The sequence below is a fragment of the Mesorhizobium sp. WSM4806 genome (genome assembly GCF_055811635.1).
The window spans coordinates 57,672-111,036 of record NZ_JBVVQZ010000003.1; the positions used below are offsets into that span (position 1 = coordinate 57,672).

A 53,365-nucleotide genomic window follows, 5' to 3' on the forward strand; every position below is an offset into this window, starting at 1 on the left:
ACTCGCGCTGCTCTCCCATCCACAGATCGAGCGCCACCTATGTCGACTCATTGTCCGGATCGCGCCCGAGATCGCGGCCGAGAAGCTGATTAATGCAGCAGTCACGACCGAAAGAGACTCGTTGCGGAACGCGGTGGGGCGGGCATTGCGGCGACTCGATCCAAACACGGTTTCAGGCTTCATCGCAGAGCGAATGACCGGCACCGTCTTCCATCGCAGATCCGCAGCCGAACTGGCGATGTGGTTGCCTATCGCAGCACTCGCGCAAGAGCTCGGTCACCTCGCCGATCATGACCGCGACAGCGAAGTCAGGCATGCCGCTCTAATCGCACTCGAACGTCATCGCCAGGAAGCGAACATCCGGTCACTTCTGGGCGCTTTTTCCTCTACATCGGTCGACCGACAATGGGGCTTGCTCGTTGCAACTGTGGAAGGTGCCGATCCGTACCTTCTTACCGACAGCGAAGACCCGCTCTGGCTAGGTAACATTCTTTCGGACGACGTGCCGGCTGTATTTGAGCATTACGCGAATTCGGCATTGCGTCAGCGCAAGCAGAAGCTAACCTGATCTTTCCCGGCGGAAACCGGAAAGTAGTCGGGGCGACTTCCGGTTCGCGATGATTAAGCTTGCCCAATGGCGCATGCAGGACATTCCAGCTGAGAGGCGACCGTCGCGGAAATGTTCCACTTCGTCTCTTTGCGTGGCTGGCGTCTACAAATAACGGAGGACGGAGCACCTGCAAGCAGCGCATTGAGGCGCGCCCTACAACAGAGGGAGGGCGAAATCGGAAAGCGTTGTCATCGGTCGCTCAAGACGTGACTGGGACAAAGGCAGATCGCTAGGCAGCCGGGCGAGACGACCAGGACGGTCTCGTCCGCGCTTCAAGGCAGGCTGGATCGCGGCGACGCCTTAGAACTCGATGAGTGAGAACGCACCGCGGCCAAGGGCCCGCTTCCCTGAGGAGTTCGAGGTGCACTGTCGTCTCCATTGTGGTCGCCGAGGTATCTAAGATGGTGGGCCGCGGCGCTCCGAGGAGTCACCGGATGGTCCGCGGGGAATCCTTAAGATACAGGCATTAACAAGTGGACGTCTGCTATCGAGGGTAAGCATGCACGCCCGTCAATGAAGTCTACGATATGGGCAGGTGGTTTGCGGCTGGCAAAGCCACCTGGGATAGCCAGCATGAAATGTTCAATGAGTTGTAGGCGGTTCCACTTCAAGTCCCCGAGCTTGCAACAGTCCGCGTACAGCAATGTTTCCGAGCCGCAGCCGCATAGTTCATCGTCTCTGCACTCACTGAGGCGATAGTGGATCTGCAGGGCAAGCGGGCTCCCAATCAGCGCATACTGCTTGCCGGGCCACAATCCGAAGATCTCAAGAAACAATTGCCGCGCTGCCCATACGCTATAGAGGTCGAGCAGCGTCCTGAGATCGCCGCCCTCGGTCCATGCCCCATCGGTAGGCGCGAAGGCACAAACCGTTCCGTCCTGGAAGTTGGTGTGGCGGGGACCGATCCACCTGGCCGGTTTGTTGGTGGCGGTCCAGAATCCCCAAGCGCGGGGGCCAACTCCTAATCGATAAGGCAGCGCCACGAGAAAGGTGGCTTCCCGCGTCAAGCCAGGGAGGATTGAGCTTTTGACGAGAAGCCACAGGCCGTCTTCATCGGGGAATGTCGCCAATGTCGGATACGCCTCACCGGCGAGCCTCAATTGGCTTTCGTAGGCTTGTTGAAGATCGCGGCCGAACCGTGGTGCGGGACTGGACGGCCGTGATCCACCGGGCGCCCCTTGCCGTCGGGCGGTCCTTTGCCGTGGTCGGGCTGCGGGTCTTCTCTCTCTTTCTCGTTCATCTGCACTTTCCTTTTTCGTTTCGTGATCAACGGAGATCACACCATCGGTGTGCACCCGGAGTGACCCTTTCGTGTTCAGGGCCGCGCCGATCTGCCGCAACAAAGATTCGGTCTCCGGCGCCAAAGCGACTTCCCTTGGAATCGGTGATGTGCGAGTCTGTGTCACCAGCACAGGCTGCGCCGATCTGCGCTACTGTGTCAAGGTGTGTTATTCGCACGGGCAAAATGCTTTCCTTCGAAGAAAAACTGATCCAAGCCGTAAAGAAGAAACGCGAGGCCGAAGGGCTGAGCATCCGTGGCCTATCAACCGCCGTGGGGGTGAGCTTTTCCACGCTTGCCCGGATCGAGCGGGGAGAGGGCCAGCCAGACAACAATTCCAAGATTCGACTGCTTCAATGGCTCGGCCCGTATGCTGACGAGGCCGGCCTTGGCTTCGACAACGTGGCGTTCGTCCATTTTCGCGCCGGACGAAACGTTCAGTCCGGCACTGTTCGAATGCTTCTGCAGGCTGCCGACTGCCTTCGCCAATCATTGGGAAGCGCAAGCACCGCGAGTGATGAAGGCGATATCGCGACCCACGAGGCGGTGGCGCTCTCGAAGGAGGAACTCGAGGAGACTGCAGAGCGGTTCCGCGCGGACCTCGGCTTGGACAAAGATGCGCCCCTCGATAGCCTTCGCCTCGAGGTTGAGGGCATCGCTATCGTCCCACTGTCCAAGAATAATTACGTCGACGCGCGAACCGTCAGGTACCTGAGGAGCACTGCTAGCGGCGAATGGTCAGCGATGAGCCTGCCGCTGGATTTGGAAAATGATCGGTGGGCCGTCCTTCTGAACGATAGCCACACTGTGGAGCGCCAGCGTGTCACCGTACTCGAAGAGTATTGGCACATCCTGCTGGGGCATAAGCTCACCAAAATTAGCAAGGTGGCCGAGGCCTTCGGCCGAACCTATGACGCGACCGAAGAGCACGATGCCTACTATCTTGCCTCCGCATCCCTGCTGCCAAGAGCCGCCGTTATTAAAGCCGTGTCCCAGAACCTCTCGTCGGGCCAAATTGCCGGCAAGTTTGGAACATCTTCCGAACTGGTAGAATACCGGATCAAGCGGCTCGGACTGTGGCGTGAGTACACTGGCAAGCAGATCAAACTAACTCCGGGCTGAACGTAGAGGCTATCGGCCGCGTTCCCCTTCGATCAGCCGTCAGGCACGGCTGTGGAGCTGCCGCCGAAAATCGGCGGCTTGAACCTGCCGCCGATTTTCGGATATCTGTTCCAAATTGCGTTCTTGACCTGCATGTCGATACGATCAGGACGAGACGCGGAGCTTTCAGTAACAAACGGAACTAAATATTCATGACTTCGGACGTCGAAACAGCTCCTCGTGCCGGCGGAACCTTCCTGTTCAAAGAGAGCGAAGGGCCCAATGGCGGTCCCGGCAGGACGATCAGCTTCGCTGGCGTCGATATTCAGCCGCGAAGCTACGCGGAACTTGCAGCCGCGTCCTCCAATCTGCCTATCACGATCCAACTCGATATGTACAACGGGGAGATCCTTCACACTGATTTCAACAGTGTCGATCCAGGCACGGCGGTCCACGTCAGTACCACTCTTGAAAGCCGTTTCACCTCGCGAGCGATCGGGCTTGTGAAAGGCGGATGGCTGCCGTCGGCACTGGCAACGATCAAGGCCGACTCAATAATTCTGGTCGACCGTAATGTCGTAACCGAGATCGTGAGCCGGTTTGAAAGTGGCGTGAAGAAGGGCCGCGAACCTGATTTCCTCGACCTCTTCGAAGATAGCCCCATCCGCATCAATCCGGTGCTCTGCGCTCTCGAAGGCAACAGCCGTCGAATCCCCGATCCCGATGAGGCCAAAGCGCAGATCGACGAAGCGATCAAGAAGCTGAGACGGGCTTTGCCCAAGGCCGAAATCGTCGTGGGAGCCAAGAGTCTGGAAGGTGCGCTCGGCCTGATCGAAGACACCCGCGCGAGCTTCAGCCGAAAAACTGCCATGTTACTTGAGCTTGCGCCAACACTCTGCGCGCCGACTAGTCGCAAAAACGTCGCGGCCCGCATCGCGACCGTGATTGACGCAGCAGACCGGTTCGACGTGCCACGAAAATCTTTGCTGGTTCTCGCGATCGCAAGTTCGATTGCGGTGCCGAATGGGTGCAGCCCTACCTTCACTCTGTTGAACTTGCGACCCGGCTACTCAAGTGAGGACGCATACAACGCTCTTTCAGATCTGCGGTCGCTCGAGGTCCTCATCCATCTATTTGCTCTATTTCCCGGCGAGATCGTGCAACTTTGCACGGCGGACCGCGATCTAGCGCTACTGTGGTGCGGAATTCAGGCATCTGACTTCCAGGTGATCGGTCGCGGTGTCGCCTTCGACATGACGCCGGTCGAGGCGCTGCTTCCGCGCGGTGCCTTGGAAATCTGGCACAGTGCTGTAAGCACCGATGCAATTTCTTGAGGTCGTCGTAACGAACTAATCGCCGTCCTCCGAATCGGCATCGGGCGTCAGAATCGGCCACGTGCAGCCAGACGCCGGACCGGGGTGACGCGGCTCAGTTTCAGGCGCGCCGTACTCGTCCCCTATCTTGTCGATGACGTTTAGGCGGCGGGCGGGGGGAGCGTCGGCGGCGCCGCTACCCGTCATCGTCAGCAGCTTTTGGCGTAGCTCAACAGCGGGGATAGGCACAACGTTATACGCGCCTTGCCAGTCCTTGGACGCGACCTGCTCAGTGACGGCTAGTTGGATGGATCGCCAGTTTAGAAACGAGCACCCGGCCTTGATCTCACACTCGACCAGCATGAGCAGATCGTCAGCGTCTGGACTTTCGCCGACCGTAGTCGATGAAGAACGGCGCGGCGCTTTCGAAGGCAAGTCGCGCATTACGAGAGCAGCTATCATCTGACCTTGCTGTTCATGCCGTCGCCGGACAGCCAAGCGCGTGCGGAAAGCGCGCTCGTCGACTCGCATCATTCCGAAGGCGAGACAGACTCATACGTTCGTGGGTGAGACGATGGGAACTATCGCTCGCGCGCCTCGGGGATCGCGGGAGTTCTACTGGGACGGCCTTTTCTGCCCGACGACGGTGGCGGGATGACCTACGCCCCATTTGGTCGTCCGGTTGGAGATTCATCTCGGTGTTTGGTGTGCCGTCGCTGTTGGGTTCAAAGTGGACGGTCGCGATGGTGTATGAACGGCAGGCCTGCCGCGTCGCCCGCTCGAGATCACTAGCCTCTCGAGTTCATCCAAATAATCTGCCCACCACTGCATCATCTTGACACGCTCTTCCCAATGCTCAGCCCGGGCGTAGGCACGACGAACATCGTTGTTTTCGATGTGGGCCAGTTGCCGCTCTATGGCATCCGGATGCCAATTTCCGCATTCGTTTAGCAGAGTTGATGCCGTTGCTCGAAAACCGTGCGCGGTAGCTTCCTCTTTGCTATAGCCCATACGGCGAAGGGCGGCGTTAAGCGTGTTGTCGGAAATCGGACGCGAACCCGATCGAACACTAGGAAACAACAGCGATCCACCACCAGAGATTTCTCTGAGTGAGGTCAGGACGCTGACCGCCTGCCTGGAAAGAGGTACACGGTGCGGCCTTCGCATCTTCATGCGTCCTTCAGGGATGCTCCACACCGACCTTTCGAAATCGAACTCGTCCCATCCGGCCGCGCGCAGCTCGCCGGGGCGGGGAAACAGCAGGGCCATCAGCTTCAGGGCGGCTCGGGTTGTTGGCTGTCCGTCAAACGCATTGATCGCCCTCAGCAAGCCTCCCAAGGCCTTAGGATCGGTAACTGCGGCACGCGGCGTGACCGTCGGACCGACGAGTGCGCCCCTCAGGGCGATCGTCGGATCTACATCGGCGCGTGCGGTTGCGATTGCATATCGAAACACGCTGCCGATGGTGGAGCGCAGTCGCCTGGCCGACTCGTATCGACCGCGAACCTCCACGCTGCGGAGAGCAGCAAGAATTGTGGCCGGATCGATCTCCCTTATGCTTTTGTCCCCAAATGTTGGATAGGCAAAGTCGAGCAACCATTTGACCTTGGTGATGGTCCGGTCGGCACGTCCCTCCTTCTTCAGCTTGTCGACATAATCCTCCGCGATTGAGCGAAAGGTGTCCTCTGCGGAAGCCTTTTGCGACTTACGCTCCTGTGCGGGGTCGATGCCATGTAGGAGAAGACGTTTGGCGGTATCGCGCGCCTCGCGTGCCTCAGCGAGGGAGATGAGGGGATAGCTGCCGAGCGCCAGAAGCTTCTGCTTGCCCCCAAAACGATAGGCGAGGCGCCATAGCCGAGATCCGGTAGGCTGCACCCAAAGCTGGAGCCCGCCACCGTCAGAAAATTTCACGAGCTTGGAAGCGGGTCGGGCATTTCGGCATTTCACGTCGGTCAGCGCCATTTTCGGGACCTCCATTTGGCTGCATCGATACCATCAGGATCTCCAATACCAGCGAAAATACCAGCCCTCCGCCTCGTTGGACCAACCACGCCGAAATTCCACAAAACCCGACCAACCGCGCCTTGCGCACCAAAATCACCAAGGATTTCAGCTAGTTGCCAAGACAGAAGCGTAGAAGCTTCGGCGAAAGAGACTGTCGGGAGAAGAGGGAATGGTGCCCAGAGGCGGATTCGAACCACCGACACGCGGATTTTCAGTCCGCTGCTCTACCAACTGAGCTATCTGGGCCTGTTCCGGCACGCGGGCAGTTCTGCACGCCGGATTTCTTGAAAGCGCCGCAGGCGCCCCTTGAAAGCGCGTGGGTTATAGCACGGGAATCCGGCCTGTCCAGCGCCTAAGCGTTGATTTCAAGCGGCAAACGAGCAATCACTGGACAGGTCGATTCATGGGACGCGGTCGAAGTCACCAAGCCGTGCCGAACAGCTTCATTTGGGAGGGTCGTTGTCCGTTTCGTCCTCGTCGTCGCGGCCCGGAATGACATAGGCGCCCTTGAGCCAGCGGTTGAGGTCGATGTCCTTGCAGCGCACGCAGCAGAACGGGTAGGTCTCGCGCGCCGACGGCTTGCCGCATTCGGGGCAGGGCCGCTTGGGGCGCAGCGGCGTGACCTTGTCGTCCGAACCCGAGTTCATGGCCGAACTGACTGCCAGTTGGCATGCACCTTGAAGCCCTCGCCGGCCAGCAGCGCCACCGTCTCATAGAGCGGCAGGCCGACGACGTTGGTGTAGGAGCCGACAAGCTTGACGACGAAGGCGCCGGCCAGACCCTGGACTGCGTAGCCGCCGGCCTTGCCGCGCCATTCTCCCGAGGCCACATAGGCGTCGATCTCGGCGCGCGGCAGCCGCTTGAAACGCACCCTGGTCTCGACCAGCCGCTGGCGCAGCTTGCCGCTCGGCGTAACCAGGCAGATGCCGGAATAGACCCGGTGCGAACGGCCGGACAGCAGTCCGAGGCAATTGACGACGTCGTCGAACGTTTCGGCCTTGGGCAGGATGCGCCGGCCGACGGCGACCACGGTGTCGGCGGCCAGCACGAAGCTCGGTGCATAATCCTCTTCCGTCTGCAGCGAGGCCAGCGCCTTTTCGGCCTTTTCCTTCGACAGGCGCTTGGCCAGCGAGCGTGGATGCTCGGCGCGCAACGGCGTTTCGTCGACACCGGCCGGCAGCACGCGGTCCGGCTCGATGCCCGCCTGCTGCAGCAGCTCGATTCGGCGCGGCGAACCCGAGGCAAGCACGAGCTTCTGCAAAATGCTCATCGCGATCCCGGCCGAGCTCTGACGATCTTACTTGAAACGGTAGGTGATGCGGCCCTTGGTCAGGTCGTAGGGTGTCATCTCGACAAGGACCTTGTCGCCGGTCAGCACGCGGATGCGGTTCTTGCGCATGCGGCCGGCGGTGTGGGCGATGATTTCGTGTTCGTTTTCAAGCTTCACCCTGAACATCGCATTGGGCAATAATTCCGTGACGACACCCGGAAACTCGAGGACTTCTTCCTTCGGCATTCGATACCTTTGCTTGGATGGATTCCCAGCGCCTAGAGCATGATGCCGAAAAGTGTGAAGCGGTTTTCGGACGACATCATGCTCTACTTCTTGGATTTAGAGGCGGATTCAGATTTCAGGTCGAACAGACCTGAAATCATCCGACTCTAGCCGGAATTTGGGCGGAACCTATATGATAATCGTGCGCTTGTGAACATGCTTAAATCAGCCCGGTTTCTCTGCTTCCGGCGCCAGAAAACGGCGGCCGATCCGCGCCCTCAGCCGTTCGCGCACCTCGCGATAGGCGGCCATGATCTGCTCGCGCGTGCCGCCGACGCCAGTCGGGTCCGGCATCGGCCAATATTCGACGTCGACGGCAAGCGAGCGAGTAAGCTCGAGCGCGGTGTGATGGGCTTCCGGCGACAGCGTGATGATCAGGTCGAAATAGTCGTCCTCGAGATCGTCCAGTGTCCTCGGGTGCCGGTCGCCGAGCGAAAGCCCGTCCTCGGCCAGCACGGCGTCGACGAACGGGTCGCGTTCGCCGCCGCGCACCCCGGCCGACGCGACGAAGGTGGTGGCCGGAAGCACCTGACGCGCCAGCAGTTCGGCCATCGGCGAGCGCACGGCGTTCATGGCGCAGACGAACAGGATCGAGCGGGGCAGGATCGAGCGGGGCAGAGGGACTGACAGTTCAGCCTCGCCAGTGCAGTACGCAGACCAGCGTGAACAGCCGGCGCGCCGTGTCGAAATCGATGTCGATCTTGCCGGCCAGCCGGTCCATCAGTGTCTGCGAGCCCTCATTGTGCAGGCCGCGCCGGCCCATGTCGATCGCCTCGATCTGGCTGGGCGTCGAGGTGCGGATGGCATCGTAATAGCTTTCGCAGATCATGTAATAGTCCTTGACGATGCGCCTGAGTGGCGTCAGCGACAGGATGTGGGTTACGACCGCCGCGCCATCCTCGCGCGTCACCGCGAAGACCAGGCGGGATTCGGCCAGCGACAGTTTTAGCCGGTAGGGCCCGGCGCCGTCGTCATTGACCGGCTGGAAGCTGTTTTCCTCGATCAGGTCGAAGATCGCCACCGCCCGCTCATGCTCGACATCGGGCGTCGAACGGCCGATCGATTCGTCGAGTTCGACATCGATCAGCCTGGCACGGGTTCGATCGTAGTCCGCCATGTCAGCTACATATTCAGCCGGATGGCGACGGAGCGTCCATGCCCGTCGAGGCCTTCCGCTGTGGCCAGCGCGATGGCCGCCGGCGCCAGCGCCCGCAATTGCTCCGGCCCGAGCTTCAGGATCGAGGTGCGCTTGACGAAATCGAGCACCGAAAGCCCGGACGAGAAGCGCGCCGAGCGCGCCGTCGGCAGCACGTGGTTGGAGCCGCCGACATAGTCGCCGATGGCTTCCGGCGTGTGGCGGCCGAGGAAGACGGCGCCGGCATTGCGCATCCGCGCCAGGAAGGCTTCCGGCTCGTCGATGGCAAGCTCGACATGTTCGGCCGCGATGCGGTCGACCAGCGGCAGCGCCGCCTCGATTCGGGGGACGTGGATGACGGCGCCGAAATCGCGCCAACTCGCCGCCGCCGTCCCGGCGCGCGACAGGCTTTGCGACTGGCGTTCGACCGCCTGTTCGACCGCCGCGCCGAAGACAGGATCGTCGGTGATCAGGATCGACTGCGCCGACACGTCATGCTCGGCCTGGGCAAGCAGGTCGGCGGCGATCCAGTCCGGATCGTTATTGCCGTCGGCCACGACAAGCACTTCCGATGGCCCGGCGATCATGTCGATGCCGACCGTGCCGAACACCTGGCGCTTGGCCGCCGCGACATAGGCATTGCCGGGGCCGACGATCTTGGCGACCGGCTTTATCGTTTCGGTGCCGTAGGCAAGCGCTGCGATCGCCTGCGCGCCGCCGACGCGGTAGATCTCGGTTATGCCGGTCAGGTCCGCCGCCACCAGCACCAGCGGATTGATGATGCCGCCGGGCGCCGGCACCGCCATGACGACGCGCTCGACGCCGGCGACCTTGGCCGGCACGGCGCTCATCAGCACCGAGCTTGGATAGCTCGCCGTACCGCCCGGCACATAGAGCCCGACCGCCTCGATCGCGGTCCAGCGCGAGCCGAGCTCGACGCCGGCAGCGTCGGTATAACGGTCGTCGTTCGGCCGCTGCCGCTCGTGATGCGAACGGATGCGGTCACGGGCGAATTTGAGCGCCTCGATCGTCTGCGGGTCGGCCGCATCGTAGGCCTTGGCGATGTCGTCTTGCGACACGGCAATGCCGAGGCCTTTCAGATCGGCCTTTTCGAATCTCTGCGTGTAGTCGATGAGCGCCGCGTCGCCCTCGGCGCGCACCCGCGCGATGATCGCGCGCACCACCGCGTCGACGTCCTCCGAGACCTCGCGCTTGGTCAAAAGGAACGCGGCAAACCGCTGCTCGAAATCGGCATCGGACAGACGAAGCGTGATGGCCATCTTGTGTCCTCAGGCTCCGTGGAAGGGACGCGACGTCGCTTCCCAGGCGCCGCCAATGTCAGCCAGCCGCGCCTCGATGCACTCGACATCGAGCATGATCGCGCCGCCGCCTGAAAAGATCAGCTCGACAATGCCGGCCGGCTTGTCGAGCGCGACGAAGCTGATCGCCAGCAGCGACAGCACCTCGTCCGGCTTGTCGCGGGCAATGCCGCTGGTCTTGGCGCCCAGCACCCGGTCGAAATGCAGCACGCTTTGCCGCCGCTCATTGTGCTGGCGGAAGAAACCGGATTTCGCCTCCCAGACGAAGCGGTTCATCGTCATCATGAAGCGCTTGACCGCCGGCATGTATTCGAGGTCGCCGACCTTGAGCACGGCGTCCTGGACATGGGCCGAGACGATGCTCAGATCCTGATCGTCGAGCGCGACAAGCTTGAGAAGGTTCATGCGGAGTTCGCACCTGCGAAGGATTACATCAGTTTTCTGTTAGGCGGTCTTGGCGATCCGTGCAACCGCGCCACGGATTCCAGCACAATCGCATCAGGTTTGCGCCGCCCCTCACCTGCCTGCCGGCATCCTCTCCCCGCATAGTGGCGGGGAGAGGGACGCCTTCGCAAGGATTTCGCCAATATCCGGCGTTGCAGAAAGGGCGCCGAGGTCGCGGCCAGCCCCTTCTCCCCGTCACTATACGGGGAGAAGATGCCGGCAGGCAGATGAGGGGCAGCGCCGACCTCAGGCCGTTACCTCTACCCCGAAATCCGCTCGATCTCCGCGCCGCAGCCGGACAGCTTTTCTTCCAGCCGCTCAAAACCGCGGTCGAGATGATAGACCCGGTTGACCGTGGTCTCGCCTTCGGCTGCCAGGCCGGCGATGACCAGCGACACCGAAGCGCGAAGGTCGGTCGCCATCACCGGCGCGCCCTTCAGCTTCGGCACGCCGTCGACGATCGCCGTCTGGCCGGACAGTGTTATGTGGGCGCCGAGCCGGGCAAGTTCCTGGACGTGCATGAAGCGGTTTTCGAAGATCGTCTCGGTGATGCGCGACTTGCCCTTGGCCATCGTCATCAGGCCCATGAACTGCGCCTGCAGGTCGGTCGGGAACGCCGGGAACGGCGCTGTCGTCACGTCGACCGGCGCAATGCCGGCGCCGTTGCGCCTGACGCGGATGCCGGAATTGGTCTGCGTGATCTCGGCGCCGGTTTGGGAAATCACGTCGAGCGCGGTCTGCAGCAGGTCCGCCCGCGCGCCTTCGAGCACGACATCGCCGCCGGTCATGGCGACGGCCATCGCATAGGTGCCGGTCTCGATGCGGTCGGGTATCACCCGGACGCGCGCGCCCGACAGCGCCTCGACGCCGTCGATGGTGATGGTCTCGGTGCCAGCGCCATAAATCCTGGCGCCCATGGCGTTGAGGCATTCGGCGAGGTTGACGATCTCAGGCTCGCGGGCGGCGTTTTCGAGCACCGTCTCGCCCTTGGCCAGGGACGCCGCCATCATCAGCACATGGGTGGCGCCGACCGACACTTTCGGGAAGACGTAGCGATTGCCGACAAGACGGCCGTTCCTGGTCTTGGCGATGACATAGCCGGTGTCGACGTCGATATCGGCGCCCAGCGCCTGGAGGCCTTCCAGGAAAATGTCGACCGGCCGCGTGCCGATGGCGCAACCGCCGGGCAGCGACACCTTGGCCTCGCCCATGCGGGCAAGCAGCGGGCCGATCACCCAGAAGGAGGCGCGCATCTTCGACACCAGCTCGTAGGGGGCCGTTGTATCGACGATGTTGCGGGCGGAGAAAGTGACGGTGCGCGAATAGCCCTCCTGCTGCTTTTCGCGGCGTCCGTTGACCGAGTAGTCGACGCCATGATTGCCGAGGATGCGGATCAACTGCTCGACATCGGCCAGATGCGGCACGTTTTCCAGGGTCAGCGTGTCGTCGGTGAGCAGCGAAGCGATCATCAGCGGCAGCGCGGCGTTCTTCGCGCCCGAGATCGGGATGCTTCCGGCAAGCTTGTTGCCGCCGACAATTCTGATGCGATCCATTTAAAGAGCGTCCCCTCGGCCGAAAGGCCGGTTTAATCGGTTGAGTCTGTTGTGGCCCGTCTAAACCATTGGCCGGCTTGGTTCAAGAAACAGGATTCTCGCCCCGGCCAGCCTGTTGATATCAATCCTTTTGCGTTTCCCTTAAGGCGCCGAGCCCTTCCGGCCGCTTGTCAGCCTCGCCAGTGCGTCGCGAGCGCGACTGCGCCTTGCGCTTCTGCAGATTGGCGCGCAATTGCTCGGCGAGCCGGGTCTGGCGGTCAGCCTTCTTCGGTGGGCTGTCCTTTTTCGATGGCCCGCCCTTGTCAGTTGGAGTTGCCTTGTCGTTCATGGTTCCGTCCCGGCTGACGATTAGAGCGATGTGGGTCCGCTTGACGCACAAACGACGATCTAGCACTTTTGAATCCTGGCAACGTGCTTTCCGAAAATCGATTCCGATTTTCGGGCCGATGCGCCAGCGCACTATTCAGGGAAAGCCAACATTGTGGCGCTGCCATGTCCGCAAAAGCCGTTGGAGCGGGCTTTCACAGATGGCTTGCGAATGGCTTGCGCTTGGCCTTGCGCTTGCCGGTTCGATATGGCAGAAGCCCCGCCATCAGCGGCTGCGGTAGCTCAGTGGTAGAGCACTCCCTTGGTAAGGGAGAGGTCGAGAGTTCAATCCTCTCTCGCAGCACCAGTTTATCCCATTGAAATCGTCCAACCACTTGACACGCAAGGCTCTCGTGATCGCTGCAGATTCCTTCAACGGAATTGGTTGGCACAAGATCGACAAGCGCAGCCCCTTGACATCGACGTGTATCCATTCCCATACGATGAAGGTGATGTGCGACGAGATTCAGGCTCCCACGGCCAGAACAGGTCATAGCGCCCGGGAATCAGCCATGCGTGCGAACATCCTGGCTGCACAAATCATGCCGGCTGGGATTTTCGCGAGGCCTAGCAAGCCTCGCGCAGGTTCTGCTTCGAACATCGCGCTGAGAGGGAGCGGTTTCTTTTAGAACGTCAACCAATCCGCCATCCCTTCGCGTCTGAAGCCCTACCGGGTTTGACGTCGATCAGCCTCGTACCGCCGAAGGATTTCTACAACGCGATCGCAAGACTTTAGGCATGTCACCGTTTCGCGGTGTCAGCATCCCGCTCGTCGCGTCTGAGGAACTCGCTGGTGACCGTGCCGAGTTGGTTTTCCAGCCAATCTGCCATCGCCTCTTCTTCGCGGAGGTTTTCTTTACACGCTCTTTGGGTCTCGGAGTCGCCGACCTCGCCGGCTGCGGCAATGAGCATTTTGTAGCTGGCGATTTCCATATGTTCGAATGTGTAGCTAGCCAGTGATCCTTTCATCACCTCGTCGCCTGCAAACATGCCGCTGATGTTCTGTCCGATGGCGATTAGCTTACCGCCGGCGTCCTTCAGCGTCGAAGATCCGTCGCCGATCCGATCGAGGCATTGTTCAAGACGTTTTGCCTGTTGCCTCGTTTCTTCGAGATGCATGTTCATCCGGTCGCGAATCTCGGGATAGTTTTCGAGACGCTCGATTTGGCCGCTCAACATGGTCTCGGCTTGTTCTTCCATGGCGTGAGCGTCGCGAAGCCACTGCACCAGACGTTCCTTGGAGTCTGTCATGTCTGTCTCCGTTGGTCAGCATTGTCTTACTGCCATCGCAACGCTGCCACAGACCGTTAGTTCCGATCGCCTGCAAAGCGCAGTCGATACCCGGCGGTGACCACGACATCCCGTCCCGCAGGTCGCTGCCTCCCCGGCCAAAAGCCCCTTGAAGCGCAACATTAGCGTCAGCTAATAGTGCTCTGTGAGCAGTGGGCGTTGCCTGGTAGGCGCCGGCCGGCAGCTTTTGGTCCGCCGTAGGAACAAGCTCCAGAGGTTAGGGCGGTGAGTATCTCAGATCAGAGCGGCCCGAGGACGAATGTGGCCAGTAGGGCAACAAAAAGCACAGCGGTGATCACGGCGCCCCACATGAGGACCCTTCCTGTGCCGCGTTGCTCTTCCTCGCGAGGTATCTCTTTCGCCATAGCAAGCATCCTTTTTGAGAAGTTCGGTGACTCAGCAACGTGTCTTGCGGAGGCTGGTTCCCGGCAGCCATCTTGAACGGATCAGCTTTCGGAGGGGCCTATTGATGCCCTGGTTCATTTGGATATTTCCCTTGGACCCACGCCATGGGCGCGCTGTCGCTAGAAGTCCATGCGAGGGACGCCGGTTATGGCACCGAATTCTTACTGCTAATTTAGCTGGAAGTGATGGAACCTGTTTGCCCCCGCCAAGTTCGTTAGGCAATGGAGGAGATTGCCACCATGAACAGTGTCATTTATCTCATCGGCCTTGTCGTCGTCGTGCTTGCGATCCTCTCCTTCCTCGGATTCCATTAGGAGATACCATGCAGCGCGAAGACGATCAGGGCCGTAAGCCGGCCGATTTCGAAACAGCCAAAAGCGAACTGTCTGAACGGTTCCAGCAGGAAACGCAGACCGCGACAGAGGCGCTACACGACGCTCGCGACGAACTCGCCAGGAAGGCGGGCGACTACGCTGCTGAAGCGAAGCAGGCGTTATTCGACAAGGCCGAGGGAACACAGCGCGACATCAGTTCCAATCTTAAGGCCTTGAGCGGAGCTTTGCGAGCAGCAAGCGAGCATCTGGCCAATAATGATCAACGGACCGCTTCGAAGTTCACCCTCGATGCCGCCGGCTCGCTTGAACGCCTTTCGTCTTCGTTGAAGGACAAGCCATTCGAAGATGTTCTTGGCGAGATGCGGTCTTTCGGCCGCGAAAACTCAGGGGCGCTGATAGCCGGCTCAGTATTGGCAGGCTTGGCGCTGGGGCGGTTTATCAAGAGCACGCCGCCATCTGCTCGGACCGAGACACCGAGTCGATCGCAAACAGACGGGGGTTCAGAAACGGTTTCGAACTCGGATCAGTCCGCTACGCCATCGGCAGAGGCACCTGACACTACGCCGCCCCCCTTCAATCAGCCCAGAGACGACAGGGATTTGGCAGGCGCAAGCCTGGAGCAGAACCCATGAACAACAATCAGGAAAGTCGCGGCCTCGCAACCCTCGTCAGCGATCTGGCACAGCAGGTCACAAGCCTGCTTCAAACCGAAAGTAGGCTGTTGCGGGCCGAAATGTCGGAGAAAATCAGCAAGGCCGGCACAGGCGCCGCCGAGGTTCTGGCCGGCGCCATATGCCTTCTCGCGGCCTTGATGGTGCTTTTGCAAGCACTCGTAATCGCCCTGGCGAGTGCCGGCTTGGGAGCGGGATGGTCCTCGCTGCTGGTCGGGATCGTCGTCGCGGTACTGGGGATCATTCTCTTGCGCTCCGGCACGAAAAGCATGGCTCCTTCCGAGCTAACGCCTGATCGCACACAAGACCAACTCAAGCGCGACGCACGCGTGATCAAGGATCAAATGAGATGAGCGAAAAATCCGCAGCCGAGCTCGAACGCGATGCCGACATCGCCCGTGCTAAAGTAGCAGACACCGCCGATTCGATCCGCAGCAAGATGACACCGGGTCAATTGATCGACGAATTTACCGGGATGTTCGCCGGTGGCGAGGGATCTGCCATGCTTGGCAATTTCAAGTCGCAAGTCAGGGACAACCCGTTGCCATTGACGTTGATTGGAGCCGGCCTGGCCTGGCTGATGCTGGGCGACGGCACGTCGGCAACCAACTCAGCTGCCGCCGCCTATCGGACAGGCACGGCTCCTGACGCTTTCTCTAACTTGCGCGGCGATGATTTCAGCCAGGGCAACGAAGGGTCCGGAATCGGGGCGATGCTCTCCGATACCGCCGGTTCGGTTACATCAGCAGCAAGCGACGCGGCCGAAGCTGCAGCAAACGCTGCAACGGGCGCCAAGGAAAGGATGACAAAAACCGCCGGACAGCTCGGCTCAAGCGCCAGCGAGATAGCGGCTCGGACGCGCCAATCGGCACAAGACCTCTTCGAGCGCGAACCGCTGGCTATCGCCGCAGTCGGCCTTGCGCTGGGCACTGCCATCGGGGTGATGCTGCCCCACACAGCCACAGAGGACGAGCAACTTGGCGCCTACCGCGACAAAATTCGCGACAGTGCGGAGGAGGTTTTCGAAACGGGCCTGGAGCAAGCAAAGCAAGTTGCCGCCGAGGCCTACGAAACGGTCAAGGAAGAGGCCGACCGGCAAGGCTCGGGTGGAGATGCAGGCACCCTAGCAGGCAAGGTCGGCAAAGTTGTGGAATCGACCGCAAACAGAACTGAGGAAGCCATTCGCGATCGTTTGCCGGGGTCGTCGGACGAGTCTTCTACCACCACATAGCGTCGCCACCAGCCTGAATGACGCGCTTGGTCCATACGATGTCATCCGGCACCGTCGCCGGTCGTAACCACACCGGATCGGAAGGGATTGCGGAGGTGGTCTTGAAGTAGCGGCATTCACAATGGCGGCTTTGAACGCGGCGAAGGTCTCCGGCGGCACGTCCTCAGACTGGTAACATTTACCGCTGGCCGAGAGGGTTCTGCGTTCCGGATCGTATTCCGTTTGCGTATCGAGGTGAACGCCATAACGCTCACACCTTGGTTCGGCGCGGGCCTGCTAGGTTTCTCCCCTTTTGGGTCCTATGACGGTAGTTAGAAAATCGCCAGATCGTCCTGAACGCGGGTCTGCAACGACCTAGACTTGCGTCCCGGTCCACCGCGTGAAGGTGGACCGACCCCGCTACCGCGACGTCGAAAGCCGGCGCTTCAAGCAGAGGCGCGCCTATCGGGGATCGCTTCGCCGTCGGCACCTGACCCGATCGTTCCAAGTCGGCCTGGTCCGGTGCCTGAACGACCGCCTGGAAGAGCTCGAACCCATCCCGAAATACGGCTGGTGTGTCGGGCATCGGCCCGCGTAGCGACCGACGCCTAAAGGCCGGCAGACAGGCCGCCGACAAGGTCAACCTGAACCGCGCGTTGGGCAACCAAGTCCGAAACCAAGTTCGCACGATATTTGGAATCAAGATTAGTCGGGTTGCCTCCCCGGCCGTAAGCCTTGAAGCGGAACGTTAGCGCGCGCTGATGGTTTTCTTTCAGCAGTGGTTGGCAATGCGACGTCAGAGGCATCCAATGTTGACCGTCGAAGGAAAATGGATATGGGACAGCTGGTATTGCCGGGATGATCAGGGACTCTGGCATGCCTTCTTTCTGCAGGCCGATCGCTCGCTAGGGAATCCCGAACTGCGACACTGGAATGTCACCTGGGGCCTTGCCACAAGTCCTGACCTGCGCAAATGGACGTATCGGGGAACGGTTTTCCGGCCGAGCAAAACTCCGTCTTTTCATGATCTGACGATCTGGACCGGCTGCGTTGTGCGGAACGACAGGAATTCATGGACCCTCTTCTATACCGGGACATCACGCGCTGAAGAGGGCAAGATACAACGAATCGGACGCGCGAGTAGCGCCGATCTAGTCCATTGGAGAAGGCAGGGCCTTGCGCTCGAGCGCACCGGTGAGAATGCCGAGTATTACGAGGGTTGCGTTCCGCGGCGCTGGAAGGACTGCTCGCTGCGGGATCCTTGGGTGATACGTGACCCCGAGGGCTCTGGCTGGCTGATGTATTTCACGGCCCGATCGCCGATGCCATCGGATACCAATGCCTCTGGTGCAATTGGCGTTGCCCATTCGCACGATCTTGTAAATTGGCAGCTTCAGCCTCCGGTTTATGTCGGATCTTTCGGGGAAATCGAGGTCCCCCAAGTCTTCCAGCGGGGCGACAAATGGTTCTGCCTCTTCTGCACACATTCACAATGTTGGTCGGAAGAATTCAAACGCAACTATCCGGGAGAGCCGGTAGCGGGCATCCACTATCTTGCTGCCGATCATCCCTTGGGGCCATGGAAACCAGCGGACGGTCCATTCCTATACGGCACACCCGACTGCGAGATATATGCCGGGCGCCTTCTTACACATGGTGACCAGGACTATCTACTTGCCTTCATTTCGGGTCCGGAGGAGCGGTTTTCGGGGACAATCTTCGACCCTATTCCAATCCACTTTGACGCGTGCGGAAGATTGGCCTTGGTCGAGCCACGATCTCCAGATCCGCCGACTGATTATAGAGTCTCTGGTCTTTCTTCACGTCGGGCGATCTGAAAAATTGGCACGAGCGCGACCCGCTTTCCGCAGGCTTGTCTGCGGCGTCGGTCGAATTGGGCTTTGCAGCGTGAACGCGTCTGGCAGAATTCCCTTTTCGACCAAGCTCCAGGTTACGGGAGCTGCTATCGGAAAGTGTGGCCCGGCTCTTGGCGAATACGCACCGACCGCCGTGTTTCCTCGCCCATTTCGGAGATAATCCAGGAAGATCCGCCCTACGCGGGCGGACGGCGCAGCCGCCAACAGGTAGCGATCGGGATACTTGTTGACCAGCTGCTGCGCCAGCCTGCGTGCATACTGCCTGGCCGCATCGTGGGTGATCGCAGCGTTCAGCGGCGCCATCACATGCACGCCTTTGCCGCCAGTCACCTTCGGCCAGCTGTCGAGTCCTGCTGAACGCAGCATATCGCGGAGCGCCAAAGCCGTGCCGGCAACTAGCTCCCATTCGACTCCTTCGCCAGGATCCAGATCTATTACGAGGTGGTCGGCATGCTCGATATCATCAATGGTGGCGTTCCATGGGTGCAATTCGACAACGCCCATTTCCACCAAGCCAAGAAGCCCATCAAGGTCATCAACCCACAGCCTCACACCTTCGCCACCTTCGCGTTTCTGAACTCGCAGCTGATGCACGGCATCCGGAACTTTGGGCAATCTGCCCTTGTGATAGAACGTGACGCCGTGGGAGTGGCGAACCAGCTTGAGCGGGCGTCGGCCAAGGTGGACGAGCGCCTTCCTCGCTACCTTCGTCCAATATCCGATCAGATCCTCTTTCGAGGGCACGACGGCGTCGGGCAGCAATTGCAGAATGTTTTCCGGCGGCACGCCGAAACTTTCATCGGACGGCGGCCGCTTGCGGCCTAAAGGCGGCGCGCGGGCTGGTGGGCTCAGATCATCGCGCAGCCCCTTGAACACCGCCTCACGCAGCAGTCCGTCATCGGTGATCCCGCTATATTGGATTTCGGCCTCGACTGCTGGGTGCACCCAAGTTGCCTTGGGCTTGTCTATCGGTTCCGAGAGTGGAGATTTCGCCACAATCAGTGGGTCCAATCGTTCGCGCACTTCGCGTGCATCGCGCAGGCTGTAGCCGCTTTGCGCCTTGCCGGCATAGTGGACGCGATTCCCTTCGCGGCGGCCGAGATAAAGCGAGGCAATCCTGCGCGGCTTCGCCCCCAGCTTCTCGACGAAGGCAACGATCGGAAAGTTGTCGCTCTTGATGCATTTGAGCTTGAGCCAACTCTCCTGCCGGCCGGAGCGGTAGCGGGAATCTGCACGCTTCGACACGATCCCCTCCAGGCCCATTTCGCAGGCGTGCTCGAACACTGTCGGGCCGTCGCCCTCATAATGATCGACATAGACCAGCGCCGGCGGCGCGCCTCTCAAGAGACGTTGCAAGGCGCGCTTGCGTTCCAGCAGCGGAGCGTCCCGCAGATTCTTGCCGTTGAGGTGAAGCAGATCGAAAGCGTGGAAGATCAGCTTCGTTGACTCAGTTTTTCCAAGCTCGCGGCGTAGTGCCTGAAAGTTAGGAAGGCCGGTAGCGCCTAATACAGTCGCCTCGCCATCGATGATTGCGCGCTTTGCTTTCAGCTCAGCCGCGGCACCGACAATCGGGCCGTATCGGTCGGTCCAGTCGAAGCCCCTTCGGGTGAAGGCCTGCGCCTTGCCCCGCTGGATGATCAGCTGGGTCCGATAGCCATCGTATTTGATTTCGTGAATCCATCCATCGCCCTTGGGCGGCTTCTCGACCAGCGTGGGCATCTGGAATTCAATAAACGACAGCCGGCCAATGCCAGGCTCGGTAAGCATGCAATTGGACTCCAGACGCTTCGATTTGAATCAATATCCCCGTTTCGAATCGGTTCCGAAAAACAAAGTGAGGTCCGGCAGTGCTGGCATTCTCCCGTGTGAACAGAACTTGATCCCGCAGGCCCGCGGCAACGAAATCGGTTTGCCGGCGTTGCAATTGATTCGAAGCTCACAGGAGAACGCCATGGGCGATGACATGAGCGAGCGAGATTTCCGCGACCGCGTATCCGCCGGTGACGACTACGAGATCGAGTATTTTACCCAGCAGAACGGTGTCTCGGCAGACCAAGTCCGCCAACTTATCAAAAGCCACGGCAACAACCGGGCCGCTCTGACAGAACCCGCGAGGCGCTGCGTGAGCGGAAATGAGAAACAGCGAGGCCAGCCAGCTACAGGGTAAAGTTCACGACCGGCCGATCAGCCCGGGGCGGAGCATCTCGAGCGCTGTCCTATCCGCCGGCAAGATTTCGATTAGCGCGATCTTGGGCCAGGCACTTCATCACTACGAGCCAGAGCATGAGCTTCTGTCCTATGAAGATGCGTAGGAATTCTTGCACATGGCAAACCACCCAGTTCGGGGCACCATCACACACATTGGCACGCTGACGTCGCGGCCCGCAGGCGTTTTTGATTTTCCTGGCCTATGCCGGGCTTTGGCTTGTCTATGACGCACGCAGCCTCGATTGGCATTCGATTGCGACGCTAGCGACACGGGCCATGACGCTTTTCATCCAGCGCGCCGAACATCCCGATACTCAGGCCCTTCACGCCAAGACGGACGAACTGCTTTGCGCCGTCGGCAAGGCTGATAGCGAGACGGTCAAGTTCGACAAAGAGGAACCTGAAGAGATTGAAAGAGAACGAGAGCGAAAGCAGCAATGAGATTGACCGATAACGAGACCCGGCATTGCCGCGCGAAACCGTTGCAGCCCCAATGCGTTGGGTTGGGCCGCAAGTTACCGGATGAGCCGACAGACCATTGCCTACGAGAGAGGGCAGGCAATGGTCTGTTGGATCAGACCGACTTCCAGATTTAGTGTCCTGCTATACCTTTCGGCACCGCGGGCTGTGCTCCCAGTCGCTTAGGTCACTCGATGACTTTGATGATCTTGCGTGTGCCTGGATCAACGACAACGGTCCGGTTGTCGACCATCACGTAACTGTATTTGGTGTCAGGAACTTCATGAAGCTCGACCGTCTCGGGCAGCGTTGAGCCGATATTGAGCTCTATCCCAGGGACCTTCACCGATGCGAGCGGCTGCTTCTTCACATATTCCCTGATGACGGTCTCCTGTTCAGGCTCGATGACTACGTCCTGAGCGGCAGCAGCGCCGATACCTGCCAGCAGCAGAAATCCCGCGGCTGCAGTGGAAAGTCGCATTTTCATATTGCCTCCTATGTGAGTCCTGTCGCGCCGAACAGCATCGTCACGCGCGATACTCACCGAACCCGCGGCAGCTGCAAAAGTTCCTTTGGCTGGGAGCTTCGGGCCGATCTCAGACAGGACCCAAGTCTCACTGTTCGCGCAACAGACTGGACATCGCACCATCCGGAACCGCGGCTGCCCCTAGTCGTTGCTCACTGTGAGTTCACTGGAAGAGCCCATGGAAAATAGCGTCGACCAAGCCCGCTGGTTACTCGCTCCGGTCTTCGCCGTCTCCATCGCGTTCCTTGGCAATTGGAATGTCGTTAGCTAGGGAATGCGCAGCAAGAGACCACCGCCATTCCTCGATTTGCGGGTGGTCCTGACCACGTCCGCCTAGGCGAGGCCTGTCAGCGGTTCCAAGGTGGCGAGGGCGGGCATCACCTCACATCAGATCTTCAGCAACCCCGTCGAATTTCTTGAGGCCTTCGCTTGGGGGCTTCTGCTTATGAAGTCCCTGTTCCGTTGCAGCCGCCTCGAAGGCGGCGAACGCAGCTTGGTGACTGCAATGTCCGGCCAGGCATTCCTCGATCATTCGGATTGCTTCAAGCCGGGACGGCTTGTCCATGAATGGCCATGGTTGCTGAAGCGCTTTCGCAGCGTCGGTTATCGACGCGACCACCATCGGCCTGTGATTCAGGTAGATTGTAATCGGGACAAACGCCGTCATTTTCGTCGCTCCCCAGGAGTGAAGGCGGTTAAACGCGAAGACATGGCGGTGGTTGCATCGTCGTGAATTCAGGGCGCCGCTGCCCGACGCGAACGGCTATGCAGGCCTTAACCGCCGCCAAGATCCAGGACGTCGATGCGGTCGAGCAAAGGCGCGAGGCGCCGTTTCGTGGCAGCATGCCCACGTTTCGATAATTGCATGCGTGTAACGCGGCCGACCGCGGAGGGATGGACGTCGAACAGGCGGGTCGGCCTCGGACGCGCTCGCTGGCATTGGTCACTCTTCGCCTGTCTTCGTATTCGCTCAGCTGAGTTCTTGGGCTAGTCCGATGAGGAGCCCTTCAGGCCCACGGATGTAGCAGAGCCGATACGCGTCTTTATACTGGACTACTTCGCCTTCGAGCTGCGCGCCGCGCGTGCGGAGTCTTTCAAGCGTCTCGTCGATGTCGTCCACGGCGAACATGACGCGGAGGTAGCCGAAGGCGTTGACCGGGGCGTTCCGGTGATCTGCGACGACAGGCGGCGTGAGGAAGCGGGAGAGCTCGAGCCGGCTGTGGCCGTCCGGTGTGCGCACATGTGGACGTGCGGTCGTGTCCACATGTCTACAATTCTGCGGCCCCAAGGGGCTAAGGACAGGCATCACGAAACGGGTGAGAACGCCACATGCAGCAACCGAACAACCCGCCGTACATCGTGCCGATGCGGAGGCGAGCATGAGCGCGGCCCTACTGATGCCGCGCGAGCCGGTCCATGGGTGCGTTTGCTTCGGCCAAACTAGCCAGCGCTTGCTCGACTTTTTGAGCCGAGGCGTCAGTGCGCTTGATGTGCCGGATCATTTGCTGCCTCAACCGAGCGAGCCTTTCCGCGCGATATAGATCGCCGTATCTGGCAGTTTCAAGGTGGAGGGTCGCGAGCCTCATGGGCGACGATTCCGATTATCTAGCAGTAGAAATTCGCGAATCCGCCTTTCGTTCCGATGTCCGACCTTACCCTCGCAAAGGCTGGCCGGACGGCCGCGACGAATGAGCCGCATCCCTGCCAAAAGAGAGATCGTCCGCTGATGCTGCTCAGTCGACCGCGGGTCCAACTAGACGGTAGCGGAAGTGATTTCGGATGTGGCCGTTGAAGAAGCGGCCCTTGGCGAAGGCGGCTTGGAACTCGGCGAAGGTCTCCGGCGGCACGTCCTCAAACTGGTAGCATTTACCGCTGGCCACGAGCCACACCGAGAGGACTTTGCGCTCCGGATCGTATTCCGTTTTGTGTATCGAGGTCGACGGCATGACGTGACTACTCCAATCAGGGAGAGAGTCCATCTGAAGTTGCCCGCGCCCACGGAGGGGAAGGACGCGGGCCGATCGGGAGGGGACACCGATCTCGCAGCACAGAAGATGCTGCAGTAGGCGAACGTCCTGCCCATGCCGGTGTTCCATAGGAAACAAAAAAACCCGCCGCACAGGAGAGCGACGGGGCGATCAAGCGGTCACCGAGCGCGGGTGGGTCGGGATTTGCCCGGTTCGCGGATCGTGGAAAAATCCTACGCGCGCCGGCTGCGGCGCGTCTTCCAACCGCCGGTTGGCGCGGTTGCTTGTTTGACAGACGCGCGCCTATGATGACTCCTTAAAGCGCCGATCGAGCCTTTTGCCGAGCGGCTCGTTGTGCGGAAAGGAACGCTGTGGCCGAGCAGGAGCAGTGGCAGCTGCAAGGCAGCGCCGCGGAACTCTACGAGCGCTACCTGGTCCCGGCGATCACAACCCTGTGGGCTGCCGACCTGGTGGATCGTGCTGCGCCTCAATCTGGTGAGCGGGTTCTGGACGTAGCTTGCGGCACCGGCGTGGTAGCACGCTTGGCGGCCGAGCGTATGGGAAGTGGGCAGGTCGTCGGCCTCGACATCAACACGGGCATGCTTGCCGTTGCTCGATCCCTCCCGACGGGCGCTGGACCGCGTATCGACTGGCACGAGGGAAGCGCGCTCGAAATGCCGTTCCCTGACGCCACCTTTGATCTGGTTCTTTGCCAGCTCGGACTGCAGTTTTTCCCGGACCGATCGAGTGCGCTACGTGAGATGTTCCGGGTGCTGGTGCCTGACGGCCGACTGGCCTTAAGCGTTTTCAGCGCTATTGAGCGCACTCCTGCGGCAAAGGCGCTGGTGGACGCCTTGGATCGACACCTCGGTGCAGGCGCTTCGGCAACGAAACGGTCCGAGCATTCACTCGCCGATGCGGACGAGCTTTACCAATTGGTGGCCGGGGCGGGATTTCGTCAGGTGACCATCCACACGACGACACAGAACATCCGATTCCCCTCGTCAAAGGAATATGTGCGACTACAGCTGGCAGCGACTCCGCAGGCAGGGCTGGTCAGCGGAATGGATGCCGGACACCGCGACGCTATCATCGCAGCGATTATGGGTGATGTAAGTTCTTCGCTGGCAATCTATTCAATTGGAGGGGAGCTGATGTTCCCCCAAGAGGCTCACGTCGTGCTCGCACGCAAATAGCGCAGCTGATTCTGCGGCATCCGGTGTTCAATAGCGCCCACGGAAGTGAGCCTAATTAGAGGAGGAGCGTAGCAGCCCCTCCTCCTTGGCAGCAACCTCGAAGGCCTTCCTCACGTCGTCGGGCGTGCGCTCGCCTTCAATGAGGCCATACAGACATCGACCGCCGCCTTCCACTTAGATCCCCGCTTGGTCCACTTCATGAGTTCTATAGCGGCACCCTCGACATTGGTGCAGACGAAGGTGAGCCCAGGTTGGTCGGTTTCGATAAAGACCGGAGGGTGAATCCAATGGATGGCCATGATACCTCCTACTCAGGCGAGAGATACATCTCCGCCTCCTTAGCGGCAGCCACGAAAGCCTTTCGGATCACGTGAGGGTCAATCGGATCGCCCTCCAGTGCTGACAGGCAGAGGGTCCACGCCTTGTGCCAGTGAGGTCCTCTCCGGGTCCACGTCTTGAGCTGCTCAAGGGCTGCCCTCGCATTGTTGCAGCCATGCCTGGCACCGTCCGTTTCAGACTTCACGAACACTGGAGGGACGAACCAAAGGGTTGCCATGATACCTCCTACTCAGGCGAGAGATATACGGTCGCCTCCTTGGCCGCCGCCTCAAAGGCTTCACGGACTCTTGGGGGGACACTGCCCTCGAACGCGTCAACGCATAATTGGACCGCTTTCGTCCACCTCGGCCCCTTTGTGTCCCACGCCATGAGTTCCTCGGCGGCTCCCTCGACGTGGCTGACCCCATGGCGAGTGGCCGGACGCTTCGCCTTCACGTAGACCGGGGGAGAGAACCAGAGGAGTCTCATGAGGAGTAGATTAGGGGATGCTCACATGTTTGGTAGAGGCGGATCACAGCGGCGGCTCGGTCGATATCTCTGGCCGGCCTCATTTCCGGTGAAGCCGTCGCTTACCGCCCCATTTTCGAGGCCGACAGAAGTTCTTCCTCGTCCACCACTCCGGCGCCAGTTCGGACCGCTCGGTTACCCTCCCGAAATGCCTTTCAACAAAGTCTTTGAAATCGTTCTCGCCAAGTTGCAGTTGAGGAGATCCGAACTTAGGCGTTTTGCGGTTTACGCGAACGGTCGTCGGCCTACGGAACAAAGCGCGAAACTGCACGCCTTGGAGCGAAGAAACGTCAGCTTTGGGGCCAAAGACATGATCGCTTACGATGCCAGCTTCGCCTTTTGTGCGGATCGCTTCGGCGGCTTCTTTTTGCTGAGCGCCAGCAGACTCGCGGACAGTTGCCCACGATGGATTTTATCTTATCGTTTGCCACCGCCCACCTCCATCTATCTTGCGGCAGCTAGGCGGCAACGCGAATGTCGACTTCCACCGTGCGTCCTAGCGCGGAGAAGGCCGCTTCCAACTGTTCAAGTCTGGATCTGTGATCAAGCCTGAACAGGCGGTCGACAGACTCCCTCTTCCAATCCAATCGCCTGGCCAATTCAGCTCGCGTTATATCCGAATCCCTGAGCGACCAATAAAGATTCAGCTTCAGCCAAGTCAGTGCCGGTAAATCGATGACCAAACCCGGTTGGCCATCTGGGCGAGGGACGTCCTCACCATCGTCGATCATACTTGCCAGTGCGGTCTCTATGGCATCAACTGCGTGCTGGCGCACACCCTGCTCATCCTCTGCGAACGTCACCACAATTGGCAATTGCGGGCATGTAATGAGCAGCGTTCCGTTGTCGTCCGGTTCCACGTTGATGCGATATCCAGCCATCACTTCAATCCCAACTACTTTTTGACTGCATTGACCAGGCCTGTTCCGAGTTCCTTGCCAGCGTCATGCATTGGCAATTCCGACTTGCGATCACCACGGCGGATGATCAGGTGGCCGGAGCCGCCCTTCTTGCTTTCGAAGGTGCAACCCTGCGCAGCGAGCCATTTCTTAAGTTCCTTGCTGTTCACGCATATAAGGAACTCCACACAAATGTTGAAGTCAACATAAATGTGGAATATCCTAGGCGTGGGCGCCGGTAACCTGCGCAATGGGGCCCTCAGAAGCCCTCCCTTTACCAAGGGCAAGGGAGAGGTCGAGAGTTCAATCCTAGCCGGCGCGCAAAGATGCGCAACGGGGATCGACCGCCGCCACCTTGTCTCAGTTTGAAGTTCGGCCGCGGGTGGCGAAGGTTTTGCCAATCGCGTGTTTGCAGCGTATGCTTTGATATCGGCCGCCAGTGCTGCGGATGCAGCCGACAGTAAGAGGGTACGTGCTCTTGCCCGTCAGGGAGAGAGACGTGTCCCTTCCTCGCAATCATCTGTTGAAAGCCCTCTCCCCAGAGGATTTCGCGCTGCTGCTGCCGTCAATGCATCATGTCCAACTGGACCTCAAAGCCCAGCTGGAGGTGCCGCATCAGCCGATCGGGCATGTGTATTTTCCAGAGGCGGGTATCGCTTCGGTGGTCGCCACCATGACTGGAGGGCGGCAGAGTGAAGTCGGGATCATTGGCTATGATGGCATGACAGGCGTTGCCGTCATTCTCGGCCAGGACAGCTCTCCCAACGAAACCTACATCCAGGTCGCAGGCAGCGGCTGGTGCCTGCCGGTTGAGAACCTTCGGTCTGAGGTGGCAAAGAGCCAGTCGCTTGGCGCGTCGCTGCTTGCCTATGCCCACGCCTTCCTCGTCCAGTCGTCGCGAACGGCACTGGTCAATGGCCATTCCAAGATCGAGGAACGGTTGGCCCGCTGGTTGCTGATGGTCCACGACCGAACCGAGGGCAACAAGATCCAGCTGACGCATGAATTTCTGGCGACCATGCTCGGCTCTCGGCGCCCCGGCGTTACCACCGCCCTGCAAATGCTGGAATATCGGGGGCTGGTTCACGCCAGGCGCGGCGAGATCACGATCGTCGACCGTTCCGGAATGATAAAGCTCACACATGGCGCCTATGGCGACGAGGAGCAGCGTCACTTCGGCTGATGCATGTCGCGCACAAGCATGCCCCTCGGGGACTGACCCAGGGCCTGACCCAAGGGCGTGCAGCGGTTTTCCGATTACCACATGCATGAAAACAACATCCTAAAGCGCGTCGCATGAGGCCGGTCAAACGCGACGTGCTCTGCCTGATTGTCCGAAATCAGACATATGCTTGAAGGCCGCAGCATGTTAGACGAAAGTCGTAGTGTTGGCAGGGAGGAACTGTTGATGAGCCACACTTTTCACACAGTCACGGTTGAAGGCGCGGCGGAGGCCTATGTCCTTTCCAGAGGCAAGGCTCGGTATCTCTCGATCGCGCAGGCGATCCGCGCCATTCGAACACTCATGCCGGCTTGCAAGGCCACCAACCACGAGTTGGAGGAGATGCTGGCGGCAGCATGCGTCGTGCACGGCGTGCCCGTCGCTTTCGACGCCACAACAGCCGATAGCCCAGAACCACGGCTCCATTCTTAGGCCGGAAATGTCCGCGCCGCTGCAGAAGCCAAATTCATTGGATGTCCGGCAAGCGATTGTCGGCTACCTGATCGATCACGTTGACAATCCGAGCGTTTCGATCTTCGAGGTGACCATCGCCGTGAGGGAGATGTTTCCACACTGCGAACTCACGGATTGGCAAATTGGCGATCTCATTGCGCGAAGCGCCATCGACGCGGGATTTGTGGTCGATTTCGATGCGGTCCCCTAGACGCGTCTGGGTAGCAGCATAGTGGCGTTCCGCATTCGCCTCGATCTCGCCGCGGACCAGGCTGGTAGCGCACATCGTTCCGGGGTCGCAGGTTTCCCGAGCGGACTTGCGCGTCGCCGGCCTGTCGAGCGCGGCCGATTCTGGATCAATCCTGAGCGGGAGCCTGCTATAATCCCGTATGGCCGCTCGCATAGTGGTTATCCTGGCGCTGCTTTCCGCCTTCGCCTACGGCTTCGCAAAACTCGTGGAACGTTATGGCGACGCTGGCGACAAGCCGACTGCGTGTGAAAAATGGCCACAGCCTGATTGTCCAGTCCCAAACGCGCCGCCCCAAGAAGAAACCAGGCCTTGAGCGGGCGTTGGCGGGCGCCGCCAAACATCGGCGTCGATAGGCCGTGGCAGCCGGTTCGCGCACAGCCGGTGGAACAAGAATTGCTCAGCATCGTTGAGATAACTAGGCAACCCGTCGCGGCAGCATCAAGCACCGCAGCTGAAGGTTGCTTGGAGGCTATTATGGGAAAGCAACTTACATTGGCTGCGGCAGGCACGCTTCTGCTCGTCGGTGTCAGCGCCGCTGCCGCTCAGGACGTCATTATTCAACCCGAGCATGACACCGTGATCCGCGAATACGTGAAAAAGAAACCGGTGGCATCACTCAGCCTTCCTGGCGTCGAACTCAACATCGGCACAGCTTTGCCCGAAACAGTCGAGCTTTACGAGGTGCCGGACGTTCAGTACCGCTACGTCGTCATCGATGGCCGAACTGTCCTGGTCGATCCAGGTACCCGCAAGATTGTGAAGGTCTACGACTGACGTGACCCCACGCTGAAGCCCGTCGTGCCGAAAGGCGCGGCGGGCTGGCGCCTTCCCGATATGCCGATGGCAGAGATAGAAGGTGCAATATCGCGCTGGAACAGTCATGCAACGGCGTGAATTGCGAAATGCGTAAAATCCCGACAGACACCGGCGAGCAAACTCCCGCGAACAGTTCCGAATATATTGGAAGATGCTGATTTTTATCGATGCTGGTGATTGCCGGCTTCCCTCACCACCTTGACCTCCACCGTCATGCCGAGAAAGCTCGACGCGCTGCCGCAGTAGCTTCCCGAAAGTGGGATGGCTTGCCTGGGATGCCTGGCCACAGCCACCCGGATCAGATCCCGGTTGCCGACAATACCGTTGGTGGGATCGAACTCGACCCAACCCGCGCCGGGCAAATAGACCTGGCACCAGGCATGCGTCGACCCGCCGCCGACGACAGAACCGCTGTCGCGGTTCGGCACATAGACATAACCGGTCACAAACCGGGCGGCAAAACCGAGCGAACGAACCGCTTCCATCATGAACAGCGCAAAGTCTCGGCATGTGCCTCGACGCAGGTGCAAGGTCATCAGAGGCGGTTGCGTCCCTGATTCAGTTCGACGCGAATAAACAAAGCTCTCGTGGATGGCGTAGCAAAGCGTCATCAGCAATTTGCCGGTCTCGGTGCGCCCTTTGGCGCTCACGAACTGTCGTGCCCATTTGCCGATCTCGTCGCCATCATCGAGGTGATGGCGCTCGATGGTTTGGCTGAGGTCGGTTGCCTCGTCGGGATCATAGGAAAATGGATAGCTGAGTGCTGTGTCATCGATACGGAAATCGGGCGCATGCTGCGGCGTGTGATCGAGCCGAATGTCTGTCACGAAACGCAGTTCGTCGCCCGAGCCGTTGAAATCGATTACGGCAACGCAGTTTCCGAAAACGTCGTGGATCCAGCCAATCTCTTTCGGCTCGGGGTCGACTAACAGGGCGTGATCCAGAAGTCGCTGATCGAAACTGTCGCGCGGCCTGAACATCAGCCGGTGCTCGCCGAATGTCACCGGCTGCGTATAGCGATAGACGGTCGTGTGCTTGACTGAAAAGATCGGCATTGGCTTGCGTCGACCACCTGCGATATCAGCGCCATCATATAAACTTTTTTGATGTGCAGCGGACAAAATGGGGCTGCCCCTCAAGACGGCCGTATCAGGCGGACTGATGAACAGATCGGCGCGGCTAGCGCCGAATTGATCATCCATGCTGGCCCGCTGTTCTTGGTTCTGTCGGCAGCATGGCCGCGAAAAAAGCAGCGGACTTGCGCCGCAGGCCTTTTGCAATCTCTAATTGGTAGACTCTCTCAAGACCGGGGAAGTTAATCCTTGCGCCGCGGAGGGGCCAAGGCGAGGAACGTCGCAAACGGGAGGAAGCAATGAATGAAGACTACGAATTGGCCATAGACCACGACAAGCCTTACGAAATAACTGCTTTCGCTAAAAAGCACGGCCTTACGACAAGGGCTGCCGAGCTGATCCTTTTCGCCTATAGCCCGTCCCGAGCGGCGTGCGATACTGCCGCAACGGCTTTCCTCACCGCCGTCGCCGTGCAAGCCAAGAGACAATCGGCGCGCTAGCCGATCGTGACATCGGGGCGTCGCGGCGATCGTATTTTGATGCTGGTGGGACAGCGCCCCTCTGTCCTGCCGGACATCTCCCCCACAAGGGGGGAGATTGGCAATGTCACTGTGGGCGCCCTCTTTGCGACGTCGGAGATTGGCGAAAGCGGTCCCGACATCCGATTTCCCCCCAAGTGGGGGAGATGTCCGGCAGGACAGAGGGGGGCGCCTCCCTCCGCCATCAACGGTTCTGCACCGTCGTGACGCTCTGAGGTAACGGCATGGATCCTAGGGGCTGCGCCGCGTCGCTTCGCTCCTTGCTTCGCCCTAGCTAGGACGACGAAGGCGCGCCGATCGACGGCGCAGCCTGGATATTGAAGACTCAGGTGAGGCTTCTGGACCAGTCGTCTACCTGGCGCTCTGCCTCTTCCTTGGCGATTCCATACCGCTCCTGAATGCGTCCTGCGAGTTGGTCACGATTGCCCTCGATGCGATCAAGGTCATCGTCGGTAAGGTCGCCCCATTGCTCCTTGGCCTGGCCTTTGAACTGCATCCATTTTCCCTTGATTTGATCCCAGTTCATGAATTCCTCCTTTGTTGTCTAGAGGAAATGCAACTGGACACCACATGTTCCCAAACAGCGGATCGCCATGACGATTATTGCCGATGACGATTGTCATTGGCGACGCGGCAAACACGCCGCCGGCCGGAGCCAGCGGGGCGAATTGGAGCAGGACGGGAACGATCCGCGTCTTGAAATCACACTCGCCGGAAAGGTCCCTCAGCCGGATCAGCTGGCGCGCGCCAAGGCTATCGATATGACGTTGTCTGCATCCGCCCCCGGCAGATCGAACAGCATCGGAAGTTGGCGGGTCATGGCCATTTCAACGATCAACTCTTCGATGGAAGCTGTCGGCAGATCGGTCTCGAGACTATTCGAGATCATCGAGGCAAGCTTGTGGACTGGCACTGGTGCCGACTTCGCACGGTCGTCGAGCAACCTGCTGATTTCGATTACAACGTCTGCGTCAATGCTCTTTGGCAATTCGCGCATGGCTTTTCCTCCCTGCCCATATCATGCGCGTGCCTGAGGGCTGAGTCTCGAAAAATCGACGTATGGACTTAACCAGATACGTGCTTCGACCCGATTGCTTTGGCCGGGCGCTCGGGCCTGCGGCGAAAAAGCGAACTGCATTGGTGTCGCATGCGGCAACGAATTCGCCCGTTTTGCGTTGGCCAATCGTACATCGTGAGCAAACGTGACCAAAGGAGAGTAAGCATGACAGCCGACGCGGCGAAGCTCTATCCCCGCCACCGGGATCGGATCTCCGGCAGCGAAGCTTATATGGTAAGGCATTTTGCCCGACAGAACGGCATCACCCCAGCGCAAGTCCATCAGTTGATCAAGAGATATGGAAGCAACCGCGCCAGGCTGGTGGCTGCGGCGAAGGAGCTTCGCGCGTCGCTCCGACCGGATGTCCCCAAGGCCATGCTCGCCTCGGGGCGCCGCGCCGGGCGTCTCAGCGCCAGTGTTGATGCTGGAAATGGCTTAGGGACGCAGTGAGCGGACTGCGGAAAACAATCTAGCCGACGACTTCGTTTCAGACTTTTCGATCCTGGCCGCCGTCGCCGGCTTCTGTTTGCGATTTACTTGCTTCAATGGTCGCCTCCAGGTCGGACCGGCTGCCATATCGAACCGAGTAGGCTCGTGTAAATTCGGCGCCCAACAGAAAGATCTCGGACGAATAGAAGACCCACAGCAGCACGACGAGCAGTGCACCGGCTGCCCCGTATGACGAAGCGATGGCGCTGGTCCCGATATACCAGCCGATCAGTGACTTGCCGATCGTGAAGAGAAACGCCGTCGCTACGGCGCCGACGCCAACGTCGCGCCATTGCAGCGCGCGGTCGGGCAGTATCTTGTAGATTGCCGCAAACAACAGGGCGATCATGGCAAACGACACGATCCCGTTGATTGCGCTCAGGATGAGGGTGCCAAAGGGCAGATATGCGTTGATGATATCGCCAAGCGCCGAAATTGCAGCGCTTACGACGAGGGATACCAGCAGCAGAAAGCCAAGCGCCGCGACGAGACCCAGGCTGGCAGCGCGCGCCCGAACGAGCCGTGAAATCGATGTGCCAACCGGTTTGACTTTCCAGATCTCGTTCAGGGCAACCTGCATTTCGCCGAAGACGCCGGATGCGGCAACCAACAGCGTGACGAGCCCCAAAATGCTGGCAAGAGTTCCCGCCTCTTTTTGTGACGCGTTCTCGATTGTCGCTTGCAAAAGCTCGGCGCTCTGCGGACCCATCAGGCCCGCCAGCTGGGCCGAAAGCGCCAGTTGTGCGGCATCGTTTCCGAAGGCCATGCCTGCGATGGCGACAACGATGAGCAGGATCGGCGCAAGCGAGGTCGTGGCATAAAACGCCATCGCTGCGCCGTGGCTCAAGGCATTGTCATTGATGAAGCCGACAATGCTCTCCTTAAGGAGCGTCCAGCCCTCTTTCGCCACATCCCACATGTTTGCCTCGCCTGCTTCTCAAGCAAATAGAGGCAGTGCCGCGGCGGACCAGACCGTGGCAGGTCGCAAACCTCTATAGGATTGGGAGCTGGAGGTCGCTCGGCAGCGACCGCTCACAGTCCCTTTCAGGATCAGTCGAAGAACCAAATCCTCTGTGCAGAGCAATCAGGTGACGGATCCCGGCTTGTTTGGCGCGACCTGCCCCGCGGCTCTTCTTGTGAGACCATCCTGCGTCGGGAAGGCCGCGAATGCCGCGATGGCCAGATAGACCGGAATCCCCAATTCGAGGATTTCCTCGAACACTGTCGAGGTATCGTTCCGGGCAAGATGGATGCCGAGAAATGTGAGATTTGACGGCGCCCCGTCGATGACCTTCGAAAGGACGGCGCAACCGATAGCGGCGGCAATGGCAACGGCAGTCGCCTCGCCGTGGCGAAGCCCGTGCACAAAGCTACGGAGGCCGTCTTTGAGGAGAAAATAGAAGGCAACGGCGAGGGCGATAACGACCGTCGCGCCGATCAGCTTTTCCAACAGCGGAACGTCAGGCGAAATGTAGAGGGTGGTCTTGGTGATGTTGTGGGTGGTGAAATGCGCATGGAAATCCAGCTCGCGCAGGCACATCGCGATCGAGATGGCAACGAGATACCAGCGCTTGAGCAGCTCCCGATAGGACATTTCCCGCACAAGCGTCGCCACGACGATCAGGTAACCGGCGGCCGAGAAGACTTCGATGGGACCGCCCTCGCTGAGGTAGAACTTCCGTATGTCTTCGGGAAGAAAGGCGAGCGGCAGGGCGATGAGAAAGACGAGCACCAGCAGCGCAAGGCCCATTTGAATGAAATAATGGTCCTTGCCGTAACCGGTCTTTCTTTCGCTCCATGCCATGTCTGTCTCGCCCATGTCTGTCGCACCGACTCTCTATTGATCGTGATTTCACTCAATTTGAAAGATTGGGCCTTTGTCAAGTTGCCGCTCCGCATGCCGCGCCCGATGCCCGGCCGCTTGCCGGCGCTCTGATGGCATGACTGCGCAAGCGTGACGAGCCTGGTCCGGCCTAGCGCGGTGATGGCTGTCCTGTCCAGAAACGTGCCTTTGTAGCGACGACGACCCGTTCGCTCACGCCACCGATCGCCGCCATCGACCCTGCGGCGGTGTTAATCGATCGACACCCCACCGCCTGTTGCGTAGAGGCGCTGTTGGACGCTCTCACGATCCAACCAACGGAACTGTGACAGTTGTCGCATAATTGATCGGATATTGGTCGAAGTACGGGAACTCGATCACGAAAGCATATCTGGCCGTGAGATGCGCCATGCGGAAGCCGCCGCTGGGAGGGTCGATTGCTATCGTCACATCGACATCTTTCAATCCCAAACCCAGCAATTTTTCTGTGGCTATGGCCTCTATTTCGGCCTCGGTCAGCGAGTTCTTCAAATGCAGCGCACGTGAGGACGTTTCCAGCGTATAGCGAACGCTGGACATGGCATTCAGAGCCCAGCCGAATGCGAAGATACCGAACAAAAGCATTATCAGAAAAGGTGCGATCAGCGCGAATTCCAGCCCAGTCCCGCCTGATGCATCACGGCTGAACGCTCTCGCGATCCGCTTAGCGGACACGGATCACCTCTTGATGGCCGATCTCGCGAGAAAGAGAAAACGCGCCAAAAATGAAGGGCGGGGACCAGGTCGCCGTCGCTTTTATTTCCACGAAGACCGAGGGAGCTTTCGTCCCCCCGTTGCACAGGCTCGATGCATCGACCACGGTGCTTCCGCACATGTATTTCCGGCCCAGTGTAACCTGTGCGCCTTCGGGATGGTTTTCCCAACTTGAAAGGGCGACGGCTTGGGTGGCCGCGTCGTCGGTTGCTCCCTCCATCACAAGATTTGCCGCCGTCTTGACGCTTGCGCGCATCGACAGCGAGCTTGATACGAAAGACCAGCCGTCAATGATGCCGAAAAGCACCAGGCAAAGGATCGGCACAATCAGGGCAAACTCCACCGCAGCAACACCCGAATCGTTCCGGAAAATCCGACCTGACCGCCGTTCCATGACGATTACTCGACAAGGTGAACGGATTGCGCGGCTGGGATCTCTCGCATTCCGAGGCTCGTGCAGTCCTGCTTGATGCTTGTAGCGCCGGACCACTCGATCGTATCGGCGACGACCTGTGTGCAACCACCTTGGCCCGAGAAATTGCCGAGATATTTAACCGCCTGCGTTGGAAAATACAGAACACCGGTCAAAAGCGAATCCGCCGTGCCATTAAACGTGTTCGATCCCGCCAGGTTTGCTCTGTCGCCGTAAAACAGCACACCCGAATAGGTGCCTGACGTCGGTGCGCTAAGCTTGACGGTGGCCGTGCCGTTCATGCTGACGCCGGAGCTGCCGGCCAGATAGATGATGACTCCGTCGCCGGAAATATTTGCGTTCGCGCCTGCTTTGAAATCGCCCCCCTCAACGACATATACCCCAGGCGAGAGCGTTACACTGCCGCTCAAGCTGAGCCCCTTGCAGTATCTTCCAGGTTGCAAGGTCGACTGATTGTCGTTTTGACAAGGATTCGTGGCTGGCGGCGCCGGCAAGTCGGCAAAAGGATCTGCAGCGGGCAGCGCCTGGGTAAGCGGGTTCGCGCAAACGGTTTTTACAACGTTGCTCAATGAAACACCGCCTGCCGATATCAGGCAATCGGCCTCCAGATATGCCGACCCTTGAAGCTTGAGGGCGTCCGCGGCGATTGAATCTGACATGACGGAGCAGCCGGTCAGCTTGAGGTTCGAACTGCCGGAAAATAGCGCCGCTCTCGAAGCGGAAGGATTCAGCGCCAGAACGCAGGCTTTTGACGCGTCCGTGATAAGAGCCACTGCCCTTGCCTGTGCGCCGACCGCGCTTTGACTGAAGATCGATGTGAAAAATCGATCGAGCGTCTGATGGACGACTACTTCAACAGCCTTTTTTGCGACATTCGGTCCGGACGATGGAGGCGTGAAGACCTCGATTGTGCCTGTCGATGGTCCCCAGCCGTTCGTGATCGCTGACAGTGTCGCGGCCGAGACAATCATTGGCTTGTCGGATCCCGAAATTTTTTCCAAAGCGCCAGCATAGGCTGCCGCATCTGCCACCGCCTGTAGCTTCAGGCTGCTGTAATACCAGTAGGAAGTCTCGACACCGAGTCCCGCCCCGCCGACAACAATCGGCAAAGACAGGGCAAAAATAATAGCAACGTTGCCGCTCTCGCTGATTCGTCGCGGACAGCTGAAAAAACGCCTGAAGGTATCGCCACCCCATCCCATTTGCCTATTCAAGCAGCGATGCATAAAGGAATGACTAAGATTTTCACTCGATTTGTTAGCTGCGCCATCCGCCGACGTTGAACCAGCTCTTTCCAGTTCCCGGGGGCATGCGCAAGAAATTATCGACGGCGGCCGGTTTCGTTGGCAAAAGGCTGCCGTTCCCTGCTATTCCCCTAAAAATCAAAAGCAGTGGACTTGCGCATGACTAATGTCGCCTTGACCGGGCTTGCCCGCGATCTCGCCAAGCGCGCTGCGGAAGGCCGACCGGTGCGCATCGGCGTCATCGGCTCCGGCGAGATGGGCACCGACCTGGTGACGCAAGGCATGCTGATGCCGGGCATTTCGGTGTGCGCCGTCTCGACCCGCCGCCCGCACACCGCGCGTGATGCCATCCGCATCGCCTATGGCGATGAGGCGATGGCGCGCGAGGCCGATACGCCGTCGAAACTCAGCGAGGCGATAGAGAGCGGAAAAATAGCCATCACCTCGAACGAGATGCTGGTCACCAATCCGCTGATCGACGTCGTCATCGACGCCACCGGCAAGCCCGGCGTCGCCGCGGATTTCGACCTGATGGCGATGCAGCACGGCAAGCATCTGGTGATGATGAATGTCGAGGCCGACGTCACCATCGGCGTTTATCTGAAGCAGCAGGCCGACCGGCTCGGCGTCGTCTACTCGGTCGGCGCCGGCGACGAGCCGTCGAGCTGCATGGAACTGATCGAGTTCGCCTCCGCGCTCGGCTACACCATCGTCTGTGCCGGCAAGGGCAAGAACAACCCGCTCAACCATGACGCCGTCCCTGACGACTATCGCGCGGAAGCGCTGCGCCGCAACATGAACCCACGCATGCTGGTCGAGTTCGTCGACGGCTCGAAGACCATGGTCGAGATGTGCGCCATCGCCAACGCCACCGGGCTGGTGCCCGACATTGCCGGCATGCACGGTCCCAAGGCCGACCGCGATGAATTGGCCAAGGTGCTCATCCCGCGCGCCGACGGCGGCATCCTGTCGAGGAAGGGCGTCGTCGACTACACCATCGGCAAAGGTGTGGCGCCCGGCGTCTTCGTGATCGTCGAGGCCACCCATCCGCGCATCATCGAGCGCATGGACGATCTGCATATCGGCCATGGACCCTACTACAGCTTCTTCCGGCCCTATCATCTGACCTCGCTGGAAGTGCCGCTCACCGCCGCGCGCATCGTGCTCTATGGCAAGCCGGACATGGTGCCGCTGTCGAGGCCGGTTGCCGAAGTCTGCGCCGTGGCCAAGCGCGATCTGGCGGCGGGAGAGACATTCGACGCGATCGGCGAGACCTGCTACCGCTCCTGGACGATGACTGTCGAGGAGGCCCGCGCCAACCGCGCCGTGCCGGTCGGCCTGCTCGAAGGCGGCAAGGTGCTGAGACCGGTCAGCAAGGGCGAGCTGCTGACATCAGCCAATGCCGCGCCCGACCCGACCACCAGGCTGTTCGCCTTGCGCCGGCTGCAGGACGAGATGCTGTATGGGGCGGGGTAGTGCGCAGAATTTTGATGCCGGCGGACAGCGCGCCCCTCTGTCCTGCCCTCTTTGCCAAAACTTGGCATCTCCCCCACTTGGGGGGAGATTGGCAGCTTCTGGCGGCCACTCACCACTGCGATGTTGGAGATAGGCGAAAGCCGGCGTGACGTCCGATCTCCCCCCAAGTGGGGGAGATGTCCGGCAGGACAGAGGGGGGCGCGAAGGATCGCTACGGAACGTTTGTTATTGCAACTGATCGTCGACCTTCGCCGCCGGCGACTCGCAAAGCCGCCGCTATTTTCCCAGTTCGATCGACCGCAGCCGTGCCGCCTCCACCGCTTCGGTGAGCAGGTGGATCAGCCGGTCCTCGCCCATCAGCACGGCAAGTGCGGCGGCCGTTGTGCCGTTGGGGCTGGTCACCTGCTGGCGCAGCACGCCCGCATCTTCGCCGCTTTCGGCGGCGAGCGAGGCGGCGCCATAGACCGTCTGCACGGCCAGCAGCCTGGCGGTTTTGGCTGGCAACCCGGCCGTCTCGGCAGCCACCGCCAGTGCTTCGATGAAATGGAAGACATAGGCCGGGCCAGACCCTGACACCGCCGTCACCGCGTCCATCAGGCCCTCGTCGTCGATATCTGTCACTTCGCCGCTCGCCGAGAGCAGATCGGCAACGAAACGTTTCGTATCGATGAAAACCAGCCGGTTGGAAAACACCACCATCATGCCCTTGCCGATCGCCGCCGGCGTGTTGGGCATGCAGCGCACGATCGGCGCGCGATCGCCCAGAATGGCCTCGAAAGTGGCGACCGGCGTTCCGGCGGCGATGCTGAGGAAGGTGGTGCGGCCATCGTTGAAGCGCTTGTAGGCGGCGGTCACCTCACGGATCACTTGCGGCTTCACCGCAATGACGATGAGGGCCGGCACCGCGTCCGCCGGAATGCCGCCGGCATCCGAGGCAGCATTGCAACCCAGCGCTTCAGCGCGCTTGCGCAGATCGGCATTGGGCTCGACCACGAAGACCGCCGCCGGGGGGAGCTTGCCCGATTTCAGCCAGCCGGAGAGCATGGCGTAGCCCATATTGCCGCAGCCGGCGAGAACAAGCCTGATCGTCATGGAAAACCTCCGCAGAGCATTGGGCCTAAAAGTGGGTACCGGTTTTGGCAAAATCCGATGCTCAAACCAAAAGATGTTCTCCCATAGACCCTCGCGACTAGGCGGGAAAGCCCCTGGTGGGACGGAGGATCAGGACGGACCACGGACCGCCATCGGCCGCAGCGACACTTGCCTCAGGCCGAACATGCCGAACACGAAGAGCAGCCAGACCGGGTCGGCGCGATGGAAGAAGAAGCTTTCGAGGAAGGCGTTCAGCGCTGCGAACAGCACCACCATCATGAAGAAGTCGCCGAGATAGATGTTCTCCTTGCGCAAGGGAATGCGCATGTAATCGCGCAGCGGCGCGACCAGGAACGTGTAGACCGCCACGCACAGCGCCGGGATGCCCATCAGCACGGCGATGTCGAGATAGCCGTTATGGCCGTGCACGATGGTTCTGATGTCCCAGGCGCGGTCGAAGGGCTGGTCCTGGTTCAACAGCAGCGGCGTGCCCCAGAAGCTCTCGAAGCCATAGCCGGTCCATGGCCGCTTCGCCAGCATCTCGCCGGCGAACTCCCAAAGAGTCGTGCGCCCGGTGTAGGTCAGGTCGGGGAAATAGAATGCAGCCAGATGCTTCACCGGCGGCAGGAAGACGATGCCCAGCGTGCCAATCGCTGCGGCGATGATGGCCAGCGCGAACAGGATCGGCGTGCCAAGCCGCATGCCGATGAGGCTTGGCAGCACGACGATCAGGATCGAAAACGGCACCAGTCCGGCCGTCGTCTTGGAACCGGTGTGCAGCATGAAGATCATCGCCGCGCAAAAGATCGATGCGCCCCAGAGCCGCTGTCCGCGCCGGTAGAGGTACAGCCCGGCGAAGCTGAAGCAGGCCATGACGGGCCCGGCGATGTTCTTGTGGGTGAACACGCCGCGCCACAGGCCGGCATGTTCCGGCTCCAGCGACGCGGCGGTGTGCAGCGCCTCGTTTGGAAAGACGATGAGCCCGATATAGGACAGGCCCATGACGACGACGATGGTGAAGATGATGACTTTCGAGAAAGCTTCGGCGTCGCGCGGCAGCGCCAGGATCGTCGCCATCGTCAAAATGCCGATCAGCGTGAAGAAGGCGGCGCGCATGGCAGACGGCGGATCGGTTGCCATCACCACCGAGAACATCAGGAAAGCCAGCATCAGCAGCCAGGACGGGCTGAGCAGCGAGCGCACCACGCGCGGGTCGGCAAAAGCCATGAGCGAGAAGACCGAGATCGCGCCAAGCGAGCCGAAGCCGAGCTGGTTGACGATGTCGCCGCCATCGCCGGTCGTTGCGGCGCCGGCCGGCTGGAACGGACGGAACGACACCAGGATGACGGTGAACAGCAGCGCGGCGACCGCGGTCGCGACACCGTCGCGTGTGAAGGCCGCGCTGAGCGGCGCGCGTTCAGTTCTTCTCAGGCTGCCGGTATTGCTCATTGGCGTATCCGAATTCGGCAAGCACGCGGCCGACAGCGACATGGATTGGGTATAAGGCCGTCGCCAACGACCCCGTCCGCGCCAGCCTGGCCCCGCCGCGAAACGGCGAGACGGCAAGCAGCGCCAGGCTCTTCAAGAAAACCCTGGTGCCGGCGAACGGCGTGCCGGCCCGCTTCTTCTTCTCGACCAGTGTCGAGATGACGCCGTTGCGCAGGCTGCGGGCACGGATCCAATCGGCCTCGATGCGCCGGGCCGGAACTGTTTCATGCACTTGCGCTTCCGCGCACCAGCCAAGCACAAAACCTGTTTGTGCCGCCCGGCTCAGGAAATCGGAATCGCCGCCGCCCATGAAGTTGAATTTCAGGTCGAGGAAGGGCGGCCCCATGGCGGTGAGCACGTTGCGGCCGACCAGCAAATTGCCGGAGGAATACAGCGCGGGCACCCGCCCGGTCTGCCGATAAGGTGGCGCAAAGACCGGGTGCTCGGCCCAACTGGCATGGGCCGCGTCGGCAAACACAGGCATTTGCGGGCCACCGACAATATCGGCACCGAGCGTCTCGGCCGCATGGCACATGCGCTCGAGCCACTGCGGATCGGCGATCTCGTCGTCGTCGATGACCAGCAGGTGGCTGAAGTCAGGAAAGTGGAGGATAGCCGTCTGCCAGCCGGCATTGTAGGCGCTGCAATTGCCGCGCTCATGCGCGACGATCACCATGCCCGGGATGTCGCCGCCCTCGAACAGCGGCAGCGCCGCCCTGGCGCCGGCGCGCGCCTCGGCTTCGTTCTCGATGACGATGATTGCGAAACGTCTGCCGGTTTCCTGGGCCTTGAGCGATGCCAGCGTCGCCAGCAGTTGCTCGGGCCGTTTGAAGGTCGGCAGCGTAACGACCGCCTCGACAGCAGCGGCGACAAGTCCCGGCGACCGCCCTGCGATCGATACCGATCCGTCCGATGGCAAAGGGATCATCCGTGTCCAGCCCGGGATGGTGAGTTTGGCTCTCGATAGCATCGCGGTGATAACGTTTCGTTAATCACCTTCGCGGACAAGCCGGCAAATCGGCAACGCCGGGCCACCAGATAGCTTCACTTAATCAAGGCTTCACCGCGCCTTGCTAACCAATCAGCGCTGGAAGGTGAGATGCATCTGCTGTTCGCCACATCGATCGTGCCCGACGGGGCCCTTGCCTCGGGCTACGAGATCGCCAATGCCGCGATCATCGCCGCGTTGCGGCGCGCCGGCGCGCGGGTCACGGTGATCGGCTTCACCTGGCCGGGCAAGCCTGCGAGCGATCCGCAAAACACCATCGTACTCGGCGCCGTCGATGTGCGCACGGAAACCGCCTCATCGCTGCAAAAGCTCGCCTGGGTTGCAAGGGCGATGCTCTCCGACCTCACTTTCGCGTCGGTCAAGCTGCGCGTGGTCAACGACAGCGATGTCCGCGCCGCCGTCAAACGCGCCGGCCCTTTCGACGGCTACGTCTTGAATTCCGTGCAGTTCGCCGGCGCCTTCGAAAGGCTTTTCGGCGACCGGCCGTCGATCTTCGTCGCCCACAATGTCGAGCATCGTTCGGCGCGTGAGAACGCCGCTGCCGCCGGCGGCCTTTTCCAGCGCCTGCTGTTTCGCCGTGAGGCAAGGCTGCTCAAGACTGTGGAAGAACGGCTCTGCCGCCGGGCACGCTTCGTCTTCACGCTGGCCGAGGAAGATCGCTCAGCGCTCGGCGTCGCCTCCGACGACCGTTCGGCGGTGCTGCCGCTGGTGACCTGCGCCGAGCCGCCGGTGCAAAAAACCCCTCGCCGCATCGACTGCGACGCGGCGCTGATCGGCACCTGGACCTGGCAGCCGAACCGCATCGGCCTCGACTGGTTCCTGGAAAAGGTAGTGCCGCATCTCAGGCCCGATTTCCGGGTCAGGATTGCCGGCGGCATGCCGTCCGGCCTCGCGTCCGCGCATCCCGGCGTCGAATTCGTCGGCCGCGTGCCGGACGCGCAGGCTTTCGTGCGCAGCGCCGCCGTCATCCCGCTGATCAGCACCTCCGGCAGCGGCGTGCAGCTCAAGACCATCGAAACCTTCGAGCTCGGCCTGCCTTCCGTCGCCACCAGCCATTCGCTGCGCGGCATCGACCATCGCCCGGTGAATTGCGTGGTGACCGATGATCCGGTCGCCTTCGCCGGCGCCCTTGAAGCAGCAGTGGCTGATGTCGGGGACGTCGACGGCAGCGCTTTCCACCGCCGGCAGCTGAAGGCGCTCGATGCCGCAATCAGGCTCGGCCTGGAAAAGCTCGGGCCTGTCGGCCAGGAGATGTTTGCATGAATGTGCACAACGCCCGCGCCGTTTTCGGGGCCGACAGCTTGAAATCGATCCTGGGCATCCCGGTCCTTGCCATCCGCTGGGACGATGCGGTCGCGCACCTGACCCGGTTGATTGCAGAGCGGCGCTTCACCAAGGTCACCTTTCTCAACGCGCACAACGCCAATGTCGCCTATACGGACCCGGTCGTTGCCGAGGCGCTCGACGATTTTCTCATCCTGCCGGACGGCGTCGGCGTCGATCTGGCGGCGAAACTGCTTTACGGAGCATCGTTTCCGGACAATCTCAACGGCACCGATTTCATCCCTGCCTTCCTGCAGGCGTCCGCCAGGCCGCTGACCGTGGGGCTGCTCGGCGCGACCCGTGTCAACGCCGAGGCGGCGTCGAAGAAGCTGGCAGCGCTCGCGTTGCAGCACCGGTTCGTCGTCATCCATGACGGTTATTTCTCTCCCGCCGAGGAGCCGGCAATCGTCGATCGCATCGCCAGATTGCGGCCGGACGTGCTGCTTGTCGCCATGGGCGTGCCGCGCCAGGAATTATGGATCGCGCGCCACATCGACGCGCGCCACTGCACGCTGCCGATCGCCGTCGGCGCGCTGCTCGATTTCCTGAGCGGCACGGTGCCGCGGGCGCCGCTGTGGATGCGTCGGCTCAGGCTCGAATGGCTGTTTCGGTTGTGCATCGAACCGGGCCGTCTCTGGCGCCGCTATGTGGTCGGCAATCCCCTGTTCCTGTGGCGCGTCATCGGCCAGAAATTCTTGCACAGGCCCGCTGCTGCCAAAACTCGCCCCAGAGCAAGCCCCGGAGCAGATCATTGAACAACCGGTTCGTGCCGCGCCCTGACACCGAGGCCGATTTCCTCCACCGGACGCCGACGGCGGCGGTCGTGACGGCAAGCTATGCGCCGGATTTGGAGCGCTGCCGCCTGCTGTGCGACACAATCGACCGCTACGTTTCCGGCGTGGCGCACCACTATATTCTTGTCGAGCATCGTGACGTGGCGCTGTTTCGTCAGTTGGAGAACAATCGCCGCACCATCGTCGACGAGCGGGACCTGTTGCCGCGCTGGCTGCATGCCTTCGACGATCCGCTCAGCCTGTTCCGCCGGCGCATCTGGCTCAGCCTGAAGACCAAACCGCTGCGCGGCTGGCATGTGCAGCAGCTTCGCCGCATCGCGATATCGGCGCATGCCGGCGAAGACGTGCTGGTCTTCTGCGATTCCGACGTGGCGTTCCTAAAACCTTTCGACTGCAGCGGCTTCTGGCGCGATGGCAAGGTGCGGCTGTTCCGCCGCGACGGCGTGCTGTCCGGTGACGGTCATGAGGAGCATCGCATCTGGTCGCGCAATGCCGGTTCGGCGCTTGGCATCGAGCCATCGGAGGTTTCGACCCACGACTACATTTCGACGCTGATTGCCTGGCGCCGCGAAACCGTGACGGCGCTGTGCGCGCGGATCGAGAAGATCCATGGCCGCAACTGGGTCGAAGTCATCGGTGCGGCGCGCAAATTCTCCGAATGCATGATCTACGGCCGCTATGTCGACGACGTGCTCGCCGGCGCCGGCCATTTCCATGGCTCGGAGGAGTTCTGCCGCGTCCACTGGACGGGCGAGGCGCTGTCGGATGACGAGTTCCGCCGTTTCGTCGCCGCCATGGCGCCGCAACAGGTGGCCATCGGCATGCAGTCGTTCATCGGCACCGACGTCGGCCGCATCCGCCGCCTGATCGGGCTCGATTAGTCCGAGGATCAAAACTCATCGCCCTTTAGCGACCGGGCTTAGGCCCCCGACCTTCCCATTTACCCCGGTAGGAGGTGATGAAAGGGTGGGAAGTCGCCTGTTACTGACGGCAGCGCAGGTTCCGTCGCGTGAGCTCGTTGACCGAGGTGCAGCCCATCAGCTTCATGCCACGCTCAATCTCGATCTGCATCAATTCCAGCGCGCGTTCGACGCCGGCCTGCCCGGCGGCCGCCAGTGGGAAAAGGTAGTAGCGGCCCAATCCGACGGCCTTTGCGCCCAGCGACAGGGCCTTGAGCACGTGGGTGCCGCGCTGCACGCCACCATCCATCATCACATCGATTCTGTCTCCCACCGCATCGACGATCTCGGCAAGCTGGTCGAACGCGGTACGCGAGCCGTCGAGTTGGCGACCGCCGTGATTGGAGAGGACAATTCCGGTGCAGCCAATCTCGACCGCACGCCTGGCATCCTCGACCGACATGATGCCTTTCAGGCAGAACTGTCCGCCCCAGTGCTGCACCATCTCGGCAACGTCGCCCCACGACATGGAGGGGTCCAACATCTCCGTGAAGTAGCGGCTGATCGACATCGCGCCGCCGCCCATGTCGACATGGCCATCGAGCTGTGGCAGCCGGAACCGCTCATGCATATAGTAGTTGATCGCCCATGACGGTTTGACCGCGAACTGCGCGATGCCAGCGAGATTGAGCTTGAAGGGGATGGCGAACCCCGTTCTCTTGTCACGCTCGCGGTTGCCGCCGGTGATGCTGTCCACCGTCAGCATCATCACCTCTACTCCCGCCTGCTTGGCCCGGGCCATCATCTCGCGGTTCAATCCGCGGTCCTTGTGGAAGTAGAATTGGTAGACTTGCGGCCCATTGCTGATCTGGCGCGCCTCTTCGAGGCTGACGGTGCCGAGCGAGGAGACGCCGAACATCGTGCCATATTTCGCCGCCGCTGCCGCCACCGCACGTTCGCCCTGATGGTGGAACAGGCGCTGGAGCGCTGTTGGCGAGCAGTAGGCCGGCATCGCTAGCTTCTGGCCCATGACGGTCACCGACATGTCCACATTGGTCACGCCGCGCAGAACATTCGGCACCAGGTCGCAGTCATCGAAGGCAGCCCTGTTGCGCCGATAAGTGACTTCGTCATCGGCCGCACCGTCAATGTAGTTGAAGATCGGTCGGGGAAGGCGCTGTTTGGCCATGCTGCGGAAGTCATGGAAGTTGTGGCAATTCCTCAGACGCATCTCATCACTCTGTTGGCCCGGCTCATCTGCCCGATAGCACACTGCTGCGCGATGCCTAACTGACGCGGGCTGAACGATAAACGGCCGCAACGGGCCGGTAGCAGTCGGGGCGCGAACGTCGCTCTGGAGAAGCGGCGGCAAGGCTCGCCGCTACCCGACACCCGGCATTTTTCGAGTGAACGACCAGTCTCGGGCGACAATTTCGATGGTCTCATCTCGAAAATAGAACAAGAAATGCCGTGATGTCGGACTGTCCGGCGACAGAACCCCCCAATCGGGCTCGTCGACTGCCCCGCCGTCGCCGATCACTTCGTAGGACTCCCCCCATTTTGGAGCTTGATTGCTATAACGGGCTTCACCTGTAAACTACGCGTGATCATTTGTGGCGTCCCATCGCCAGCGACTACTGCCAACGAATCGAAGTGTCCATCCCATCTCGGCATCGACGGCAGCCAGCTGGTCGACCTAGACCGGCTTCGCCGGCCTGCGCATCGCCGAATAGGTGAGCAGCGCCGAGGCGAGATAGAGCAGCAGGAAGACGAGATTGAGCGAGAGCACCAGATCGGGTGTGTCCAGGATATGGGTCAGCACATAGGTCAGCAGCACCGCCTTCAGCCCGGCAAGCAGCGCCAGGTTGATCGCCCGCACCAGCGTCTGGCCGCGCGCGAACAGAAGCTCGGCCTGGTATTCGACGAGATTGCGCAGGCCCGGCACGCAGATCGCCAGCGCCACCAAAGGGGCGGCCTTCGCAACATTCCTGCCCAGCGCGTTGGGGAAGAAATGCAGCACGATGGCGAGTGTCGCCAGCGCCAGCGTCGAGACCGCGAATACGCCGCCTTCGATACCGCTCTTGACCGAAAGGCGCGACAAAAGTTCCGGCGCCCGCATCATGCGCTGAACCAGCATCATCGAGAAGGTGCGGATCGGGATCGCCGTCAGGTCGACCAGCCGCATGATGATGGCATAGATGCCGGCGAGGTGCGGACCGCCGATCGCCAGCACCAGCAGCTTGTCGAATTCCATCTGCAGGTAGAACAGCACCTCTGCGCCGGCCACGTAGATGGAATCGGCGAGCCGCCGCAGATAGAGCGCCAGCCGCAGCCGCAGCCGCAGGCGCGGATAGAAAAATCCGAAGGCGATGAGCAGCGAGGCGGCGTTGGTGCCGATGTAATACCAGGACCAGGCTCCTATGGTCGGCTGCGCCGCGAACATGAACAGCACGGCGCCGAGCGCCCGCAAGGCCGTCGCCAGGATCGTCAGCAGGGCGGCGCGACCGAATTTGCCGAGACCGTTGTTGACGATCAGCGCCACCTCGACCGGCCGCCACAGCAACGCCTCGGCAAACACGATCGCCGCAAAGACCGACAGCGGCACGGTGCCGGCAAAGAAGACCAGGTAGACGCCGTAGGAGGCCGCAGCCAGCAACGGCAGCGATATCGCGCCAAACAGCAGGAAGCCGGCCGTGAAGGTGCCGATCAGATTGGGGCGGATGGTGGCGGTTCGGTAAAGCGCCGAGATGAAGCCGAAGGCCAGGATGCGCGACAGCATCACGCCGGCCGCCGAAGCGGTGGCAAACATGCCGAACTCGGCGATCGACAGCGTGTTGGCCAGCGCGATGAAATAGGCGAGCGAAAACACCAGCCGCCCGCCCGCGCCACTGATCGCCGAAAGATAGTCGCGTACCAGCCGCCGTCGCTCGGCGACGAAAGCGCCGGTCCGGGCGAGAAGCCGTTTTTGCGGGATGTTGCCAGCCTGAGTCATGTGTCGAGACAGCATAGGGCCGGAAAATTTAACGCGCGGTTCTGGGCGCTTTCGATGCTTTCAGGAAAGGCACAACCCTAGAGGGAAACCGTGTCTTCAAGGCTGAGAAATTAACCTTTTATTTCCTATGCTTGTTTAGCGTGGTTTAACGAATGGCTGACCGCGCGTCCAAGCCGCAAAGGGCAAGCTCCACGACAATGGTCGACAGGCAAAACCGTGAAGATTGGAAGCGCGAGCGGTCCTTGCTGGCGCTCGGCCAGGCGTTGCGCGGCGAAGAAGAACCATCGCTGGTTGCGATCGGGGACCGGGCAGACCCGTCATGGCGCGACGATGCCGCAACGCGCCATCGTGTCGCGCGCTTACGCCGCGAGGGGCGGGCGCATCCGGAAGTCTCGGCAAACCCGGAGCCCTCGGCGACCCCGGAACGCTGGGTGACTCCGGAGTTATCGGCAAACGATGAAACAAGCCGGTTTCACGCCGAGGATGCATCGGCCTCGGCCGCGCGGATGCCGCCTGAGACCGACGACGCCGTTGAAGCGGACTATGCCGACGCCGCGTTCGATCCTCGATACGCCAGGCAGCGGGAGGAGCCGGTTTCAGCCGCTGTTTCCGAGGGCCGCCGCTCCGATGCCGACCCCCGATACGCCGCGTTCGACCCCCGATACGCCGCACCCGAGCCTCGAGACGCCGCACCCGAACCTCGATATGCCGCACCCGAACCCGGATATGCAGATGCCGAGCGGCGGTCTTCCCGTCAGGATGACGACAGACAAGAATGGAAGCCGTTGATCGACCCGATGCAGGTCGTCCGCGGCATTGCCCGCTCGAAGCTGCTGATCGTCGCCATGACGATACTGGGCGCCACGCTTGGCGTCGCCATCGCGCTGTCGACGCCGAAGAAATACGAAGCCACCGCAGAGCTGATCGTCGACCCGCGCGACCTGAAGCTCACCGACCGCGACCTCACGCAATCCGTGGTTGCGTCCGACGCGACGCTGGCCATTGTCGAGAACCAGGTTCGCGTGCTCACCTCCGGTACCGTTCTGAACAAGGTCGTGGACAAGCTCAATCTCGTCAGTGATCCGGAGTTCAACGGGCAAGGTTCCGATGGCCTGGGGATGATGACGGTCATCCAATCGATCCTGTCGCGCAATGACGGGCCGGCTGCCGGTGAAGGCCGCCGCCGTGCGCTGGCCGTCGCCAATCTGGCCGAGAGCCTTGCGGTCGAGCGCGGCGGCAAGACCTTTGTCATCTCCGTCAGCGCCACAACGCAAAATGGTGAGAAGTCGGCGCTCATCGCCAACACGATGACGGATGTCTTTCTGCAGACCTTCGGCCAGATCCAGTCCGACACCGCTGGCCGCGCGACCAACGAGCTGACGGGCAGGCTAGACGAGCTGCGCAAGGGCGTCGAAGCGGCTGAGCGCAAGGTCGAGGACTTCAGGGCCGCGCACGACCTCGTCGACGCGCAAGGCCACCTGATCAGCGACGACGAGATGCTCAAGCTCAACCAGCAGCTGGCCATCGCCCGCGCGCGCACGCTGGAACTTAACGCCCGCGCGGCGTCGGCGCGCTCGATCGACGTGAATTCGGTTCTGAGCGGCACCTTGCCGGAGGAGATCAACTCCAACACCATGAGCGAGTTGCGCTCGCAATACGCGACGCTCAAGCAGGAGGCCGACCGCGCCGCGATCCGGCTCGGGCCGCGCCATCCCGAGCTCCAGGCGCTCAATGCCCAGCTTGCCGGATCGCGCGAGCGTATCGCCGGGGAACTGCGCCGCATCGCCTCGTCGCTGCAGGTCGACCTCAGGCGCGCCGTGCAGCTCGAACAGGATCTGGCCTCCCGGCTGGCGCAGTTGAAGGTCCGCAGCGGCGACGTCAACAGCGATCTGGTCACGCTGCGCGAACTGGAGCGCGAGGCCGCCGCCAAACGCTCCGTCTATGAGCAATATCTTCTCCGCGCCAAGGAGACCGGCGAGCAGAAGGACATCAACACCGCCAACATCAACGTGATCTCCAAGGCGTTCGCCCCGCTCGAGCCAAACGGACCGTCGCGCGCCATGACGGTGCTTGCCGGCCTGCTGGCAGGGCTTGCTTCCGGTGTCGGCCTCGGCGCCATGCGCGGCGCTTATGCGAGCTTGCGCGAAACCGCCGATTCGCGGCCGCGCCGCCGGGCAGAAGGGCGCCGGACATCCATTGAAGACAAAGCATACAAGGCGTCGCCGCCCGTTCCGCCCCATGCCGGGCAAGTGCCTCATCCGCAGCAGCAGTATCGGCGAGCCTCGTCGGACGAGGCAGATCAGGCTTCGAAAGCCGCTGAACAGCAAGCCTCCATCGAGGAAATCCGAGCCAGCTTGCGCGAATTCCGCGAAGCGGTTCGCGAACTCACCGAAAGCCGATCGCGGCGCTATTTCTGAGCGCCGAATAGAATAAAAGCCATCGGTTTCGAGTTAGCGGCATAAGACGGCGCTTTGACGGGATTGCCCGGTCGGATTTTCGTGAAAATGCCGCCCGAAGCAGAACGTGTTGAGGATGGTTGATGGCCGAGTTGATCGACGGAAAAAGCGTTGCCGAAGGCGTAGTGCGGCGCGTCAAGGCCCTGACGATCGAACTGATGGAAAAGGGCGCGCACAAGCCCGGTCTCGCCGTGGTCATCGTCGGCGAGGATCCGGCGAGCCAGGTTTACGTCGCCTCTAAATCCCGCACCGCCAAGGAATGCGGCTTTCATTCGGTCCAGCACACGCTGCCGGCGGAAATATCCGAACAGGAACTGCTTGCCATCATCGGCGAACTCAACGCCGATCCCGGCATCAACGGCATCCTGGTGCAGCTTCCATTGCCTGGCCATATCGATGCGGGCAAGGTCATCCAGGCAATAGCGCCGCAAAAGGATGTCGACGGCTTCCACTTCATCAATGTCGGCAAGCTCGGCACCGGCGAACTGGAGACGGCGTTCGTGCCTTGCACGCCGGCCGGCTCGATGCTGCTCATCGAGCGTGTGCGCGGCAAGGATCTTTCCGGGCTCAATGCGGTGGTCGTCGGCCGCTCCAATATCGTCGGCAAACCGATGGCCAATCTTCTGCTTGCCGCCAACTGCACCGTCACTGTCGCGCACAGCCGCACGAAGGACCTGGCTGCACTGGCGCACACCGCCGACATTCTCGTTGCCGCTGTCGGCAGAGCTGAAATGGTCAGGGGTGACTGGGTCAAACCGGGCGCCACCGTCATCGACGTCGGCATCAACCGCATCGCGGCGCCAGAAAAGGGCGAAGGCAAGACCCGTCTCGTCGGTGACGTCGCCTTTGCGGAGGCGGCCAGGACCGCCGGCGCCATCACGCCGGTGCCCGGCGGCGTCGGACCGATGACCATTGCCATGCTGATGGCCAACACGCTAGCTTCCGCCTATCTCGCGGCCGGATTGAAACGGCCGTCTTTCTGAACCTGGAAAGCCCAAAGCTTTGCCGAACCTCACTGTTCCCCCAGAGCGGCCGGTCACCAATGATCCCATTCACGGCGGCCGGCAGTTCGGGTTCCTGCTGGTTGACAAGTTTTCCATGTTCTCGCTGGCCGCCGCAATCGACACGTTCCGGTCGGCCAACCGGCTGCTCGGCCACGACTTCTATGGCTGGACGACGGTGTCGGCCGACGGCGATGCCGTCATGGCCTCCAACGGCCTGCCGCTCAAGATCGACTACGCTGTCGCCGATCTGCCGCCGGTCGATATTCTTTTCGTCTCGGTCGGGCTGACGACCGAGTTTCCCGGCAAGAGCAAGGTGCTGGCGGCGTTGCGCAGCTGGGGCCGGCGCGGCAACGCGCTCGGCGCACTGTCGGTCGGCTCCTATCTGCTCGCCGAGGCAGGCCAGCTCGAAGGCTATCGCTGCACCATCCACTGGGAAAACCGCGCCGGCTTCGTCGAACGGTTTCCCGACATCAACTGCACCGGCAATGTCTTCGAGATCGATCGCAAGCGTTACACCTGCGCCGGCGGCACCACCTCCATCGACCTGATGCTGGAGATCGTGCGCGGCGATTTCGGCTCGAGCCTCGCCAACGGCGTCGCCAACCAGTTCCAGCACGAGCGAATCCGCTCCGCCGGCGACCGCCAGCGCGTCGGTCCTGAGCGCGACCTGACCGGAAAATCGGAGAAGCTGCGCCGCATCGTCGAGCTGATGGCCGACCATCTCGACGAGCCGCTGTCGGCGGTGCAACTCGCCAAGTCGGCGGGCCTGTCGGTGCGGCAAGTCGAGCGGCTGTTCCTGCGCCACCTCAGTGTGACGCCCGGTCGCTATTACATGCGGCTCAGGCTTGAGCGGGCACGCGAATTGCTGCGCCAGACCAACATGCCGATCCTCGACGTGGCGATCGCCACCGGCTTCACCTCGCACTCCTATTTTGCCCAGAGCTACCGGCTGCAGTTTGGCCGGCCGCCTTCCGAAGAGCGACGCACGACATATTGAGTGGTTTGGCGCAGTCAGCCCCGCCAACCCCTCACGTGCCCCGGCGCCCGGGCTTGTATCCTGACGCGGCGTCAAATAGCTTCCCCCGGCGGCACGGACTGGCGGGCATGGACTGGCTGGCAGAAGCTGACTGGCTGCGACGAACTGGCGACCACTGACTGGGGGGAGATTTCATGGCGGGACTTGCACGGAGCATCGTTGCGGCGGCGCTCCTGTTGTGGATGACGACGCTCGGCCTTGCCGCCGACCGTGTCGTCATCGTTCTCGACGCCTCCGGTTCGATGTGGGCGCAGATCGACGGCAAGCCGAAGCTCGAAATCGCCCGCGAATCGCTGCGAACGGTGCTGCAATCGGTCCCCGCCGACAAGGAAATCGGCTTCATGGCCTATGGCCATCGGGAGAAGGGCAGTTGCGAGGACATCGAGCTCATCGTGCCGCCGCAGGCTGGCTCGGCAGGTGCTGTTTCCACTGCCGCCGACAGCCTGAAATTCATCGGCAAGACGCCGCTGACATCAGCCGTCAGGCAGGCGGCCGAGGCGCTGAAATACACCGAGGACAAGGCCACCGTCATCCTGATCACCGACGGGCTCGAGACCTGCAAAGGCGACCCCTGCGCGCTCGGCAGGGAACTGAGGGCTGCCGGTGTCGACTTCACCGTAAACGTCGTCGGCTTCGGCCTGACCGCGGACGAGGGCAGGCAGGTTGCTTGCCTCGCCGACAACACCGGCGGCAAATACATCCAGGCGTCGGATGAGAAGGCGCTGCAGGACGCGCTGGTCGAGACCATCGCCGCCGCACCTGCACCGGCGCCCGAACCAGCGCCGGCGCCGCAGCCGGCCGCCGCGCCGGAAAAACCGGAGTTCAACTTCATCCCCGCCGTGGTGCTCGCCGAGGGCGGCGATCCCGTCACCGACGGCAATTCTTGGGAGATCCACCAGGCGAAGTCCGACGGCACGCGCGGCGAATACGTCGCCACCGAATACGGAGCTTATAAAGGCAATTTGGAGCCGGGTGATTACACAGTCGTGGCGCGCCATGGCGAGGCCAGGACCGAACAGAAGATCACGATCGAGGCGGGCCAGGTCTACAAGCCCCTGTTCGTGCTCGATGCCGGCA

Annotated in this window: 61 protein-coding genes, 2 tRNA genes and 1 pseudogene (2 of these 64 only partly in view); 26 read left to right on the top strand and 38 right to left on the bottom strand. The window is 61.1% G+C overall.

Annotated elements, in window-relative coordinates:
* Window positions 1-568: the final stretch of a hypothetical protein gene (locus tag AC0L2M_RS05730; protein WP_473534305.1), read on the top strand. 3,959 nt of this gene lie to the left of the window's left edge; 568 of the gene's 4,527 nt are visible here — the last part of the coding sequence; its start codon lies beyond the left edge, outside the window; it ends in the stop codon at window positions 566-568.
* Between the two features lie 494 nt (window positions 569-1,062).
* On the opposite strand, the gene AC0L2M_RS05735 is transcribed toward AC0L2M_RS05730, so the two are convergent.
* Both AC0L2M_RS05735 and AC0L2M_RS05740 read right to left on the bottom strand, forming a co-directional pair.
* Complete coding sequence (locus AC0L2M_RS05735; protein WP_473534306.1) at window positions 1,063-1,680, bottom strand: hypothetical protein; 618 nt, start codon at window positions 1,678-1,680, stop codon at window positions 1,063-1,065.
* A 26-nt stretch (window positions 1,681-1,706) separates the two neighbouring features.
* The gene (locus tag AC0L2M_RS05740) at window positions 1,707-1,850 is read right to left on the bottom strand and encodes a hypothetical protein (RefSeq protein ID WP_473534307.1); all 144 of its coding nucleotides are present in this window, start codon (window positions 1,848-1,850) and stop codon (window positions 1,707-1,709) included.
* A 225-nt stretch (window positions 1,851-2,075) separates the two neighbouring features.
* Between AC0L2M_RS05740 and AC0L2M_RS05745 the strand changes: the two genes are divergently transcribed.
* Window positions 2,076-3,011 (top strand): helix-turn-helix domain-containing protein, encoded by a 936-nt coding sequence (locus AC0L2M_RS05745; RefSeq protein WP_473534308.1) that lies wholly within the window; start codon window positions 2,076-2,078, stop codon window positions 3,009-3,011.
* A gap of 191 nt (window positions 3,012-3,202) precedes the next feature.
* Window positions 3,203-4,324 carry a hypothetical protein gene (locus AC0L2M_RS05750; protein WP_473534309.1) on the top strand — a complete coding sequence of 374 codons (1,122 nt, stop codon included), beginning with the start codon at window positions 3,203-3,205 and terminating at the stop codon, window positions 4,322-4,324.
* A 15-nt stretch (window positions 4,325-4,339) separates the two neighbouring features.
* On the opposite strand, the gene AC0L2M_RS05755 is transcribed toward AC0L2M_RS05750, so the two are convergent.
* A complete protein-coding gene (locus AC0L2M_RS05755) occupies window positions 4,340-4,765 on the bottom strand; it encodes a hypothetical protein (RefSeq protein ID WP_473534310.1) in 426 nt (141 codons plus the stop codon).
* A 100-nt stretch (window positions 4,766-4,865) separates the two neighbouring features.
* Between AC0L2M_RS05755 and AC0L2M_RS05760 the strand changes: the two genes are divergently transcribed.
* A complete protein-coding gene (locus AC0L2M_RS05760; protein ID WP_473534486.1) occupies window positions 4,866-4,961 on the top strand; it encodes a hypothetical protein in 96 nt (31 codons plus the stop codon).
* 32 nt (window positions 4,962-4,993) lie between these two features.
* Here AC0L2M_RS05760 and AC0L2M_RS05765 read toward each other — a convergent pair whose 3' ends face one another.
* The 11 genes from AC0L2M_RS05765 to AC0L2M_RS05815 all read right to left on the bottom strand — a co-directional run bounded on the left by AC0L2M_RS05765 (window position 4,994) and on the right by AC0L2M_RS05815 (window position 12,641).
* Window positions 4,994-6,265: a tyrosine-type recombinase/integrase gene (locus AC0L2M_RS05765; protein ID WP_473534311.1), complete on the bottom strand. Its 1,272-nt coding sequence runs from the start codon at window positions 6,263-6,265 to the stop codon at window positions 4,994-4,996.
* 212 nt (window positions 6,266-6,477) lie between these two features.
* Window positions 6,478-6,553, bottom strand: a tRNA-Phe gene (locus AC0L2M_RS05770).
* A gap of 197 nt (window positions 6,554-6,750) precedes the next feature.
* On the bottom strand, window positions 6,751-6,954 hold the full coding sequence (gene yacG, locus AC0L2M_RS05775; protein ID WP_473534312.1) for a DNA gyrase inhibitor YacG: 204 nt from the start codon (window positions 6,952-6,954) through the stop codon (window positions 6,751-6,753).
* Entirely contained in the window at window positions 6,951-7,577 is a 627-nt protein-coding gene (locus AC0L2M_RS05780; protein ID WP_023803279.1) for a Maf-like protein, read from the bottom strand. The genes yacG and AC0L2M_RS05780 overlap by 4 nt, the downstream gene beginning before the upstream one ends.
* Window positions 7,578-7,604: 27 nt before the next feature.
* Entirely contained in the window at window positions 7,605-7,823 is a 219-nt protein-coding gene (infA, locus tag AC0L2M_RS05785; RefSeq protein WP_006200926.1) for a translation initiation factor IF-1, read from the bottom strand.
* A 204-nt stretch (window positions 7,824-8,027) separates the two neighbouring features.
* Window positions 8,028-8,492 carry an arsenate-mycothiol transferase ArsC gene (locus AC0L2M_RS05790; RefSeq protein WP_268931755.1) on the bottom strand — a complete coding sequence of 155 codons (465 nt, stop codon included), beginning with the start codon at window positions 8,490-8,492 and terminating at the stop codon, window positions 8,028-8,030.
* 1 nt (window position 8,493) lies between these two features.
* Window positions 8,494-8,979 (bottom strand): UPF0262 family protein, encoded by a 486-nt coding sequence (locus AC0L2M_RS05795; protein ID WP_027155503.1) that lies wholly within the window; start codon window positions 8,977-8,979, stop codon window positions 8,494-8,496.
* Window positions 8,980-8,984: 5 nt separating this feature from the next.
* On the bottom strand, window positions 8,985-10,277 hold the full coding sequence (gene hisD / locus AC0L2M_RS05800) for a histidinol dehydrogenase (RefSeq protein ID WP_128175666.1): 1,293 nt from the start codon (window positions 10,275-10,277) through the stop codon (window positions 8,985-8,987).
* Window positions 10,278-10,286: 9 nt separating this feature from the next.
* Entirely contained in the window at window positions 10,287-10,721 is a 435-nt protein-coding gene (locus AC0L2M_RS05805) for a DUF2948 family protein (RefSeq protein ID WP_128175663.1), read from the bottom strand.
* 299 nt (window positions 10,722-11,020) lie between these two features.
* Window positions 11,021-12,313 carry a UDP-N-acetylglucosamine 1-carboxyvinyltransferase gene (murA, locus tag AC0L2M_RS05810; RefSeq protein WP_473481526.1) on the bottom strand — a complete coding sequence of 431 codons (1,293 nt, stop codon included), beginning with the start codon at window positions 12,311-12,313 and terminating at the stop codon, window positions 11,021-11,023.
* A 121-nt stretch (window positions 12,314-12,434) separates the two neighbouring features.
* Window positions 12,435-12,641: a hypothetical protein gene (locus tag AC0L2M_RS05815; protein ID WP_287181203.1), complete on the bottom strand. Its 207-nt coding sequence runs from the start codon at window positions 12,639-12,641 to the stop codon at window positions 12,435-12,437.
* Window positions 12,642-12,911: 270 nt separating this feature from the next.
* Here AC0L2M_RS05815 and AC0L2M_RS05820 point away from each other — a divergent pair.
* A tRNA-Thr gene (locus AC0L2M_RS05820) sits at window positions 12,912-12,986 on the top strand.
* Between the two features lie 434 nt (window positions 12,987-13,420).
* Here the strand turns inward: AC0L2M_RS05820 and AC0L2M_RS05825 are convergent.
* Window positions 13,421-13,930: a ferritin-like domain-containing protein gene (locus AC0L2M_RS05825; protein WP_027155497.1), complete on the bottom strand. Its 510-nt coding sequence runs from the start codon at window positions 13,928-13,930 to the stop codon at window positions 13,421-13,423.
* A gap of 766 nt (window positions 13,931-14,696) precedes the next feature.
* On the opposite strand from AC0L2M_RS05825, the gene AC0L2M_RS05830 reads away from it, so the two are divergent.
* The 4 genes from AC0L2M_RS05830 to AC0L2M_RS05845 all read left to right on the top strand — a co-directional run bounded on the left by AC0L2M_RS05830 (window position 14,697) and on the right by AC0L2M_RS05845 (window position 18,428).
* A complete protein-coding gene (locus AC0L2M_RS05830) occupies window positions 14,697-15,341 on the top strand; it encodes a hypothetical protein (protein WP_473534313.1) in 645 nt (214 codons plus the stop codon).
* The gene (locus AC0L2M_RS05835; protein ID WP_128247784.1) at window positions 15,338-15,733 is read left to right on the top strand and encodes a phage holin family protein; all 396 of its coding nucleotides are present in this window, start codon (window positions 15,338-15,340) and stop codon (window positions 15,731-15,733) included. The genes AC0L2M_RS05830 and AC0L2M_RS05835 overlap by 4 nt, the downstream gene beginning before the upstream one ends.
* Entirely contained in the window at window positions 15,730-16,611 is an 882-nt protein-coding gene (locus tag AC0L2M_RS05840) for a hypothetical protein (protein ID WP_287225357.1), read from the top strand. Before AC0L2M_RS05835 ends, AC0L2M_RS05840 begins: the two co-directional genes overlap by 4 nt.
* A 788-nt stretch (window positions 16,612-17,399) precedes the next feature.
* A complete protein-coding gene (locus tag AC0L2M_RS05845; RefSeq protein WP_473534314.1) occupies window positions 17,400-18,428 on the top strand; it encodes a hypothetical protein in 1,029 nt (342 codons plus the stop codon).
* On the opposite strand, the gene ligD is transcribed toward AC0L2M_RS05845, so the two are convergent.
* Window positions 18,411-20,234, bottom strand: a complete 1,824-nt coding sequence (ligD, locus tag AC0L2M_RS05850) for a DNA ligase D (RefSeq protein WP_473534315.1) — start codon at window positions 20,232-20,234, stop codon at window positions 18,411-18,413. The genes AC0L2M_RS05845 and ligD overlap by 18 nt on opposite strands.
* Between ligD and AC0L2M_RS05855 the strand changes: the two genes are divergently transcribed.
* Entirely contained in the window at window positions 20,233-20,634 is a 402-nt protein-coding gene (locus AC0L2M_RS05855) for a DUF3606 domain-containing protein (RefSeq protein ID WP_287225363.1), read from the top strand. The genes ligD and AC0L2M_RS05855 overlap by 2 nt on opposite strands.
* A 227-nt stretch (window positions 20,635-20,861) precedes the next feature.
* On the top strand, window positions 20,862-21,116 hold the full coding sequence (locus AC0L2M_RS05860) for a low affinity iron permease family protein (protein WP_287225365.1): 255 nt from the start codon (window positions 20,862-20,864) through the stop codon (window positions 21,114-21,116).
* A gap of 205 nt (window positions 21,117-21,321) precedes the next feature.
* Here the strand turns inward: AC0L2M_RS05860 and AC0L2M_RS05865 are convergent, their stop codons facing one another.
* The 4 genes and pseudogenes from AC0L2M_RS05865 to AC0L2M_RS05880 form a co-directional block, all read right to left on the bottom strand.
* Window positions 21,322-21,621 carry a DUF1236 domain-containing protein gene (locus tag AC0L2M_RS05865; RefSeq protein ID WP_091597134.1) on the bottom strand — a complete coding sequence of 100 codons (300 nt, stop codon included), beginning with the start codon at window positions 21,619-21,621 and terminating at the stop codon, window positions 21,322-21,324.
* Between the two features lie 421 nt (window positions 21,622-22,042).
* Window positions 22,043-22,327, bottom strand: coding sequence for a DUF982 domain-containing protein (locus AC0L2M_RS05870; protein WP_128247779.1), 285 nt, complete (start codon window positions 22,325-22,327; stop codon window positions 22,043-22,045).
* A gap of 303 nt (window positions 22,328-22,630) precedes the next feature.
* Window positions 22,631-22,900: pseudogene (locus AC0L2M_RS05875) on the bottom strand (VOC family protein); the annotation flags it as partial.
* Between the two features lie 493 nt (window positions 22,901-23,393).
* The gene (locus tag AC0L2M_RS05880) at window positions 23,394-23,606 is read right to left on the bottom strand and encodes a KTSC domain-containing protein (protein ID WP_128185102.1); all 213 of its coding nucleotides are present in this window, start codon (window positions 23,604-23,606) and stop codon (window positions 23,394-23,396) included.
* 392 nt (window positions 23,607-23,998) lie between these two features.
* Between AC0L2M_RS05880 and AC0L2M_RS05885 the strand changes: the two genes are divergently transcribed.
* Entirely contained in the window at window positions 23,999-24,823 is an 825-nt protein-coding gene (locus tag AC0L2M_RS05885) for a class I SAM-dependent methyltransferase (protein WP_473534316.1), read from the top strand.
* Between the two features lie 110 nt (window positions 24,824-24,933).
* On the opposite strand, the gene AC0L2M_RS05890 is transcribed toward AC0L2M_RS05885, so the two are convergent.
* From AC0L2M_RS05890 to AC0L2M_RS05910, 5 genes are all read right to left on the bottom strand, one after another.
* Window positions 24,934-25,122 carry a DUF982 domain-containing protein gene (locus AC0L2M_RS05890; RefSeq protein ID WP_473534317.1) on the bottom strand — a complete coding sequence of 63 codons (189 nt, stop codon included), beginning with the start codon at window positions 25,120-25,122 and terminating at the stop codon, window positions 24,934-24,936.
* An 8-nt stretch (window positions 25,123-25,130) separates the two neighbouring features.
* Complete coding sequence (locus AC0L2M_RS05895) at window positions 25,131-25,379, bottom strand: DUF982 domain-containing protein (RefSeq protein ID WP_128247775.1); 249 nt, start codon at window positions 25,377-25,379, stop codon at window positions 25,131-25,133.
* Window positions 25,380-25,387: 8 nt separating this feature from the next.
* On the bottom strand, window positions 25,388-25,630 hold the full coding sequence (locus AC0L2M_RS05900; RefSeq protein ID WP_128247774.1) for a DUF982 domain-containing protein: 243 nt from the start codon (window positions 25,628-25,630) through the stop codon (window positions 25,388-25,390).
* 497 nt (window positions 25,631-26,127) lie between these two features.
* Entirely contained in the window at window positions 26,128-26,550 is a 423-nt protein-coding gene (locus AC0L2M_RS05905) for a type II toxin-antitoxin system HicB family antitoxin (protein WP_128247773.1), read from the bottom strand.
* 14 nt (window positions 26,551-26,564) lie between these two features.
* Window positions 26,565-26,738, bottom strand: a complete 174-nt coding sequence (locus AC0L2M_RS05910; RefSeq protein ID WP_128247772.1) for a type II toxin-antitoxin system HicA family toxin — start codon at window positions 26,736-26,738, stop codon at window positions 26,565-26,567.
* Between the two features lie 329 nt (window positions 26,739-27,067).
* Between AC0L2M_RS05910 and AC0L2M_RS05915 the strand changes: the two genes are divergently transcribed.
* From AC0L2M_RS05915 to AC0L2M_RS05930, 4 genes are all read left to right on the top strand, one after another.
* Entirely contained in the window at window positions 27,068-27,751 is a 684-nt protein-coding gene (locus AC0L2M_RS05915) for a Crp/Fnr family transcriptional regulator (protein ID WP_473534318.1), read from the top strand.
* A gap of 225 nt (window positions 27,752-27,976) precedes the next feature.
* A complete protein-coding gene (locus tag AC0L2M_RS05920; protein ID WP_128247770.1) occupies window positions 27,977-28,222 on the top strand; it encodes a hypothetical protein in 246 nt (81 codons plus the stop codon).
* A 7-nt stretch (window positions 28,223-28,229) separates the two neighbouring features.
* Complete coding sequence (locus AC0L2M_RS05925; protein ID WP_287347081.1) at window positions 28,230-28,454, top strand: hypothetical protein; 225 nt, start codon at window positions 28,230-28,232, stop codon at window positions 28,452-28,454.
* 513 nt (window positions 28,455-28,967) lie between these two features.
* On the top strand, window positions 28,968-29,267 hold the full coding sequence (locus AC0L2M_RS05930) for a DUF1236 domain-containing protein (protein WP_128247769.1): 300 nt from the start codon (window positions 28,968-28,970) through the stop codon (window positions 29,265-29,267).
* Between the two features lie 203 nt (window positions 29,268-29,470).
* Here AC0L2M_RS05930 and AC0L2M_RS05935 read toward each other — a convergent pair whose 3' ends face one another.
* Window positions 29,471-30,364: a transglutaminase family protein gene (locus AC0L2M_RS05935; protein WP_473534319.1), complete on the bottom strand. Its 894-nt coding sequence runs from the start codon at window positions 30,362-30,364 to the stop codon at window positions 29,471-29,473.
* Window positions 30,365-30,681: 317 nt separating this feature from the next.
* On the opposite strand from AC0L2M_RS05935, the gene AC0L2M_RS05940 reads away from it, so the two are divergent.
* Window positions 30,682-30,882, top strand: coding sequence for a hypothetical protein (locus AC0L2M_RS05940; RefSeq protein WP_036263866.1), 201 nt, complete (start codon window positions 30,682-30,684; stop codon window positions 30,880-30,882).
* 364 nt (window positions 30,883-31,246) lie between these two features.
* Here AC0L2M_RS05940 and AC0L2M_RS05945 read toward each other — a convergent pair whose 3' ends face one another.
* Window positions 31,247-31,447, bottom strand: coding sequence for a CsbD family protein (locus AC0L2M_RS05945; protein ID WP_023800267.1), 201 nt, complete (start codon window positions 31,445-31,447; stop codon window positions 31,247-31,249).
* Window positions 31,448-31,654: 207 nt separating this feature from the next.
* A complete protein-coding gene (locus tag AC0L2M_RS05950) occupies window positions 31,655-31,918 on the bottom strand; it encodes a hypothetical protein (RefSeq protein WP_027155567.1) in 264 nt (87 codons plus the stop codon).
* 225 nt (window positions 31,919-32,143) lie between these two features.
* On the opposite strand from AC0L2M_RS05950, the gene AC0L2M_RS05955 reads away from it, so the two are divergent.
* On the top strand, window positions 32,144-32,428 hold the full coding sequence (locus AC0L2M_RS05955) for a DUF3606 domain-containing protein (RefSeq protein ID WP_023800269.1): 285 nt from the start codon (window positions 32,144-32,146) through the stop codon (window positions 32,426-32,428).
* Between the two features lie 37 nt (window positions 32,429-32,465).
* Here AC0L2M_RS05955 and AC0L2M_RS05960 read toward each other — a convergent pair whose 3' ends face one another.
* The 5 genes from AC0L2M_RS05960 to AC0L2M_RS05980 form a co-directional block, all read right to left on the bottom strand.
* Window positions 32,466-33,386, bottom strand: coding sequence for a YihY/virulence factor BrkB family protein (locus tag AC0L2M_RS05960; protein ID WP_023800270.1), 921 nt, complete (start codon window positions 33,384-33,386; stop codon window positions 32,466-32,468).
* Between the two features lie 165 nt (window positions 33,387-33,551).
* Window positions 33,552-34,271, bottom strand: coding sequence for a hypothetical protein (locus AC0L2M_RS05965; protein WP_128175894.1), 720 nt, complete (start codon window positions 34,269-34,271; stop codon window positions 33,552-33,554).
* Window positions 34,272-34,592: 321 nt separating this feature from the next.
* Window positions 34,593-35,003: a TadE/TadG family type IV pilus assembly protein gene (locus tag AC0L2M_RS05970; protein ID WP_023800272.1), complete on the bottom strand. Its 411-nt coding sequence runs from the start codon at window positions 35,001-35,003 to the stop codon at window positions 34,593-34,595.
* Complete coding sequence (locus AC0L2M_RS05975) at window positions 34,993-35,436, bottom strand: TadE/TadG family type IV pilus assembly protein (protein WP_027155565.1); 444 nt, start codon at window positions 35,434-35,436, stop codon at window positions 34,993-34,995. Before AC0L2M_RS05975 ends, AC0L2M_RS05970 begins: the two co-directional genes overlap by 11 nt.
* Before the next feature lie 5 nt (window positions 35,437-35,441).
* Window positions 35,442-36,677 carry a TadE/TadG family type IV pilus assembly protein gene (locus tag AC0L2M_RS05980; protein WP_473534320.1) on the bottom strand — a complete coding sequence of 412 codons (1,236 nt, stop codon included), beginning with the start codon at window positions 36,675-36,677 and terminating at the stop codon, window positions 35,442-35,444.
* Between the two features lie 201 nt (window positions 36,678-36,878).
* Between AC0L2M_RS05980 and AC0L2M_RS05985 the strand changes: the two genes are divergently transcribed.
* On the top strand, window positions 36,879-38,195 hold the full coding sequence (locus tag AC0L2M_RS05985; RefSeq protein WP_419694309.1) for an NAD(P)H-dependent oxidoreductase: 1,317 nt from the start codon (window positions 36,879-36,881) through the stop codon (window positions 38,193-38,195).
* A 276-nt stretch (window positions 38,196-38,471) separates the two neighbouring features.
* Here the strand turns inward: AC0L2M_RS05985 and proC are convergent, their stop codons facing one another.
* The 3 genes from proC to AC0L2M_RS06000 all read right to left on the bottom strand — a co-directional run bounded on the left by proC (window position 38,472) and on the right by AC0L2M_RS06000 (window position 41,703).
* Entirely contained in the window at window positions 38,472-39,287 is an 816-nt protein-coding gene (gene proC / locus AC0L2M_RS05990; protein ID WP_473534321.1) for a pyrroline-5-carboxylate reductase, read from the bottom strand.
* A gap of 129 nt (window positions 39,288-39,416) precedes the next feature.
* A complete protein-coding gene (locus tag AC0L2M_RS05995; protein WP_473534322.1) occupies window positions 39,417-40,736 on the bottom strand; it encodes an O-antigen ligase family protein in 1,320 nt (439 codons plus the stop codon).
* Window positions 40,705-41,703, bottom strand: a complete 999-nt coding sequence (locus AC0L2M_RS06000) for a glycosyltransferase family 2 protein (RefSeq protein ID WP_473534323.1) — start codon at window positions 41,701-41,703, stop codon at window positions 40,705-40,707. Before AC0L2M_RS06000 ends, AC0L2M_RS05995 begins: the two co-directional genes overlap by 32 nt.
* Window positions 41,704-41,874: 171 nt before the next feature.
* Between AC0L2M_RS06000 and AC0L2M_RS06005 the strand changes: the two genes are divergently transcribed.
* Genes AC0L2M_RS06005 through AC0L2M_RS06015 form a run of 3 tightly spaced genes read left to right on the top strand, consistent with a single transcriptional unit; the run spans window position 41,875 to window position 44,782 of the window.
* Entirely contained in the window at window positions 41,875-43,047 is a 1,173-nt protein-coding gene (locus AC0L2M_RS06005; protein WP_473534324.1) for a glycosyltransferase, read from the top strand.
* The gene (locus AC0L2M_RS06010) at window positions 43,044-43,862 is read left to right on the top strand and encodes a WecB/TagA/CpsF family glycosyltransferase (RefSeq protein ID WP_287067502.1); all 819 of its coding nucleotides are present in this window, start codon (window positions 43,044-43,046) and stop codon (window positions 43,860-43,862) included. Before AC0L2M_RS06005 ends, AC0L2M_RS06010 begins: the two co-directional genes overlap by 4 nt.
* Window positions 43,859-44,782: a DUF6492 family protein gene (locus tag AC0L2M_RS06015; protein WP_128247758.1), complete on the top strand. Its 924-nt coding sequence runs from the start codon at window positions 43,859-43,861 to the stop codon at window positions 44,780-44,782. The genes AC0L2M_RS06010 and AC0L2M_RS06015 overlap by 4 nt, the downstream gene beginning before the upstream one ends.
* A gap of 100 nt (window positions 44,783-44,882) precedes the next feature.
* Here the strand turns inward: AC0L2M_RS06015 and AC0L2M_RS06020 are convergent, their stop codons facing one another.
* Both AC0L2M_RS06020 and AC0L2M_RS06025 read right to left on the bottom strand, forming a co-directional pair.
* Entirely contained in the window at window positions 44,883-46,031 is a 1,149-nt protein-coding gene (locus AC0L2M_RS06020) for an alpha-hydroxy acid oxidase (protein ID WP_473534487.1), read from the bottom strand.
* A gap of 465 nt (window positions 46,032-46,496) precedes the next feature.
* The gene (locus AC0L2M_RS06025; RefSeq protein ID WP_473534325.1) at window positions 46,497-47,792 is read right to left on the bottom strand and encodes a lipopolysaccharide biosynthesis protein; all 1,296 of its coding nucleotides are present in this window, start codon (window positions 47,790-47,792) and stop codon (window positions 46,497-46,499) included.
* Between the two features lie 152 nt (window positions 47,793-47,944).
* Between AC0L2M_RS06025 and AC0L2M_RS06030 the strand changes: the two genes are divergently transcribed.
* The 4 genes from AC0L2M_RS06030 to AC0L2M_RS06045 all read left to right on the top strand — a co-directional run.
* Window positions 47,945-50,209, top strand: coding sequence for a GumC family protein (locus tag AC0L2M_RS06030; protein WP_473534326.1), 2,265 nt, complete (start codon window positions 47,945-47,947; stop codon window positions 50,207-50,209).
* 122 nt (window positions 50,210-50,331) lie between these two features.
* The gene (folD, locus tag AC0L2M_RS06035) at window positions 50,332-51,231 is read left to right on the top strand and encodes a bifunctional methylenetetrahydrofolate dehydrogenase/methenyltetrahydrofolate cyclohydrolase FolD (RefSeq protein WP_473534327.1); all 900 of its coding nucleotides are present in this window, start codon (window positions 50,332-50,334) and stop codon (window positions 51,229-51,231) included.
* A gap of 19 nt (window positions 51,232-51,250) precedes the next feature.
* On the top strand, window positions 51,251-52,249 hold the full coding sequence (locus AC0L2M_RS06040; RefSeq protein WP_023800286.1) for a GlxA family transcriptional regulator: 999 nt from the start codon (window positions 51,251-51,253) through the stop codon (window positions 52,247-52,249).
* Window positions 52,250-52,422: 173 nt separating this feature from the next.
* A protein-coding gene (locus tag AC0L2M_RS06045) for a vWA domain-containing protein (protein WP_473534328.1) crosses the window boundary here: on the top strand, window positions 52,423-53,365 show its 5' portion. It continues 719 nt past the right edge of the window; 943 of the gene's 1,662 nt are visible here — the first part of the coding sequence; the start codon lies at window positions 52,423-52,425; its stop codon lies off the right edge, out of view.

What these genes read in the sequence shown, in the direction of transcription:
- AC0L2M_RS05740 (WP_473534307.1), bottom strand. Translation starts at nt 1,850, where the DNA reads ATGAACGAGAAAGAGAGAGAAGACCCGCAGCCCGACCACGGCAAAGGA.
- AC0L2M_RS05745 (WP_473534308.1), top strand. Translation starts at nt 2,076, where the DNA reads ATGCTTTCCTTCGAAGAAAAACTGATCCAAGCCGTAAAGAAGAAACGC.
- AC0L2M_RS05750 (WP_473534309.1), top strand. Translation starts at nt 3,203, where the DNA reads ATGACTTCGGACGTCGAAACAGCTCCTCGTGCCGGCGGAACCTTCCTG.
- AC0L2M_RS05755 (WP_473534310.1), bottom strand. Translation starts at nt 4,765, where the DNA reads ATGATAGCTGCTCTCGTAATGCGCGACTTGCCTTCGAAAGCGCCGCGC.
- AC0L2M_RS05765 (WP_473534311.1), bottom strand. Translation starts at nt 6,265, where the DNA reads ATGGCGCTGACCGACGTGAAATGCCGAAATGCCCGACCCGCTTCCAAG.
- yacG (WP_473534312.1), bottom strand. Translation starts at nt 6,954, where the DNA reads ATGAACTCGGGTTCGGACGACAAGGTCACGCCGCTGCGCCCCAAGCGG.
- AC0L2M_RS05780 (WP_023803279.1), bottom strand. Translation starts at nt 7,577, where the DNA reads ATGAGCATTTTGCAGAAGCTCGTGCTTGCCTCGGGTTCGCCGCGCCGA.
- infA (WP_006200926.1), bottom strand. Translation starts at nt 7,823, where the DNA reads ATGCCGAAGGAAGAAGTCCTCGAGTTTCCGGGTGTCGTCACGGAATTA.
- AC0L2M_RS05795 (WP_027155503.1), bottom strand. Translation starts at nt 8,979, where the DNA reads ATGGCGGACTACGATCGAACCCGTGCCAGGCTGATCGATGTCGAACTC.
- hisD (WP_128175666.1), bottom strand. Translation starts at nt 10,277, where the DNA reads ATGGCCATCACGCTTCGTCTGTCCGATGCCGATTTCGAGCAGCGGTTT.
- AC0L2M_RS05805 (WP_128175663.1), bottom strand. Translation starts at nt 10,721, where the DNA reads ATGAACCTTCTCAAGCTTGTCGCGCTCGACGATCAGGATCTGAGCATC.
- murA (WP_473481526.1), bottom strand. Translation starts at nt 12,313, where the DNA reads ATGGATCGCATCAGAATTGTCGGCGGCAACAAGCTTGCCGGAAGCATC.
- AC0L2M_RS05815 (WP_287181203.1), bottom strand. Translation starts at nt 12,641, where the DNA reads ATGAACGACAAGGCAACTCCAACTGACAAGGGCGGGCCATCGAAAAAG.
- AC0L2M_RS05825 (WP_027155497.1), bottom strand. Translation starts at nt 13,930, where the DNA reads ATGACAGACTCCAAGGAACGTCTGGTGCAGTGGCTTCGCGACGCTCAC.
- AC0L2M_RS05830 (WP_473534313.1), top strand. Translation starts at nt 14,697, where the DNA reads ATGCAGCGCGAAGACGATCAGGGCCGTAAGCCGGCCGATTTCGAAACA.
- AC0L2M_RS05835 (WP_128247784.1), top strand. Translation starts at nt 15,338, where the DNA reads ATGAACAACAATCAGGAAAGTCGCGGCCTCGCAACCCTCGTCAGCGAT.
- AC0L2M_RS05840 (WP_287225357.1), top strand. Translation starts at nt 15,730, where the DNA reads ATGAGCGAAAAATCCGCAGCCGAGCTCGAACGCGATGCCGACATCGCC.
- AC0L2M_RS05845 (WP_473534314.1), top strand. Translation starts at nt 17,400, where the DNA reads ATGTTGACCGTCGAAGGAAAATGGATATGGGACAGCTGGTATTGCCGG.
- AC0L2M_RS05855 (WP_287225363.1), top strand. Translation starts at nt 20,233, where the DNA reads ATGCAATTGGACTCCAGACGCTTCGATTTGAATCAATATCCCCGTTTC.
- ligD (WP_473534315.1), bottom strand. Translation starts at nt 20,234, where the DNA reads ATGCTTACCGAGCCTGGCATTGGCCGGCTGTCGTTTATTGAATTCCAG.
- AC0L2M_RS05865 (WP_091597134.1), bottom strand. Translation starts at nt 21,621, where the DNA reads ATGAAAATGCGACTTTCCACTGCAGCCGCGGGATTTCTGCTGCTGGCA.
- AC0L2M_RS05870 (WP_128247779.1), bottom strand. Translation starts at nt 22,327, where the DNA reads ATGACGGCGTTTGTCCCGATTACAATCTACCTGAATCACAGGCCGATG.
- AC0L2M_RS05880 (WP_128185102.1), bottom strand. Translation starts at nt 23,606, where the DNA reads ATGCCGTCGACCTCGATACACAAAACGGAATACGATCCGGAGCGCAAA.
- AC0L2M_RS05890 (WP_473534317.1), bottom strand. Translation starts at nt 25,122, where the DNA reads ATGGCCATCCATTGGATTCACCCTCCGGTCTTTATCGAAACCGACCAA.
- AC0L2M_RS05895 (WP_128247775.1), bottom strand. Translation starts at nt 25,379, where the DNA reads ATGGCAACCCTTTGGTTCGTCCCTCCAGTGTTCGTGAAGTCTGAAACG.
- AC0L2M_RS05900 (WP_128247774.1), bottom strand. Translation starts at nt 25,630, where the DNA reads ATGAGACTCCTCTGGTTCTCTCCCCCGGTCTACGTGAAGGCGAAGCGT.
- AC0L2M_RS05905 (WP_128247773.1), bottom strand. Translation starts at nt 26,550, where the DNA reads ATGGCTGGATATCGCATCAACGTGGAACCGGACGACAACGGAACGCTG.
- AC0L2M_RS05920 (WP_128247770.1), top strand. Translation starts at nt 27,977, where the DNA reads ATGAGCCACACTTTTCACACAGTCACGGTTGAAGGCGCGGCGGAGGCC.
- AC0L2M_RS05925 (WP_287347081.1), top strand. Translation starts at nt 28,230, where the DNA reads ATGTCCGCGCCGCTGCAGAAGCCAAATTCATTGGATGTCCGGCAAGCG.
- AC0L2M_RS05930 (WP_128247769.1), top strand. Translation starts at nt 28,968, where the DNA reads ATGGGAAAGCAACTTACATTGGCTGCGGCAGGCACGCTTCTGCTCGTC.
- AC0L2M_RS05935 (WP_473534319.1), bottom strand. Translation starts at nt 30,364, where the DNA reads ATGCCGATCTTTTCAGTCAAGCACACGACCGTCTATCGCTATACGCAG.
- AC0L2M_RS05940 (WP_036263866.1), top strand. Translation starts at nt 30,682, where the DNA reads ATGAATGAAGACTACGAATTGGCCATAGACCACGACAAGCCTTACGAA.
- AC0L2M_RS05945 (WP_023800267.1), bottom strand. Translation starts at nt 31,447, where the DNA reads ATGAACTGGGATCAAATCAAGGGAAAATGGATGCAGTTCAAAGGCCAG.
- AC0L2M_RS05950 (WP_027155567.1), bottom strand. Translation starts at nt 31,918, where the DNA reads ATGCGCGAATTGCCAAAGAGCATTGACGCAGACGTTGTAATCGAAATC.
- AC0L2M_RS05955 (WP_023800269.1), top strand. Translation starts at nt 32,144, where the DNA reads ATGACAGCCGACGCGGCGAAGCTCTATCCCCGCCACCGGGATCGGATC.
- AC0L2M_RS05960 (WP_023800270.1), bottom strand. Translation starts at nt 33,386, where the DNA reads ATGTGGGATGTGGCGAAAGAGGGCTGGACGCTCCTTAAGGAGAGCATT.
- AC0L2M_RS05965 (WP_128175894.1), bottom strand. Translation starts at nt 34,271, where the DNA reads ATGGCATGGAGCGAAAGAAAGACCGGTTACGGCAAGGACCATTATTTC.
- AC0L2M_RS05975 (WP_027155565.1), bottom strand. Translation starts at nt 35,436, where the DNA reads ATGGAACGGCGGTCAGGTCGGATTTTCCGGAACGATTCGGGTGTTGCT.
- AC0L2M_RS05980 (WP_473534320.1), bottom strand. Translation starts at nt 36,677, where the DNA reads ATGGGATGGGGTGGCGATACCTTCAGGCGTTTTTTCAGCTGTCCGCGA.
- AC0L2M_RS05985 (WP_419694309.1), top strand. Translation starts at nt 36,879, where the DNA reads ATGACTAATGTCGCCTTGACCGGGCTTGCCCGCGATCTCGCCAAGCGC.
- proC (WP_473534321.1), bottom strand. Translation starts at nt 39,287, where the DNA reads ATGACGATCAGGCTTGTTCTCGCCGGCTGCGGCAATATGGGCTACGCC.
- AC0L2M_RS05995 (WP_473534322.1), bottom strand. Translation starts at nt 40,736, where the DNA reads ATGAGCAATACCGGCAGCCTGAGAAGAACTGAACGCGCGCCGCTCAGC.
- AC0L2M_RS06000 (WP_473534323.1), bottom strand. Translation starts at nt 41,703, where the DNA reads ATGATCCCTTTGCCATCGGACGGATCGGTATCGATCGCAGGGCGGTCG.
- AC0L2M_RS06005 (WP_473534324.1), top strand. Translation starts at nt 41,875, where the DNA reads ATGCATCTGCTGTTCGCCACATCGATCGTGCCCGACGGGGCCCTTGCC.
- AC0L2M_RS06010 (WP_287067502.1), top strand. Translation starts at nt 43,044, where the DNA reads ATGAATGTGCACAACGCCCGCGCCGTTTTCGGGGCCGACAGCTTGAAA.
- AC0L2M_RS06020 (WP_473534487.1), bottom strand. Translation starts at nt 46,031, where the DNA reads ATGCGTCTGAGGAATTGCCACAACTTCCATGACTTCCGCAGCATGGCC.
- AC0L2M_RS06025 (WP_473534325.1), bottom strand. Translation starts at nt 47,792, where the DNA reads ATGACTCAGGCTGGCAACATCCCGCAAAAACGGCTTCTCGCCCGGACC.
- AC0L2M_RS06030 (WP_473534326.1), top strand. Translation starts at nt 47,945, where the DNA reads ATGGCTGACCGCGCGTCCAAGCCGCAAAGGGCAAGCTCCACGACAATG.
- folD (WP_473534327.1), top strand. Translation starts at nt 50,332, where the DNA reads ATGGCCGAGTTGATCGACGGAAAAAGCGTTGCCGAAGGCGTAGTGCGG.